Source organism: Wolbachia endosymbiont (group A) of Lasioglossum fulvicorne (assembly GCF_964028605.1).
Lineage (GTDB): Bacteria > Pseudomonadota > Alphaproteobacteria > Rickettsiales > Anaplasmataceae > Wolbachia.
In genome coordinates this window covers 1,384,118-1,441,788 of the sequence record NZ_OZ034798.1, presented here as the reverse complement: position 1 = coordinate 1,441,788, position 57,671 = coordinate 1,384,118, and the positions used below count along the sequence as shown (strand labels likewise).

General features: G+C 36.5%; 40 protein-coding genes, 2 tRNA genes and 11 pseudogenes (2 of these 53 running past the window's edge). 24 read left to right on the top strand and 29 right to left on the bottom strand.

The window, feature by feature from the left end; all coding sequences use genetic code 11:
* From lipB to ABWU71_RS07940, 3 genes are all read left to right on the top strand, one after another.
* Positions 1 to 532, top strand: the 3' portion of a protein-coding gene (lipB, locus tag ABWU71_RS07950; protein WP_353284464.1) for a lipoyl(octanoyl) transferase LipB. 86 nt of this gene lie to the left of the window's left edge; the window shows 532 of its 618 coding nt (coding positions 87-618); the start codon falls outside the window, past its left edge; the stop codon is at positions 530 to 532.
* Positions 533 to 765: 233 nt separating this feature from the next.
* The gene (locus ABWU71_RS07945; protein WP_353284943.1) at positions 766 to 1,761 is read left to right on the top strand and encodes an LD-carboxypeptidase; all 996 of its coding nucleotides are present in this window, start codon (positions 766 to 768) and stop codon (positions 1,759 to 1,761) included.
* A 110-nt stretch (positions 1,762 to 1,871) separates the two neighbouring features.
* A protein-coding gene (locus tag ABWU71_RS07940) for an IS5 family transposase (RefSeq protein WP_353284463.1) occupies positions 1,872 to 2,664 on the top strand; the annotation gives its coding sequence in 2 pieces (ribosomal slippage) (positions 1,872 to 2,135 and positions 2,137 to 2,664; 792 coding nt in all).
* Between the two features lie 288 nt (positions 2,665 to 2,952).
* Here ABWU71_RS07940 and ABWU71_RS07935 read toward each other — a convergent pair.
* A protein-coding gene (locus ABWU71_RS07935; protein ID WP_353284447.1) for an IS5 family transposase occupies positions 2,953 to 3,745 on the bottom strand; the annotation gives its coding sequence in 2 pieces (ribosomal slippage) (positions 2,953 to 3,480 and positions 3,482 to 3,745; 792 coding nt in all).
* Between the two features lie 165 nt (positions 3,746 to 3,910).
* Between ABWU71_RS07935 and ABWU71_RS07930 the strand changes: the two genes are divergently transcribed.
* Positions 3,911 to 4,770 (top strand): IS630 family transposase gene (locus ABWU71_RS07930; RefSeq protein ID WP_353284076.1). Its coding sequence is split into 2 segments (ribosomal slippage): positions 3,911 to 4,235 and positions 4,235 to 4,770, totalling 861 coding nucleotides; the frame shifts between segments, so codons are not numbered across the junction.
* Between the two features lie 357 nt (positions 4,771 to 5,127).
* On the opposite strand, the gene ABWU71_RS07925 is transcribed toward ABWU71_RS07930, so the two are convergent.
* Together ABWU71_RS07925 and murJ are read right to left on the bottom strand one after the other, a co-directional pair.
* Complete coding sequence (locus ABWU71_RS07925; RefSeq protein WP_353284462.1) at positions 5,128 to 7,671, bottom strand: AsmA-like C-terminal region-containing protein; 2,544 nt, start codon at positions 7,669 to 7,671, stop codon at positions 5,128 to 5,130.
* Between the two features lie 665 nt (positions 7,672 to 8,336).
* Positions 8,337 to 9,833 carry a murein biosynthesis integral membrane protein MurJ gene (gene murJ, locus ABWU71_RS07915; protein WP_353284461.1) on the bottom strand — a complete coding sequence of 499 codons (1,497 nt, stop codon included), beginning with the start codon at positions 9,831 to 9,833 and terminating at the stop codon, positions 8,337 to 8,339.
* A 150-nt stretch (positions 9,834 to 9,983) separates the two neighbouring features.
* Between murJ and ABWU71_RS07910 the strand changes: the two genes are divergently transcribed.
* Positions 9,984 to 10,059 (top strand) — tRNA-His (locus ABWU71_RS07910).
* A 92-nt stretch (positions 10,060 to 10,151) separates the two neighbouring features.
* Entirely contained in the window at positions 10,152 to 10,580 is a 429-nt protein-coding gene (locus ABWU71_RS07905; protein ID WP_353284460.1) for a hypothetical protein, read from the top strand.
* Positions 10,581 to 10,899: 319 nt separating this feature from the next.
* On the opposite strand, the gene ABWU71_RS07900 is transcribed toward ABWU71_RS07905, so the two are convergent.
* Positions 10,900 to 11,759 (bottom strand): IS630 family transposase gene (locus ABWU71_RS07900; RefSeq protein WP_353284459.1). Its coding sequence is split into 2 segments (ribosomal slippage): positions 10,900 to 11,435 and positions 11,435 to 11,759, totalling 861 coding nucleotides; the frame shifts between segments, so codons are not numbered across the junction.
* A 192-nt stretch (positions 11,760 to 11,951) separates the two neighbouring features.
* Here ABWU71_RS07900 and mnmG point away from each other — a divergent pair.
* The 5 genes from mnmG (at position 11,952) to ABWU71_RS07875 (ending at position 18,038) form a co-directional block, all read left to right on the top strand.
* On the top strand, positions 11,952 to 13,874 hold the full coding sequence (gene mnmG, locus ABWU71_RS07895) for a tRNA uridine-5-carboxymethylaminomethyl(34) synthesis enzyme MnmG (protein ID WP_353284458.1): 1,923 nt from the start codon (positions 11,952 to 11,954) through the stop codon (positions 13,872 to 13,874).
* Positions 13,875 to 13,882: 8 nt separating this feature from the next.
* Complete coding sequence (locus ABWU71_RS07890) at positions 13,883 to 15,691, top strand: aminopeptidase P family protein (protein ID WP_353284941.1); 1,809 nt, start codon at positions 13,883 to 13,885, stop codon at positions 15,689 to 15,691.
* 121 nt (positions 15,692 to 15,812) lie between these two features.
* Positions 15,813 to 16,178 (top strand): hypothetical protein, encoded by a 366-nt coding sequence (locus tag ABWU71_RS07885; RefSeq protein ID WP_353284457.1) that lies wholly within the window; start codon positions 15,813 to 15,815, stop codon positions 16,176 to 16,178.
* A 394-nt stretch (positions 16,179 to 16,572) separates the two neighbouring features.
* Positions 16,573 to 17,217, top strand: a complete 645-nt coding sequence (locus tag ABWU71_RS07880; protein ID WP_353284940.1) for an alpha/beta hydrolase — start codon at positions 16,573 to 16,575, stop codon at positions 17,215 to 17,217.
* Positions 17,218 to 17,222: 5 nt separating this feature from the next.
* A complete protein-coding gene (locus tag ABWU71_RS07875) occupies positions 17,223 to 18,038 on the top strand; it encodes an SDR family oxidoreductase (RefSeq protein WP_353284456.1) in 816 nt (271 codons plus the stop codon).
* A 175-nt stretch (positions 18,039 to 18,213) separates the two neighbouring features.
* Here the strand turns inward: ABWU71_RS07875 and ABWU71_RS07870 are convergent.
* From ABWU71_RS07870 to ABWU71_RS07855, 4 genes and pseudogenes are all read right to left on the bottom strand, one after another.
* Positions 18,214 to 18,663, bottom strand: a pseudogene (locus tag ABWU71_RS07870) (IS630 family transposase); the annotation flags it as partial.
* A gap of 22 nt (positions 18,664 to 18,685) precedes the next feature.
* Positions 18,686 to 19,545, bottom strand: a protein-coding gene (locus ABWU71_RS07865) for an IS630 family transposase (RefSeq protein ID WP_353284455.1) whose coding sequence is annotated in 2 segments (ribosomal slippage) — positions 18,686 to 19,221 and positions 19,221 to 19,545 — 861 coding nt in all. Because the reading frame shifts where the segments join, the coding sequence is not laid out codon by codon here.
* Positions 19,546 to 19,644: 99 nt separating this feature from the next.
* Positions 19,645 to 20,025 carry an IS630 transposase-related protein gene (locus ABWU71_RS07860; RefSeq protein WP_410530466.1) on the bottom strand — a complete coding sequence of 127 codons (381 nt, stop codon included), beginning with the start codon at positions 20,023 to 20,025 and terminating at the stop codon, positions 19,645 to 19,647.
* Positions 20,026 to 20,050: 25 nt separating this feature from the next.
* The gene (locus ABWU71_RS07855; RefSeq protein WP_353284454.1) at positions 20,051 to 26,986 is read right to left on the bottom strand and encodes a DNA polymerase; all 6,936 of its coding nucleotides are present in this window, start codon (positions 26,984 to 26,986) and stop codon (positions 20,051 to 20,053) included.
* A 345-nt stretch (positions 26,987 to 27,331) separates the two neighbouring features.
* Here ABWU71_RS07855 and ABWU71_RS07850 point away from each other — a divergent pair.
* From ABWU71_RS07850 to ABWU71_RS07840, 3 genes are all read left to right on the top strand, one after another.
* A protein-coding gene (locus ABWU71_RS07850; RefSeq protein ID WP_353284353.1) for an IS5 family transposase occupies positions 27,332 to 28,124 on the top strand; the annotation gives its coding sequence in 2 pieces (ribosomal slippage) (positions 27,332 to 27,595 and positions 27,597 to 28,124; 792 coding nt in all).
* 124 nt (positions 28,125 to 28,248) lie between these two features.
* Positions 28,249 to 29,097, top strand: coding sequence for a transposase family protein (locus ABWU71_RS07845; RefSeq protein WP_410530498.1), 849 nt, complete (start codon positions 28,249 to 28,251; stop codon positions 29,095 to 29,097).
* Positions 29,098 to 29,122: 25 nt separating this feature from the next.
* Positions 29,123 to 29,982 (top strand): IS630 family transposase gene (locus ABWU71_RS07840; protein WP_353284452.1). Its coding sequence is split into 2 segments (ribosomal slippage): positions 29,123 to 29,447 and positions 29,447 to 29,982, totalling 861 coding nucleotides; the frame shifts between segments, so codons are not numbered across the junction.
* 28 nt (positions 29,983 to 30,010) lie between these two features.
* Here ABWU71_RS07840 and ABWU71_RS07835 read toward each other — a convergent pair.
* Positions 30,011 to 30,644, bottom strand: a pseudogene (locus ABWU71_RS07835) (IS5 family transposase); the annotation flags it as partial.
* Between the two features lie 146 nt (positions 30,645 to 30,790).
* On the opposite strand from ABWU71_RS07835, the gene polA reads away from it, so the two are divergent.
* Positions 30,791 to 33,358 carry a DNA polymerase I gene (polA, locus tag ABWU71_RS07830; RefSeq protein ID WP_353284451.1) on the top strand — a complete coding sequence of 856 codons (2,568 nt, stop codon included), beginning with the start codon at positions 30,791 to 30,793 and terminating at the stop codon, positions 33,356 to 33,358.
* 49 nt (positions 33,359 to 33,407) lie between these two features.
* A complete protein-coding gene (locus tag ABWU71_RS07825) occupies positions 33,408 to 34,529 on the top strand; it encodes a hypothetical protein (protein WP_353284450.1) in 1,122 nt (373 codons plus the stop codon).
* A 35-nt stretch (positions 34,530 to 34,564) separates the two neighbouring features.
* On the opposite strand, the gene ABWU71_RS07820 is transcribed toward ABWU71_RS07825, so the two are convergent.
* The 5 genes and pseudogenes from ABWU71_RS07820 to ABWU71_RS07800 all read right to left on the bottom strand — a co-directional run bounded on the left by ABWU71_RS07820 (position 34,565) and on the right by ABWU71_RS07800 (position 38,447).
* Entirely contained in the window at positions 34,565 to 35,344 is a 780-nt protein-coding gene (locus ABWU71_RS07820) for an exodeoxyribonuclease III (protein ID WP_353284449.1), read from the bottom strand.
* A complete protein-coding gene (locus ABWU71_RS07815) occupies positions 35,344 to 36,051 on the bottom strand; it encodes a uroporphyrinogen-III synthase (RefSeq protein WP_353284939.1) in 708 nt (235 codons plus the stop codon). Before ABWU71_RS07815 ends, ABWU71_RS07820 begins: the two co-directional genes overlap by 1 nt.
* Before the next feature lie 123 nt (positions 36,052 to 36,174).
* A protein-coding gene (locus ABWU71_RS07810; protein WP_353284448.1) for an IS630 family transposase occupies positions 36,175 to 37,034 on the bottom strand; the annotation gives its coding sequence in 2 pieces (ribosomal slippage) (positions 36,175 to 36,710 and positions 36,710 to 37,034; 861 coding nt in all).
* A gap of 129 nt (positions 37,035 to 37,163) precedes the next feature.
* Positions 37,164 to 37,649, bottom strand: a pseudogene (locus ABWU71_RS07805) (IS630 family transposase); the annotation flags it as partial.
* Positions 37,650 to 37,654: 5 nt separating this feature from the next.
* Positions 37,655 to 38,447 (bottom strand): IS5 family transposase gene (locus ABWU71_RS07800; RefSeq protein ID WP_353284447.1). Its coding sequence is split into 2 segments (ribosomal slippage): positions 37,655 to 38,182 and positions 38,184 to 38,447, totalling 792 coding nucleotides; the frame shifts between segments, so codons are not numbered across the junction.
* 228 nt (positions 38,448 to 38,675) lie between these two features.
* Here ABWU71_RS07800 and ABWU71_RS07795 point away from each other — a divergent pair.
* Positions 38,676 to 39,470, top strand: coding sequence for an Rpn family recombination-promoting nuclease/putative transposase (locus ABWU71_RS07795; RefSeq protein ID WP_353284446.1), 795 nt, complete (start codon positions 38,676 to 38,678; stop codon positions 39,468 to 39,470).
* Positions 39,471 to 39,519: 49 nt separating this feature from the next.
* Here the strand turns inward: ABWU71_RS07795 and ABWU71_RS07790 are convergent, their stop codons facing one another.
* Both ABWU71_RS07790 and tldD read right to left on the bottom strand, forming a co-directional pair.
* On the bottom strand, positions 39,520 to 40,767 hold the full coding sequence (locus tag ABWU71_RS07790) for an IscS subfamily cysteine desulfurase (protein WP_353284938.1): 1,248 nt from the start codon (positions 40,765 to 40,767) through the stop codon (positions 39,520 to 39,522).
* A 286-nt stretch (positions 40,768 to 41,053) separates the two neighbouring features.
* Positions 41,054 to 42,472: a metalloprotease TldD gene (tldD, locus tag ABWU71_RS07785; protein ID WP_353284445.1), complete on the bottom strand. Its 1,419-nt coding sequence runs from the start codon at positions 42,470 to 42,472 to the stop codon at positions 41,054 to 41,056.
* A 62-nt stretch (positions 42,473 to 42,534) separates the two neighbouring features.
* Here tldD and ABWU71_RS07780 point away from each other — a divergent pair.
* A tRNA-Leu gene (locus ABWU71_RS07780) sits at positions 42,535 to 42,619 on the top strand.
* Positions 42,620 to 42,784: 165 nt separating this feature from the next.
* On the opposite strand, the pseudogene ABWU71_RS07775 reads toward ABWU71_RS07780, so the two are convergent.
* From ABWU71_RS07775 to ABWU71_RS07765, 3 pseudogenes are all read right to left on the bottom strand, one after another.
* Positions 42,785 to 43,270, bottom strand: a pseudogene (locus ABWU71_RS07775) (IS630 family transposase); the annotation flags it as partial.
* Between the two features lie 5 nt (positions 43,271 to 43,275).
* A pseudogene (locus ABWU71_RS07770) lies at positions 43,276 to 44,068 on the bottom strand (IS5 family transposase).
* Between the two features lie 73 nt (positions 44,069 to 44,141).
* A pseudogene (locus tag ABWU71_RS07765) lies at positions 44,142 to 44,465 on the bottom strand (transposase); the annotation flags it as partial.
* A gap of 61 nt (positions 44,466 to 44,526) precedes the next feature.
* Between ABWU71_RS07765 and ABWU71_RS07760 the strand changes: the two are divergent.
* Positions 44,527 to 45,386, top strand: a protein-coding gene (locus tag ABWU71_RS07760) for an IS630 family transposase (RefSeq protein WP_353284076.1) whose coding sequence is annotated in 2 segments (ribosomal slippage) — positions 44,527 to 44,851 and positions 44,851 to 45,386 — 861 coding nt in all. Because the reading frame shifts where the segments join, the coding sequence is not laid out codon by codon here.
* 28 nt (positions 45,387 to 45,414) lie between these two features.
* On the opposite strand, the pseudogene ABWU71_RS07755 reads toward ABWU71_RS07760, so the two are convergent.
* The 7 genes and pseudogenes from ABWU71_RS07755 to ABWU71_RS07725 form a co-directional block, all read right to left on the bottom strand.
* Positions 45,415 to 45,886, bottom strand: a pseudogene (locus tag ABWU71_RS07755) (IS5 family transposase); the annotation flags it as partial.
* A 60-nt stretch (positions 45,887 to 45,946) separates the two neighbouring features.
* Positions 45,947 to 46,417, bottom strand: a pseudogene (locus ABWU71_RS07750) (reverse transcriptase N-terminal domain-containing protein); the annotation flags it as partial.
* A 635-nt stretch (positions 46,418 to 47,052) separates the two neighbouring features.
* Positions 47,053 to 47,298: pseudogene (locus tag ABWU71_RS07745) on the bottom strand (PD-(D/E)XK nuclease family transposase); the annotation flags it as partial.
* Between the two features lie 217 nt (positions 47,299 to 47,515).
* On the bottom strand, positions 47,516 to 48,679 hold the full coding sequence (gene dxr, locus ABWU71_RS07740) for a 1-deoxy-D-xylulose-5-phosphate reductoisomerase (RefSeq protein WP_353284937.1): 1,164 nt from the start codon (positions 48,677 to 48,679) through the stop codon (positions 47,516 to 47,518).
* 65 nt (positions 48,680 to 48,744) lie between these two features.
* Positions 48,745 to 49,236 carry a hypothetical protein gene (locus ABWU71_RS07735; protein WP_353284444.1) on the bottom strand — a complete coding sequence of 164 codons (492 nt, stop codon included), beginning with the start codon at positions 49,234 to 49,236 and terminating at the stop codon, positions 48,745 to 48,747.
* A 75-nt stretch (positions 49,237 to 49,311) separates the two neighbouring features.
* The gene (locus ABWU71_RS07730; RefSeq protein ID WP_353284443.1) at positions 49,312 to 50,013 is read right to left on the bottom strand and encodes an ABC transporter ATP-binding protein; all 702 of its coding nucleotides are present in this window, start codon (positions 50,011 to 50,013) and stop codon (positions 49,312 to 49,314) included.
* Positions 50,006 to 50,788: an MlaE family ABC transporter permease gene (locus ABWU71_RS07725; RefSeq protein ID WP_353284442.1), complete on the bottom strand. Its 783-nt coding sequence runs from the start codon at positions 50,786 to 50,788 to the stop codon at positions 50,006 to 50,008. The genes ABWU71_RS07730 and ABWU71_RS07725 overlap by 8 nt, the downstream gene beginning before the upstream one ends.
* A 347-nt stretch (positions 50,789 to 51,135) precedes the next feature.
* On the opposite strand from ABWU71_RS07725, the gene rpmF reads away from it, so the two are divergent.
* From rpmF to ABWU71_RS07710, 3 genes are read left to right on the top strand one after another with little or no spacing between them, the layout of a single operon-like run.
* Positions 51,136 to 51,318 (top strand): 50S ribosomal protein L32, encoded by a 183-nt coding sequence (gene rpmF, locus ABWU71_RS07720; RefSeq protein WP_082860917.1) that lies wholly within the window; start codon positions 51,136 to 51,138, stop codon positions 51,316 to 51,318.
* A gap of 10 nt (positions 51,319 to 51,328) precedes the next feature.
* Positions 51,329 to 52,366 carry a phosphate acyltransferase PlsX gene (gene plsX, locus ABWU71_RS07715; protein WP_353284441.1) on the top strand — a complete coding sequence of 346 codons (1,038 nt, stop codon included), beginning with the start codon at positions 51,329 to 51,331 and terminating at the stop codon, positions 52,364 to 52,366.
* On the top strand, positions 52,359 to 53,315 hold the full coding sequence (locus tag ABWU71_RS07710; protein WP_353284440.1) for a beta-ketoacyl-ACP synthase III: 957 nt from the start codon (positions 52,359 to 52,361) through the stop codon (positions 53,313 to 53,315). The genes plsX and ABWU71_RS07710 overlap by 8 nt, the downstream gene beginning before the upstream one ends.
* Positions 53,316 to 54,261: 946 nt before the next feature.
* Here ABWU71_RS07710 and ABWU71_RS07705 read toward each other — a convergent pair.
* Positions 54,262 to 55,054, bottom strand: a protein-coding gene (locus ABWU71_RS07705; RefSeq protein ID WP_353284439.1) for an IS5 family transposase whose coding sequence is annotated in 2 segments (ribosomal slippage) — positions 54,262 to 54,789 and positions 54,791 to 55,054 — 792 coding nt in all. Because the reading frame shifts where the segments join, the coding sequence is not laid out codon by codon here.
* An 84-nt stretch (positions 55,055 to 55,138) separates the two neighbouring features.
* Here ABWU71_RS07705 and ABWU71_RS07700 point away from each other — a divergent pair.
* A pseudogene (locus tag ABWU71_RS07700) lies at positions 55,139 to 55,444 on the top strand (IS630 transposase-related protein); the annotation flags it as partial.
* A 60-nt stretch (positions 55,445 to 55,504) separates the two neighbouring features.
* Positions 55,505 to 55,958: pseudogene (locus tag ABWU71_RS07695) on the top strand (IS5 family transposase); the annotation flags it as partial.
* 27 nt (positions 55,959 to 55,985) lie between these two features.
* On the opposite strand, the gene ABWU71_RS07690 reads toward ABWU71_RS07695, so the two are convergent.
* Positions 55,986 to 56,845 (bottom strand): IS630 family transposase gene (locus ABWU71_RS07690; protein ID WP_353284076.1). Its coding sequence is split into 2 segments (ribosomal slippage): positions 55,986 to 56,521 and positions 56,521 to 56,845, totalling 861 coding nucleotides; the frame shifts between segments, so codons are not numbered across the junction.
* A 445-nt stretch (positions 56,846 to 57,290) separates the two neighbouring features.
* Positions 57,291 to 57,671, bottom strand: the 3' end of a protein-coding gene (locus ABWU71_RS07685) for an NAD(P)/FAD-dependent oxidoreductase (protein WP_353284438.1). Its footprint extends 636 nt past the window's final position; only the last 381 of its 1,017 coding nucleotides appear in the window; its start codon lies beyond the right edge, outside the window; its stop codon occupies positions 57,291 to 57,293.

Genomic DNA, 57,671 nt, shown 5'->3' with positions numbered 1-57,671 from the left:
TAATTCAGCAGACGAATTGGTATGGCTACTCCAGCACCCTTCACTTTACACTGCAGGAATCAGTGCAACAGCTGATGATATTGTTGAAAAACTATTTCCCATATATAAAACAGGAAGGGGTGGTAAACACACATATCATGGTCCAGGACAGCGCATTATATATTTAATGTTAAACCTTAAAAAAAGAAACAAATGCGATATAAAGCTATATATTAGAGATCTAAGTAAGTGGATCATAAATGTTTTAAAGCAATTTAATATACTTGGAGAATTTAGAGAAGATAGAATAGGCATTTGGGTGAACCATAACGGAGTAGAAAAAAAAATTGCAGCTTTTGGTATTCGCTTAAGAAAATGGGTAACTTATCATGGCATAGCGCTTAACGTCTTTCCAGATCTCTCTCACTATAAGGGTATTATTCCTTGTGGGTTGCAAGGTTATGGTGTCACGTCAATGGAAGAACTAGGAGTGAAAGTTCCACTCTCTGAATTGGATGATATACTAAAAAAAGAGTTTTATAAGATATTTTAATGATTGTTTATCTTTTATATTTCATTCTCACTTTATGTGCTAACACACAACTGTACCAACGTTGTAGTTTGGGAGCAATTCCCACCAGTGGGGTGTCATCCCAGTGCCCAGATACTGGGATCCAGCTTCTATGCAACTTAATTAAAAACGTTTGTTTTAGCGTAAGACAACTACCTTTAGCTCATCAGCTCAGTTATAAGCAAAATTTCTGGATTCCAGTGTCAAGCACTGGAATGACACCATTTGCTGTGCAATTTACCTTCAAAAATGAATGTTCGTACAGTTATGGTGCTAACACAGGTATTCATGCAATCGACCAAGTTGATATTATTGCTCCTTCTTCGAAGGGAAAAGAATCAGATCTGACTACTATAAAAGAATATGTAGAAGCTTTGGATTTTAATCCCCATATTTCGGAGAAAATATATAGTAATGATAATCCATTTTATTCCAACTCTGATGAATTCAGAGCAAATGATTTGGTTAGTGCACTAACTAATGATAGTAAAATAATCTGGTGTATCAGAGGAGGAGAAGGGGCTTCTCGGTTAATTCCCTATCTAGAAAAGTTACCCAATGATAAAAAAGAAAGGATTGCTCAAAACAAAAAAATCCTCATAGGCTATAGCGATATAACTGCCTTGCACATCTATCTAAAAGCTAAATATGATTGGCAAACTCTTCACGGCACCATGTTGGAAATGATAGTAAATAACTCCGTTTCTGAAAGCTCTGTTGAAAAATTGGAAGAGTTAATTCTTAACAAGCGGAATTCTATCAGATTTGACAACCTAAAGACGATAAATAATGGCATTAGACTAAAAGATGGCAGATTAGAGTCTAAAATCATCGGTGGTAATATGACTTTAGTTGAAAACAGTATAGGAACCGCTTGGCAAATAAATGCGAAAGGTAAAATTCTATTTTTAGAGGACATAAGAGTCTACCCATACGCAATAGAGCGCAGTTTAGATCACCTAAAACAAGCTCACATCTTTGATGGAGTACATGCAGTAATCTTTGGGGATTTCGTTAACTGCTATAACGATAACCTTGTTGAAGTTGTAAAAGAAAGGTTTGCAAAAAGTGTTAACTTTCCTGTATTTACAATGAAAGGGGTAGGCCATGGACATACAAATGACCCTTTACCTCTTAACACTCACGCTATTATTAGCGTTCAAGACGAAAAAGAAGGTTTGTTTTTTATGGACGTGCAAAATGTTAGCTAATCTTATAGCTAACGCAAGCTCTACGTCATGCTGCCGCAGTATCTCTTAGAACCTGTACATGATCTCAAGAAAGGAATAAACTAAGAGATAATATATATAAGTTAGGATATATGAGGAGTTTATACCCAAGTGATATAAGTCGGGAAAGATTTGAGATTATGTTACCAGATCTAGAGTCCTGTAGAAAAAAAACAAAACCAAGGAAACTTGATTTGTATGATGTATTTTGTGGAGTGTTATACGTTCTGAAAAGCGGTTGTCAGTGGAGAATGCTACCAAAAGAGTTTCCAAAATGGTGCAATTGTTACGACTATTTTAAGAAGTGGAGTGAAAAACCAGATGCAGATAAAGAAAGTGTTCTGGAGCTGGTGTTAAAAAAAAATAGTTGGCGTGGTCCGACAAAACAATGGTCGGAAAGAAAAAACCAGCTTCTGCATAATTGATGCACAGAGTGTAAAAAATGCAGATACTGCTGAAGAAAAAGGCTATGATGCAGGCAAAAAGATTTCAGGAATAAAACGCCATATTGCAGTAGATACGCAAGGTTTGCCCCATGCAATTTATATAACAACAGCAGAGATAACTGACCGTAGCAGTGCTGTGAGAATGGTCGAAAATGCAAAAGAAAACCTCTCGGGAGTTAAAAATGTACTGGTTGATGCAGGCTATACTGGAGAGAATTTTGCAACTCAAATAAAAACGATTATTGGTGCAACCGTTGAAGTGATAAAAAGAAATGAATTACATTCCTTTGTTGTATTGCCCAAAAGATGGGTTGTGGAGCGATCTTTTGCTTGGTTAGAAAAATGTAGAAGATTGTGGAAAAATTGTGAGCGAAAACTCAATACTAGCCTACAAATGGTCGTTCTGGCTTTCACTGCCTTACTTCTGAAAAGATTATGAACAGGCTCTTAGCCGCTAACAAGTAGCGGGATGACGGTTGTCAGGCTAGTACCTTCTCCTGTCATCCCAGTGCTTGACACTGGGATCTCATTTTACTTTATGATGATGTCATGAAAGTAGCTGACACTGGTTCCTTTATGACGGCAGTGCCCCTATGGTGTCATTCCAGTGCTTGACACTGGAATCCAGAAGAAAGAATGGTGTCATCCCAGTGTCCCTATGATGTCATCCCAGTGCTTGACACTGGGATCTAGCAAGCTTTGCTTGCAAACAAGTCTAAGAGCCTGTTCATAATCTTTTCAGAAGTAAGGCAGTGAAAGCCAGAACGACCATTTGTAGGCTAGTATTGAGTTTTCGCTCACAATTTTTCCACAATCTTCTACATTTTTCTAACCAAGCAAAAGATCGCTCCACAACCCATCTTTTGGGCAATACAACAAAGGAATGTAATTCATTTCTTTTTATCACTTCAACGGTTGCACCAATAATCGTTTTTATTTGAGTTGCAAAATTCTCTCCAGTATAGCCTGCATCAACCAGTACATTTTTAACTCCCGAGAGGTTTTCTTTTGCATTTTCGACCATTCTCACAGCACTGCTACGGTCAGTTATCTCTGCTGTTGTTATATAAATTGCATGGGGCAAACCTTGCGTATCTACTGCAATATGGCGTTTTATTCCTGAAATCTTTTTGCCTGCATCATAGCCTTTTTCTTCAGCAGTATCTGCATTTTTTACACTCTGTGCATCAATTATGCAGAAGCTGGTTTTTTCTTTCCGACCATTGTTTTGTCGGACCACGCCAACTATTTTTTTTTAACACCAGCTCCAGAACACTTTCTTTATCTGCATCTGGTTTTTCACTCCACTTCTTAAAATATTCGTAACAATTGCGCCATTTTGGAAACTCTTTTGGTAGCATTCTCCACTGACAACCGCTTTTCAGAACGTATAACACTCCACAAAATACATCATACAAATCAAGTTTTCTTGGTTTTGTTTTTTTCCTACAGGACTCTAGATCTGGTAACATAATCTCAAATCTTTCCCGACTTATATCACTTGGGTATAAACTCCTCATATATCCTAACTTATATATATTATCTCTTAGTTTATTCCTTTCTTGAGATCATGTACAGGTTCTAATACGCGTCGCGTTTTATGCCAAAACACAATTGGAGTTATAGCTCTTTTCATAGAAGTCCGGATGTGATAAGATAAGGATAGACGATGATAAGGAGGTTGAGTGCCAGCAGCATATAGTTATGACTTAAGGAAAAAAGCAATGGAAGCGCTAGAGGAGGGAGGAAGCAGAGAAACAGTGGCAGCAAGATTTAAAATTGGACGAACTACTTTATGGGAGTGGCAGCAAAGAAGAAAAGAAACAGGAGACTTTCAATCAAAAAAACTTGGAAATGGAGGTTACAATCACAAAATTACCGACTGGGATGCCTTTGCTAAATTTGCCAGAGAAAACGGAGGAAAGACTCTGTCGGAAATGGCTAAACTTTGGGGCAACGTTAGTATCCAAACGATCCACCGAGCTCTCAGAAAAATTGGATTTACGCGCAAAAAAAGACATATGGATACAAGGAAAGAAACGAAGAAAAACGTGCTGAATTCTTAAAAATTATAGCAACAAAAGAACCAGAAAACTTAGTTTATATAGATGAGTCTGGCATTGATAACACAGAGGACTATCCATATGGGTATTGCCAGAAAGGACAGCGGTTTTATGGCCTAAAATCTGGAAAGAAAACTCAACGAATCAGTATGGTTGCAGCCTTAAGTAGAAGAAAGATAGTTGCTCCATTAACCTTTGAAGGCCACTGTAATATGGATGTTTTTAATGGATGGTTTGAGCAATTTTTGACACCGATCTTGGAACCTGGACAGACTGTCATTCTTGACAATGCTACTTTTCATAAGTCTGGTAAGATTATCGAGCTTGCTAGAGGAGTTGGTGCAGAAATTTTGTATCTGCCGCCGTATTCTCCAGATTTCAACAAAATTGAGCATCATTGGTTTGCTATAAAAAACAGAGCTAGGAAAAACATTCCTCTATTCGAATCCTTTCGTCGTGCTGTTGATTCTGCCTTCCTATGACCTGTTCGGACTATTATGAGAAATGCTATAGTATAACTATAGAGTAAAAGTGAGTTTACAACAAATGGTGTCATCCCAGTGCTTGACACTGGGATCCAGCCTTGCCGTAATCTCATCAAGGACGTTGTATAACACTTTTATGCTTACCAACTTAATAAAATTCCTGGATCCCAGTGTCAAGCACTGGGATAACAAGAAAGAGGCACTGGCTCTTGGATGGAAACCAGTGTCAGCTACTTTCATGACATCGTTTACTATGTCCATATTGCAATGTTCATACAGTTGTATGTCACGCTACTTGGATGACGGAGGTAATGCAAAAAGCCTATTGTCTCCTAAACCGTACACCTAAGTGAATTAACTGTTTTTCTTGCCAACCAGAGCGGTGAAGATTTGGTCTACATCAAAACTCATCTTAGGACGCCAAATAGGGCCATCCAAATGCATATCGATATAGATTGGATTGCTATAATTTGGTGGTATGAAAAAGAACCTGAATATAGAATTTAAAGTGAAGTTAGATAAGGTTAAATTAGAAGAGATTGATCCTGATGCTTGATCAATCCCGAATTGTAAACTAGTTGAACATATACCACTCTTAATACTTGCTTTTCCGCTAATATTTTCAAAAAATGTTTTACCGTTATATATATCAATATAAGCAAGTGTGGAGATTTCAGACTTATTATTACTGCTTAACAAATTAGTGATAAATGAATTGAAATCTACATTAGTCACTTCTATTTCCTGCGCTTGTAAGTTTACATCTCCTGATAAGTTACTAGCCCAATCATGAAAACTTTTTCCTTGAGTTTTGATTTCACCATTTAAGCTTACCTGACCATTTACATTGTCAATTCCTATAACCTTACCAATCTTTTTAGTGTCCAAATTTACAATAGAAAACCTTGTATTCATTGAGTCTGATCTTAAATAACCCTGAAAAAACACTTGCCCGTGTTCTAATACGTAACTTGCCTGCCTGATAGTGATAGTGTTGTTTCTCATTACCGCATCCAAATTAAAATCTTTCAAAATATTCTGCTCGGTTTTAAATTCTGCAGTATTGATTTGCACATTTGCATCAAAGCCTTCTTTATCACCCAAAAAATCAAGCTGCTTTGTTGACCATTGAATTTGATCTATCTCATTTCTTGAATTTCTTTTCGTCTCTACTAAATTTGGTAATGTAATAATTTTTCCATTAAATTTACTGCCCGTAAGGTTAACATCTAATAAAGGTTTGGCGTATTTTTGATCTGCTAATATTTTTGCATTACCGGTAATATCGAAATCTTCTCCAGATAGTTTTATTTTATCTGCAACTAGCTTACCTTTTTCCATTTTTAGCAAAAAATCCAAATTTTTAATTTTCGTATCATTCAATGTAAGGTTATTAACACTGGCCTTTATGTTTGCATCATACTGAAAAATTTTCAGCCATTGCATTTTAGGTAAACTGCTAAATAATGAATGATCATATTTATCTGCATCAAGATTATGCATGCTAAATTCACCATTGATCGCATTGTGTTTTTTTGTGTGGCTTACTCTAATTGACCCTTGCAAGGATTCCTTATTATTTAGCAGTCTAATGTCTGAGATAGATAATATTCTTGGTGCAAGGTACAATTTAGAACTTAGTGTAAATTGATTTTTCTGGTTTTCTTTCATCTTTATAGAAGGGAAAAAACATGAAATGAATGACTCAAAATCATTTCCTTCGACTAATAAATCACCGTTGAATTCAGATAGGACATTATTATTTGAGATCTCTCCTGATAAGTAAGATATATTATTGATTCCAGGAAATTTAAGAAGCGTATTAACTTTTACTTTGCCATCAGTGGATTTTAGTACAGCACGGAAATTATCCAATATTTTGTTTTGATATTGAATGTTAGAAGCTTCCATATTAAAATTTAAGCTCAAGTTCTTTGGCACAACTTCTCTAAAACATTCCAGAAAGTCTTTCATATTCGTTGTTCTTTGTGAATCATTTTGTATGGAATCTAAATCAACTTTACTGAAGCTAATATTGAGATTAGTGTGATCGCTTTTTCTATCGTTTTGTATTGTACCACTGGCTTGCATGCTTTTGGAATCAATTTTTAAGTCAGTTGCCGTAAACTCACTTTCATTAAGACTTATATTGGATGATACCTTGATATTTTCGCTAGGAATAACACAAGAGAGAAAGCTAAGATTAATGATTTTTGCTAAATCACTCACAGAACCGGAACTATTATTAATCGTTAGTGTTAAATTACCCTGGAGTTCTTCTTGATTTCTATTACCTGTAAATAGCAAATTTACAAAATTTGATTCAACACTAATGTGTACATTCCTTTTTGTGATATTAACCTTTCCTGAAAAATCGTAATTATTATCACCTACCTTTACTTTACCAGAGAATTGCCTATTTTTTTTTACAGCAACCTCCTTTATGTTAACAATATCAGCGAAATCACTCTTAAAACTTACTTGGCTGTCTTTTATTACTATATCAACTGTGTTACCACTGGCTTTTGTATTTATAATATTAATTAAATTTTCTTTATTGCTTTTCATGCCAAACAATGTGATTGACTTTGGTTGCAACGAGAATAAAAGCAACGATAGGAGCGATGGCCTTATTTCAATTTTTCTTACACTAATTAAATCTGACAACTTTTGCTCTTTATTTTCGTTGTATTGTACGTATACATTATAAATAGTGAGCTTTGGGGTAATCAATGAAACTTTAATTTTTCCTCCAATATGCACTTTAGCATCATACGTCTTCTCCAACTCTTTTATAATATATCCCTTGTAGCCACTCCAATCCTTAAAAGTTGCAGCAACGTGCATAAGAATTAATAGCAGCGAGATTGATAATATGGCGTACATTGAGAGCTTCATAATATGCCTCTTAATTGCAATGGAGTTACTCTATTTCCTACCTTTGTCATCTCAGTGTCTATCTTTGTCATCCCAGCACCCACTCATAGCTGTACAAACATTCATTTTTGAAGGTAAATTGCACAGCAAATGGTGTCATTCCAGTGCTTGACACTGGAATCCAGAAATTTTGCTTATAACTGAGCTGATGAGCTAAAGGTAGTTGTCTTACGCTAAAACAAACGTTTTTAATTAAGTTGCATAGAAGCTGGATCCCAGTGTCTGGGCACTGGGATGACACCCCACTGGTGGGAATTGCTCCCAAACTACAACGTTCGTACAGTTGTGCACCCACTCCTGTCATCCCAGTGCTTGACACTGGGATCCAGAAAATTTGATTAGACATTAAGTTGGTTAGCAAAAAAGTAGCTAGTCTTATGTTAAAACACAACATTTTTGATGAGGTTGCATGAGAAGCTGGATCCCAGTGTCTTAGCACTGGGATGACACCCTTCCCGGTGGAAATTGCTTTCAAATCACAACACTCATACAGTTGTATGTGTGACACTGAAATCCAGTGTGACTTAAACAAGGTTTTCCAGATCATACAATCAACAAAATTTCTGGATCCCAGTGTCAAGCACTGGGATGACACCATTTGCTGTTCCTTTAGCAAAAGATCTAGTTTATACATATTTCAAATTATTCAAATTTCCTCTAAAAGTTAGGTAAAGAGTACCAAAATAAACAATAACACTCAAAGCTATTAAAGTCGCTAAATAAACAATACGAGCCAACATTTTATCAAAAAATAATCCTGCCAACAAAGAATTAAAAATATAAAGGGCTATTGACATGACTGCCGTTGCTACAAAAATTTTCATGATATTTAACAATAACGCTTGGCTAACCTTATACATTTTATTTATTGTTAAATAACTAATTAATAGAATGGAGTTTATCCAAGTGGAAACGGAAGTAGCAATAGCAATCCCTGTATGCTGATATTTGTTCATTAACATGAGGTTTAGCACTACATTAATTCCAAGACACATTAGTGAAAACATAGTTGGTATTTTCAGATTGCCTTTAGCAAAAAATGTGGGTAGCAATACTTTATTTATAATAAATGCAGGTAAAGAAAGAGAAAATGCTATTAACGTGGGAGCAGTTTGCTGCACTGCATAATGATCAAACCGGCCGTAAGAAAAAAGCGTAAGTAAAATTATGTCGGGAATAATGATAAAGGCAGCAGTTGTTGGCATAATTAACATTAATCCTATGTTGAGAGCCTTGCTTTGTATTTTGACTATATTTTCAGTATTATTCACCTGTTTTGAAATTAAAGGAAGAAGCACTGTACCAATTGCAGTACCGATTATTCCCTGCGGTAGTTGATTTAGCCTATCGGCATAATATATATAGGACACCGCATTTGGTATAAAACTCGCCATGATTGTATCAATCCATAAGCTTATTTGAGTTACACAATTGTTGATAATTGCAGGTATCACACGCTTAAAAAATAACCTTACTTCATTGCTTAATTCAAGGCTAAAAGAAAAAGCTGCCTTTAACTTGTATGCACTAAATAGTATCAAAAGTAGCTGGAAAATTCCTCCTATAAGGACAGCTATAGAAAGGTTGTGCACTGGAGTTTTTACGTAAGGCACAAACAAACTGATGATTAAACAGAGATTCAAAACGATTGGTGCAATAGCTGTTGAAGCAAAATGCTGCTTTACTTGCAGCATTCCACCAATAAGTGATGCAATTGAAACAAAGATTATGTAGGGCATCATAATTCTTGATAAAGTAACAGTAAGGGTAAACTTACTTTGGTCAAATCCAGGAGCAAAAATTTGAATCATATAAGGGAAGAAAGTTTGCATGATAAGGCAAAAAATTACTAAGATGATAAACGTAATGGATATTACACTACTTGCAAAATTAAATGCCTTTTTATTATCATATGATTCTGTTGAGTATAACGGTATAAAGGACGTGGTAAATGCTCCCTCTGCAAAAAATGCGCGAAATAGATTGGCAAAGCGAAACGAAGAAAAAAATATGTCTGCAAGAGAGTTTGCACCAATAACTGTAGCAATCAATACATCTCTTATTAACCCTGAGATCCTTGAAATAGCCGTAAAAAAACTAAATGTGAAAATACTTTTAAACATACCACTACTTCATTAGTGTCAATACGATTAACTATAATAGTAAAAGTATCAATGAAAATATTTATTGGCTAAACTTAAAATCCTCTACAAAAAGAGAGTTAAATAATCAATTGACTATTTGCGCTCATATGTTAGAAATTTTATATCTTGGCGGGCGTAGCTCAGTTGGTAGAGCGTCAGTTTGTGGTACTGAATGTCGCCAGTTCGATCCTGGTCGCTCGCCCCACTAAAATTTTCTGCTTTACAGGAATATGAACAAATGGTAATATATCAATTAATTAGGGAGGGTATATGTATGACGACAGTGAAAATTATTTAATGCTTTATAGCGTAATAGGTGCACTTGCAGGTCTGGGATTGAGTTTTACAGCTTTGTCACCTTTGGCAGTAGGTGGAATTGTTGGTTCTATAGTTCCAGCATGCTGGGCAGTCTTTTACATAGTAGACTCATTATATAAATTTTTCAAAAAAGATCCTATTGAAAAAGCTATGCTTATCGGTTGGAGTATTGCAACACCCGTAAGCGCTGCTATCGGGGTTGGTCTTGCTGCAGCCGCAACTGCTATTTTTCCTGGTGCAATGCTTGATGCAGCTTTAGCAGGTGCAGTGATAGGAGTAATGGCGCCAATTGCAGGGTTATTTGCGACTGTGGCTATATTACTTGCAGCTGAAAAAGTAAATGAATATATTATATCACCTATAGTTGAGTGTTTTTCTTCAAAAGAGAAGGGGTATGAGCCAGTTTAAACTAACCAAGTAAGCTTTTCTGTTATTCCAGTGTGCAGCACATAGCTGCACGAACATTTGTTTACAAAGTCAGTATATTAAGTGTTATAGCCGGTTTTGCCTCAAACACAAAGGGGTGTCATCCCAGTGCCCAGACACTGGGATCCAGTTTTCTATGCAATCTCACCAAAAACGTCTATTTAGTATAAGATCAGCTACTTTTATGCTCACCAGCTCAGTGTGCTTACTTACAATCAAATTCCTGGATGCCAGTGTCAAGCACTGGCATGACATCATTTGTCGTGCGAATTATAGCATTTCTCATAATAGTCCGAACAGGTCATAGGAAGGCAGAATCAACAGCACGACGAAAGGATTCGAATAGAGGAATGTTTTTCCTAGCTCTGTTTTTTATAGCAAACCAATGATGCTCAATTTTGTTGAAATCTGGAGAATACGGCGGCAGATACAAAATTTCTGCACCAACTCCTCTAGCAAGCTCGATAATCTTACCAGACTTATGAAAAGTAGCATTGTCAAGAATGACAGTCTGTCCAGGTTCCAAGATCGGTGTCAAAAATTGCTCAAACCATCCATTAAAAACATCCATATTACAGTGGCCTTCAAAGGTTAATGGAGCAACTATCTTTCTTCTACTTAAGGCTGCAACCATACTGATTCGTTGAGTTTTCTTTCCAGATTTTAGGCCATAAAACCGCTGTCCTTTCTGGCAATACCCATATGGATAGTCCTCTGTGTTATCAATGCCAGACTCATCTATATAAACTAAGTTTTCTGGTTCTTTTGTTGCTATAATTTTTAAGAATTCAGCACGTTTTTCTTCGTTTCTTTCCTTGTATCCATATGTCTTTTTTTGCGCGTAAATCCAATTTTTCTGAGAGCTCGGTGGATCGTTTGGATACTAACGTTGCCCCAAAGTTTAGCCATTTCCGACAGAGTCTTTCCTCCGTTTTCTCTGGCAAATTTAGCAAAGGCATCCCAGTCGGTAATTTTGTGATTGTAACCTCCATTTCCAAGTTTTTTTGATTGAAATTCTCCTGTTTCTTTTCTTCTTTGCTGCCACTCCCATAAAGTAGTTCGTCCAATTTTAAATCTTGCTGCCACTGTTTCTCTGCTTCCTCCCTCCTCTAGCGCTTCCATTGCTTTTTTCCTTAAGTCATAACTATATGCTGCTGGCACTCAACCTCCTTATCATCGTCTATCCTTACCTTATCACATCCGGACTTCTATGAAAAGAGCTATACCTTAGCAAAAACGAATGTGCGTATAGTTGTATGTGCAGTACGGAGTAACAGGAGAGGTATCACTATAAAATTTGACATTAACCGCTAATAGTTAGAATATTAGAGAGTAAGAATTACTCAAGAAGGCATGCATAAATATGATGTAGTAGTAGTAGGTGGTGGTCATGCAGGGTGCGAAGCGGCTGCTGCGGCAGCTCGCCTTGGTGCAAACACGCTGCTTATAACTCATAAAATTTCAACTATAGGGGAAATGTCCTGCAATCCAGCAATCGGAGGAGTTGCAAAGGGTGTTGTAGTTAGGGAAGTTGACGCTCTTGATGGAATAATGGGAAGAGCAATCGATCAAGCAAGTATACACTCAGTCATTTTAAATAGTAGCAGAGGTGCGGCAGTGTGGGGACCACGTGCACAGGCAGACCGAAAATTATACAAGCAAGCAATACAGGAAATTATTTTAAATTATAACAACTTGACGGTAAAAGAAGAGTCGGTTGACGATTTCCTTATAGAGAGTAATAACAATGGAGAATTGTGCATTAAAGCTGTAATAACAAGCTCAGGGGAACATATACTAACAGGTAAAGTTGTTTTAACTACGGGAACTTTCCTGCAAGGTGTGATTCATATAGGAGAACAAACAACCCCTTCAGGAAGAATGGGAGATAAGCCTGCCGTAGAACTTGCAAATACGTTGAAAAAATATAATTTTAAATTAGGTAGATTGCGTACCGGAACTCCGCCAAGGCTTGATCGTGGCACTATAAACTGGTCAATATTGCAAGAGCAAGTGGGTGATAATCCACCTGTGCCGTTTTCTTACTTAACAGAAAAAATTAACCAACCTCAGGTATCATGCTTTATTACCCATACTAATGAAAACACGCATAAAATAATTAGAGAGAATCTTCACAGGTCAGCTTCCTCATATTTAGATGACATTGTTGCACCAAGATACTGCCCATCAATTGAAGTTAAAGTTAATAAATTTGCAGAAAAAAGTAGTCACCAAATATTTTTAGAACCAGAAGGGCTGGATGATGATACTGTATACCCAAACGGAATTTCAAATTCATTGCCTGTTGAAGTGCAGCGTGAAATGATAAAGAGTATCAAGGGACTTGAAAATGCAGAAATACTAAGGCCTGGATATGCAGTTGAGTATGACTATATTGACCCACGAGAGCTATTTCATACTCTCGAAACTAAAAAAATTAAAGGACTATATTTTGCTGGCCAAATTAATGGCACCACTGGATATGAAGAAGCAGCAGGGCAAGGAATTATCGCCGGAATTAATGCAGCACTTTCTGCATCTGAAAAAAAAGAAAGCTTTGTTCTCCATCGTACAGATTCGTATATCGGTGTAATGATAGACGATTTGGTCACCAAAGGGGTGATCGAGCCTTATAGATTATTTACCTCACGTGCAGAATATAGGCTAGCTATCAGGTCAGACAATGCAGATAGAAGATTAACACAAAAAGGTTATGATATTTCCCTTGTTTCGCATGAGAGATACTCTGTTTTACAGAATAAACTTGAATCCATTAAGCAGCTTGAAGAGAAGTTAGGGAGTCTGACGATTACTCCTGAGCAGCTTAGGTCTTATGGTATTAAAATATCTTATGATGGGATAAGAAAAACGGCATTAGATCTACTTAGCTACCCCAATATCGATTGGAACAAATTACAAGAAATATGGTCGGAATTAAACAGCATCACGCGCTGGAATGACGCCGCAATGGGTAGCATAACTAAGAATGAAATATGCGAAGCGGTTGAAATTGAAGCAAAATACAAACCTTATCTAATAAGACAAGAAGCGGATATGAAGTTTTTACGAGAGGAAATTAACACTCAAATTCCAATTGATTTCAACTATTCACAAGTTAAAGGCCTGTCAAGTGAAGTAATAGAAAAATTGCAGACGATAAAACCAGCGACGGTTGGCATTGCAAAGCAAATACAAGGCATCACTCCTGCAGCGATAGTGAGCATATTAGTGTATTTGAGAAACAGGAAAACGAAAGTAGCTGCTAATTTTGTGTGAGGTGTTCTATGTCAAAAATCGAAGAATTTCGTTCTTTTATGCACGAAATAAACGTTGATGCATTTATGTTGCATACTAAAGATGAATATTTAAATGAGTATTCAGAGGAGCTAACAAAGCTGTGTGGCTTCACAGGAACAAATGGGCTGCTTATTGTCACAAAAAACAACAAGTGTCCATTTTTTACAGATGGACGCTATATCACACAAGCTCACAATCAGCTCGATCGGGGCAATTTTCAAGTATATAATATACAAGAAGAGGATCCACGCGAATGGATAAAAGCAAACTTAACATCGACTGCCTCACTAGGTTATTATTTGCAATATTTTACCATAGAAGATATAAGAAAGTATGAGAATATCTGTAAATTAATACCCTGTTTAGCTGGAAAAAAAAGTGACTATCGAAAACAAGCAGTGGTTTTACATTCTATTAAATATGCTGGTGAAAGCAGTAAGGACAAATGTGAAAAAATAGCTAGAGGCATAGACAAAGAAGCCGAAGCAGTGCTCCTGACTGATCCAAATTCAATTTCATGGTTATTAAATTTAAGAAATGAAAATGCCAAATATACTCCATGTATATTGGGTCGTGCTATATTGTATAAAAGCGGTAATGTTGATTTGTTTATTCAAGATAAAGAACATTCAACTATAGAAGCAAATTTAGGCAATCATATAAATATTTTTGATACTAGTGAGCTAGAAAATTCGCTGCACAAGCTAAATTCAATAGTTATAGATCCAAACACAACTCCAATGAGTATTATGAATGCAATAGATCCCTTGCATAACCATTATTTGAGAGAAAAATCAGCTTCGGTGTCATTCCAGCGCATGACGCTGGAATCCAGAAATAAAAAAGTATGGATCCCAGTGTCAAGCACTGGGATGACAAGAAGTAATGAAAAAGGTCTAGTAGAAAACAAGCAGGTAGCTGAAAGAGAGGATCCTTGTTTAATTCATAAAGCAGTAAAAAACCAAACTGAAATAGCTGGGGCTATAAATGCACACATTAAAGATGGAGCAGCAGTTACAAATTTTCTATATTGGCTTGAAAGTAATGTTGGTACAGAGCTTGAAGCTGAAGAAAAGATTTTAGAATACAGAAAAGAGCAGAATTTGTTTAAACAATTGAGCTTTCCAACAATTTCCGCATTTAATGAAAATGGTGCAATAATTCACTATCGTGCAAGCAGTAAGACGAATAAGGTAATTCAGAAAAATGGACTATATTTGATTGACTCTGGTGGCCAATACCTTAGTGGCACAACTGATGTGACAAGAACTGTAGTAGTTGGTAATCCGACCAATGAGCAAATAACCCACTATACAATAGTGTTGAAAGCTCACATTGCTATAGCAAGTGTCATCTTTCCTCCTGGCACTACTGGTGGAGAATTGGATATATTGGCACGTACGCATTTATGGAAATTTGGAATGGACTATATGCATGGTACAGGGCATGGAGTAGGAAGTTACCTATCAGTACACGAAGGACCACAAGCAATATCAAAGGGAAATAAAGTGAAACTCACGCCAGGCATGATACTTTCCAACGAACCTGGTTATTACATTCCGGGAGAGTATGGAATAAGAATTGAAAATCTGATATATGTCGACAGACAAGAAGACGGCTTCTTAAACTTTAAACAACTGACCTCTATTCCATATGATAGAAGGCTAATAGATGTGCAAATGCTTACTAAAGATGAAATTGAATGGATAAATGGCTACCATCAATTTGTCTATAAAAACTTAGAAAATAGCGTAAAAGATAAGGAATGGTTAAAGAAGGTATGTGACCCTTTATAAGCAAAGGAGCATTTTTTATTATTTAAAAAGTATTAATGCAATTGTGACAGGTATTTTGTATTGTTTTTAATTTTAAAATAATATATAATAGAAAACACGTATTTTTAGGTAGGTTATAATTATGATAGACAAAGGGCAAGAAGATGAATTTATGAAGCAGTATATGGATACTTGCAAAGAGCAAATAGAAAAATTAGCCAAGGATCCTGAATTGCTTAATCAGACTTTAAAACCGTTTATGCAAATGTCTCAGCAGCTTATGGCTGGCGGTGTGTTAGAAGGGGCTGTGCCTGGCATGATACCTGATTTGGGCAGTATGGATATCAACAAGATGATTGCTCAGATGAAGGAAATGATTGACTACATAAGAGGTAACTATAAGGAACTAATGAAAGAGCACAGCTCGCAGATTCAAGAGCTTGATGAATCCAGTAAAAAGCTAAGAGGCTTAGTTAAAAAATTGATAGAAAAGATCGAAAGTAAATAAATAACATCTGGATTTCTGTCATTCTATATACAACTTTCTAGTTGGACGGTAAGTCGAACTGATGTCATGCAAGTAGCTGACACTGGTTCCTTTATGACGGCAGTGCCCAGAGGTGTCATCCCAGTGCTTGACACTGGGATCCAGTTCTTATTACCTGGTGTAAAGTTAAGTTTCCTGGATTCCAGACTGGAATGACAGCAATCCTACGTCATACCGCGATTCATTCGCGGTATCTTAGTATAGATTCCGCTAACAAGTAGCGGAATGACGGTTTTTCAAATCGTCGGTGAACCTAAGTCACTTTAGCTATAGTATCGGGAACGTAATTGCACATGGGTTTTTACAAATTTGAAAATTAGTGTTAAATAAAAATGTAAATGCAAAAGGAAAAGAAATGATTGAACTTAAAGGCCCAGAAATTTGTGCAGGCGGAAATAAGAAAAATTTGATTATTTTTTTACATGGTTGGGGCTCAAGTGGCGATAATTTTATTCACCTTGCCAAAGTTATGAGCAAGTTTTTACAGGGTTCATATTTTGCAGTACCCAATGCTCCGTTTGAAAGAGAAATAGGTGATGGTTATCAGTGGTTCAGTTTGGAAGATCGTAGTGAGGAAGCGCTATATAATGGAGTAAAAAATGCTACATCAATTGTAAATCATTTCATTGATACAAAATTAAAGGAGCTTAATTTAAAAGATACGCAACTTTCTTTAGTTGGATTTTCTCAAGGAGCAATGCTTGCAATACATACAGCTCTCACCCGCTCTCAATCCTGTGCATCAGTTGTTGCATACTCTGGTAGGTTTCTTTCACCTTCAAAAACTGCACCAGAGATCAAGTCAAAACCTAACATATGTGTTATCCATGGTGATGCTGACGACGTGGTACCTTTTTCGTCCCTCGACTTAGCGGTCAAAGCTCTGAAAGAAAATGGAGTAAATGTTGAAGGGCACCCAATTCATGCATTAGGGCATATTATTAATGAAGAGGGAATAAAATTAGGTATAGAGTTTATCAAGAAAAATTTCAGCAACTAACTTCTATGCACTTGTTTTGCTTTGGTTATGGATATGTAGCTAAATTTTTATCGAAAAAATTACTGAACTTAGGTTGGAAAGTCAGTGGCACATCAAGAAGTAAAAATATACAAAATGTAATCCTCTTTAATTATGAGAAAGTTAGTCAAGATCTGCTTAAAAGCGCAACGCACGTTTTAATTTCTATTCCTCCAGATGGTGATAATGTTGTGGAGAGATACGGTGATTGCCTGCAAAATGTTAAATGGTTTGGTTATTTGTCTGCAACTAGTGTCTATGGTGATCATTCTGGTAATTGGGTGAATGAGGAATCTGAAACAAAACCTATAGAAATCAAAGGAGAAAAGCGCCTTAGATCTGAAAAGAAGTGGCTAAATAGCAAACTGCCTGTACATATTTTTCGTTTAGCTGGAATATACGGTCCTGGTAGGAATGTGTTAATTGACTTGCAGCTTGGCAAAGCAAGAAATGTGAAAAAAGAAGGGCATTTTTTTTCTCGTATTCACGTTGAAGATATATCGAATATTTTATTTTCTTCCATGCAAAACATAAAACCTGGTGAAATATACAATTGTGCAGATGATTTACCCGCCACACAATCTGAAGTGGTAATGTATGCAGCCAAACTTCTCAATGTTAGCCCTCCAGAGCCAATTGAGGTTTCTTCCTTACTAGATTATGCACAGAGTTTTTATTTAGGATCAAGAAAAGTAAGTAATGTTAAAATTAAAAAAGATCTTAATGTCTCTCTAATTTACCCTAACTACAAGGTGGGATTAGAAAGTTTGCATGTAAAAAAAACTGAAATCACATCAGAATGATAGATAGGCTTATTGTCACTGCCATTAAGTTAAGGAAAGAATGGTTAAAAACTGAACTAAAAAGTCAGAAATAATTAAGGATTTATGACAAATGCTGAAACAGAATAGAGTAAACTTTAAAGCAGATAAACTCTGAAGTGTAAATTATAGCATTTCTCATAATAGTCCGAACAGGTCATAGGAAGGCAGAATCAACAGCACGACGAAAGGATTCGAATAGAGGAATGTTTTTCCTAGCTCTGTTTTTTATAGCAAACCAATGATGCTCAATTTTGTTGAAATCTGGAGAATACGGCGGCAGATACAAAATTTCTGCACCAACTCCTCTAGCAAGCTCGATAATCTTACCAGACTTATGAAAAGTAGCATTGTCAAGAATGACAGTCTGTCCAGGTTCCAAGATCGGTGTCAAAAATTGCTCAAACCATCCATTAAAAACATCCATATTACAGTGGCCTTCAAAGGTTAATGGAGCAACTATCTTTCTTCTACTTAAGGCTGCAACCATACTGATTCGTTGAGTTTTCTTTCCAGATTTTAGGCCATAAAACCGCTGTCCTTTATGGCAATACCCATATGGATAGTCCTCTGTGTTATCAATGCCAGACTCATCTATATATAGCATTTCTCATAATAGTCCGAACAGGTCATAGGAAGGCAGAATCAACAGCACGACGAAAGGATTCGAATAGAGGAATGTTTTTCCTAGCTCTGTTTTTTATAGCAAACCAATGATGCTCAATTTTGTTGAAATCTGGAGAATACGGCGGCAGATACAAAATTTCTGCACCAACTCCTCTAGCAAGCTCGATAATCTTACCAGACTTATGAAAAGTAGCATTGTCAAGAATGACAGTCTGTCCAGGTTCCAAGATCGGTGTCAAAAATTGCTCAAACCATCCATTAAAAACATCCATATTACAGTGGCCTTCAAAGGTTAATGGAGCAACTATCTTTCTTCTACTTAAGGCTGCAACCATACTGATTCGTTGAGTTTTCTTTCCAGATTTTAGGCCATAAAACCGCTGTCCTTTCTGGCAATACCCATATGGATAGTCCTCTGTGTTATCAATGCCAGACTCATCTATATAAACTAAGTTTTCTGGTTCTTTTGTTGCTATAATTTTTAAGAATTCAGCACGTTTTTCTTCGTTTCTTTCCTTGTATCCATATGTCTTTTTTTGCGCGTAAATCCAATTTTTCTGAGAGCTCGGTGGATCGTTTGGATACTAACGTTGCCCCAAAGTTTAGCCATTTCCGACAGAGTCTTTCCTCCGTTTTCTCTGGCAAATTTAGCAAAGGCATCCCAGTCGGTGATTTTGTGATTGTAACCTCCATTTCCAAGTTTTTTTGATTGAAAGTCTCCTGTTTCTTTTCTTCTTTGCTGCCACTCCCATAAAGTAGTTCGTCCAATTTTAAATCTTGCTGCCACTGTTTCTCTGCTTCCTACCTCCTCTAGCGCTTCCATTGCTTTTTTCCTTAAGTCATAACTATATGCTGCTGGCACTCAACCTCCTTATCATCGTCTATCCTTATCTTATCACATCCGGACTTCTATGAAAAGAGCTATAAACTAAGTTTTCTGGTTCTTTTGTTGCTATAATTTTTAAGAATTCAGCACGTTTTTCTTCGTTTCTTTCCTTGTATCCATATGTCTTTTTTTGCGCGTAAATCCAATTTTTCTGAGAGCTCGGTGGATCGTTTGGATACTAACGTTGCCCCAAAGTTTAGCCATTTCCGACAGAGTCTTTCCTCCGTTTTCTCTGGCAAATTTAGCAAAGGCATCCCAGTCGGTAATTTTGTGATTGTAACCTCCATTTCCAAGTTTTTTTGATTGAAAGTCTCCTGTTTCTTTTCTTCTTTGCTGCCACTCCCATAAAGTAGTTCGTCCAATTTTAAATCTTGCTGCCACTGTTTCTCTGCTTCCTCCCTCCTCTAGCGCTTCCATTGCTTTTTTCCTTAAGTCATAACTATATGCTGCTGGCACTCAACCTACTTATCATCGTCTATCCTTATCTTGTCACATCCGGACTTCTATGAAAAGAGCTATATCTTTGTAGTTGGCTGTCCACTGCTGGATCATTTAAACAAGTTCTAGGTTGACTATCTGTTTTTCCTGGTAACTCGCTTTCTGACGATCTGACATTGGAATTGTTTCCTTTCTTCTGTATTCTTTCAGATTTTCTTAAACCTTCTGATCCTTTGTTAAGGAAAGCAGATTTACTATCTTCCGCTATTTTCTTCCACGTTTCACTATCTACTAGACCTTTTGACGCAGTAGAAAAGAAATCCTTTACAACTCCCTCCAATCTTTTCTTTAATCCTTCTTTTGATTCGAGATCCATACGTTGCTTTAAACCTTGGAAAACCAATAAGTTTTCAACTATTACATCACTTAACACTTCATGATCTGCAAAAAACTCTGAATAAGTTTTTTGTCCATTTTCAACTTTAGCATTCAGTTGATCGAGTAATATATCTAAAAAATCAGCAGATTTTAAATACTTTCCTCTTAATTCAGAAAATACCTTATATTGTACGCCATATCTTCTTAAAGATTCTAAATAAGTTATTTCTTCCTCGCGAATCGTTACTGGTTTAACGAGTGTATTGACCAGCCTCTCTAAAGCCTTAGGAGCTTTTTCTCCTACTTTGTGTAAAACAGAAGATATATTAATCATTATCCCCTTGTCTTTTAAAAACTTTAAGTAAGTTGTATTTTCTCCGTTAATCTTTATTATTTTAGTGAGTGTAGTGATCATATCTTCTAAAGCCCCAGGAGCTTTCTTTCCTGATCCGCTTAACATGGAAGATACATTTCCCATTATCCCTGCGTCTTTTAAAAACTCTAAATAAGTTATGTGTTCTCCATTATGTAGAATCTGTCCATCAATTAGCTTTTTACATAATACCTCTAAAGCCTCAGGAGCTTCTGCTCCGCTCAACATGGAAAATACATTACTCATTATCCCCTTGTCTTTTAAAAACTTTAAGTAAGTTGTATCTTCTTCGTTAATCTTTATTATTTTAGTGAGTGTAGTGATCACATCTTCTAAAGCCTTAGGAGCTTCTGCTCCTGCTGCATGTAACATACTGGATACATTACTCACTATCCCTTCGTTTTTTAAAAACTGCAAACAGGATACTCCTTTAATTTTCTCCTTACACAATTGACGAAATAGATCATTTATACCTTGGAGTGGCATAGGCTGTTTTTTCCCTTCGCAGTAATTCCGATCATCCAGCATACTAGTCACGTTTGTGACTATATTGTTTTGCACAAAAAACAACCAAATATGTTTATTATGTGATATAAGTGACTTACATAAGCTCTGAACAATACTAGAATACCTCCCTTTCCATAAAGAACATTTTTTATTTTTAATTTCATCATTAATTTTCTTTGATCTGAAGAAGTTTTCAAAATCTTCTTGACCTTCATAACCATTTAATATATTACCATGCAGTATTCCCCTTCTATAAAAGGCTTCTACATAGGTCTCTCTTTTACCGGGAACTTTTTTGCCAAATTCACAGCAAAGCGTTGCTAAAGCTCCAAAACCCCTTGATTTTACTTTACCTAACATCGAAAATGCAACTTTTAATATGCCTTTGTCCTTTAAAAATTTTAAACAAGTTGTTTTTTTTCCATTAATCTGTACTGGGCTAGCAAGTGCAATGATCAGCTCCTCTAAAGCCTCAGGAGCGTTTGCTTCCGCTGCATGTAACATATTTGGCACATTACTGATTATGCCATTGTCTTTCAAAAACTTTAAATAAGTTATGTGTTCTTCATTATGTAGAATCTGTCCATTAATTAGCTTTTTACATAATACCTCTAAAGCCTCAGGAGCGTTTGCTTCCGCTGCATGTAACATATCTGACACATTACTGACTATGCCATTTTCTTTCAAAAACTTTAAATAAGTTATATTTTTTTTGCGATGTAGAATCTCTTTCCCAATTAGCTTTTTACATAATACCTCTAAAGCCTCAGGAGCTTTCTTTCCTGATCTGCTTAACATGGAAGATACATTACTCATTATCCCTGCGTCTTTTAAAAACTTTAAGTAAGTTGTGTATTTTCCGTTAATCTTTACTTTTTCCCCTTCAATCTTTATTATTTTAGTGAGTGTAGTGATCATATCTTCTAAAGCCTCAGGAGCTTCCTTTCCTGATCCGCTTAACATGGAAGATACACTTCCCATTATCCCTGCGTCTTTTAAAAACTCTAAACGAGTTATGCATTTTCCATTATGTATAATCTGTCCACCAATTAGCTTGTTATATAATCCCTCTAAAGCCTCAGGAGCTTCTGCTCCTGCTGTATGTAACATACCGGATATATCACCTAGTGAAATACCCACCTTTTTGAGCTTTTTTAGAAACTCCCCCTCTTGTCCATCCTCAGAAAACAATTTACCATATAATGTGTTAAAGATCTTAATAGGATCTGTCCCTATCTTACGCAAAATACTCGATACTTCTCTGTAAATATCACTACTAGATAAAATTTTAAACTTATCAATTCCTTCGCTACACAAAAAACCTTTAAAAATTTTAAAAACTCTTACTCCTTGTTGATCAACTACCAATTTAGCAAAAGAACTGATTTGCTTGATATCTTCTCCAGCTGTTTTATAAGTAGATTGAGTGTTTTCTTTGTTTTTGATACGTTCTAAATAACTTTCCGCTTTTTTTATATCAAGACTTGTTCCTTCAAAGCTTTCTAACCAACGTAACATTACTTCCTCACATTCGCAGTAATCTCCTCCTTCATTTTTAATAATGCTTTCTAGATCTTTATTATGTGACTTGAATACCAGTTTTTTTTTAAACTCTCTCACCAATTCTTTCTTACCATATTTTGCGATCAGAGAGTCCTCTTGACCTAAAAGTTTCTCTTCTTCTTCCGTAAATTGATAATACCTATCATTAGGTCCCTGGGAAAGAAAATCTTTTAAAATTTTAAGATCCATACCACGACCTTTAAGTCGCTTACATTCTACAATATCATCACTAGCACTAATGACAAAATATTCCACTTCTTTTTTTTCTCTTTCAACCAATTTTAAAAAAAACTCAAATTGACCTTCAAGAAAACCCAATATTTTTTGATCATCATCAAACTCTATTCCATGTTGAAAACTTATGCAGATACACTTTTCGCCTTTACGTTTGTCTCCATAACTTAAAAGAACATGATTATCCTCCCCCGACCAGTGTCGCCCAAAGTTTATAGATAACACACCATAATCGCTTGCTCGACCTACTTTAAATAACCTATGAATCAAGAAAATCAATAATTTTAATCTCGACTCAATCGCAGGAACCTTATCCGCTATCCAATGAGACTTCCTATAGTATTCTTTAGCCTGTTCAGACGCATTAGTTTCTGACCAATTGAGATAAATTTGTTTTGTAAGATAATACCCTTTGCAACCTTCATAGTATTTCAACCAGCACAAAAATTTTTTTCGAAATTTGCTATAATTATCTTGATCGATTTTTATCAATTCCCGTAATTCTTCTATATTAGGCTGACCAACTGCAAGCACAAACGTGTCCAGGAAGCGTTCTTGTAATTTTTTAAATTCTCCTTCAGAATATTGTTCTTCAAAAAAAAATATAGGTTCTAATAGCTCTAGCAATCGTTTCTCAACTGATTTCTTAAGACCAAATAATAGTGATTTGACTTTTTCTTTTTTGCATTTTGAAAAATGTTTTAATAGCTTCTTAAGCTCGTCCCTTATTTGAGGAAAATGTTCTAATTCTTGAAGAATTTTCATCCTTGTTTTTGCTGAAATAGGATCCAGCAGCGACAAAAGTTTTTCTCTCGAATTTTTTGAAAATACATAAAACTTTGATTTTTTATCACTCGCGTAGAAGAGGTCGAATAAAACTTGAGTCTCTTCTCCAATAGATAATTCATCAAATAAATTCTCACCAATGTCATCCGACAAAACTTCATTAGTATAAAGAATATTGTACTTTATTCTATCTCTCAACTCATTACCCACCTCACAAAAAGAACTGAAGTACTTAAAAATAGAAAATGGTGCGTTCTTTCTTCTTTTTCCCTCAGGAAATAACTTTGCAGAACCAATAGCACTGTAGACAGGTTCTTTAATTGTAGATTTAATCTGTACGTTAATAGTTTTATCTTGATGATCAATAATTAAATCATCACATTTACCATGTAACTCTTGACTTCCTTCAGTCGACATTTTTAGATCTTTATATTTTTCTTTATGAATATCAAATGCACGATAAGCACATAAGATTAAAACTCCTATTTGGTATAATATCCCTGTAATATCAAAAGGGGTATTATTGAGTTCACTTTCTTTAAATTGAACTTTCTCTAAATTGTCTGTCATCAAATCATCTAGCTCTATATTTTGATGATTTTTATCGAAACTTTTTCCAAAATTAAAGTCGTTACCAGTTTTTGTATTTACTGGTATGGGAGTTTTTAATACCTCTTCTGCTGCATCCATCATTACTCTTTTCATAAGTTTTTCTACTTCACCTACTTTTCCATCTTTAGCTTCTACAATCAATTCGTCGTGAACTGGGAGGATCATTTTACCGTCTTCTTTTTTTAACTTTGTGTGAAGCCCTATCATTGCAAGCTTCATTATATCAGCACGAGTTCCTTGAATTGGCAAATTCACTGCCCTCCTCCTCTCGTGTTCTTTTATATCAGGAATTTTGCTTGCTATATACGGCAGATCGTATCTTCTGCCAAACGCAGTTTTTACGTATCCTAGTGCCCTTGCATCAGTTAATACTTCCCGCCTATAGTCTTTTATTTCTTCATAAGATGAAAAAAAACTCTCAATAAGTTCTTTAACTTCTGGAATAGACCTTCCCAGTCTTTCTGCAAGACCAAATGGAGTCATACCATATATAATCCCTAAAACAAGAGTCTTCGCATTGTGCCTTGACTGCTCATCTACTTTTGCCCCATCTGGCAATCCGAAAAACTTCCTTGAATTAATTTCATAAATATCTTTCTCGCTTTTAAAAGCATCTTCAAACCCCTTAATACCTGCAATTTTTGCAATAATTCTTAATTCCATTTGCACGTAATCACATGAGATAAACTGATGTCCTTCCCTCGCAGTAAATGCCTCTCTGATATGGTACGCCTCTTCGCCTCTGCAAGGGATATTCTGTATATTAGGATCTTTGGTAACAACTGCTCCAAGTTTAGTGATGTCATATGTTGGCTTTATTACCCCTTGATTTGACTCGGCACTATCTATATACGCTTTAATTTTCCCCTTCAGTTTATCATCAACTTTTTCTAACAGAAGTTTTAGCATTTCTGTATTTAACTTTATCCCATTCTTTCCTATATCAAGCAATACTCCCTGAAAAACCTCATCGTGATCATTCTGGGTATGTGATCGAACATCATAAATGCCTTTCCCCCTCCCAACGTGAAAATTTTGATTAGCAGCAGGCTTTTCACCCTTTTGAGACGAGCATTTCTTTCGTTCTCTTAGATCATATCTATGCAACCCATTCCCTTCATCAGAAGATGGTTTTTTGCGCTTTCGTTGATGCCTAGACGCCTCTGATTTTTTAGCACTACCTGCAAAAACATTAGCAAAATGTAAAGATTTACCAGGACGATCTTCAATCTTTTTTTTAAGATTACCAAGAGACTCATCTTCTTTTTCGGTATCTTTAGCTCCCTCAGACTGATCTGGCAACTGCTCATTAGAAGGATCAAATAAATTTTTTTTCTTAGCAAGATATTCTAAATTATCATATTGAGACGAGCATTTCTTTCGTTCTCTTAGATCATATCTATGCAACCCATTCCCTTCATCAGAAGATGGTTTTTTGCGCTTTCGTTGATGCCTAGACGCCTCTGATTTTTTAGCACTACCTGCAAAAACATTAGCAAAATGTAAAGATTTACCAGGACGATCTTCAATCTTTTTTTTAAGATTACCAAGAGACTCATCTTCTTTTTCGGTATCTTTAGCTCCCTCAGACTGATCTGGCAACTGCTCATTAGAAGGATCAAATAAATTTTTTTTCTTAGCAAGATATTCTAAATTATCATAGGCATTATCCTTCCATTTTAACTCTTGTGAATCATCACTATAGACTTTATTATCACGCTGAATCTCTGTAAATCGAGCATTATTTGCTTCTTCTACATGTTGTTTTCTCAATTCATAAGCTCCACTTCCGTACGTTTTCTCCAACCTATCTAACTTGCCTTCAATAATGTCTTTACCATTTTCTGCCGTAATAGCACCACATGAGGTTCGATCATTTTGTTGCTTTTTAGACTCACCTGTAAACATTAATTCTATATGTCCACCGTTATCATTTAATACCTTCTCTAACTCACTTTTTACACTCTCACAAATAGAGGCGGCGCCCATAGGGTCGTATATTTCTAACTGACCATCTTTCAATATACCTTGCTCATATTCAAGAGTGATAACTCCAAGAACCCAATGATTAGGGCCACTGTGATAAGGAAATAATATTTTATGTTTTGTAATTTGATTCTGGCGTCGTTGATTCCACAGATTAATCTGATTTAATGAATCCTTGACTGAGCTGCTTATAGAATTTTCTCCTGTAGCTTCAGAATTATCAACATAATCAACTGCTTGACACATTGAAACAGAATACCCACCAAGATTACGATAAATTTCTCTACCATTGTTAACAAGTAAACCTGCCTTGATAGCTAGTCCCATTTCATCATTACCCTGAAATAAAGATGCTTCATATCTTTCACCACTATCATCACGATCTTTGCCAATATAGAACTCAAGTCTCTTTTCACTAATGAAGTTATCCCAAACCTTTAAGATCATGTGGTCATGATACTGATATTCAGTGTTAATATTGCCGCCTGTATCACGTGTACTTAAAGAATCCTCTGCTTGTTTATTAATAAGTCGATCCATAAACTTTCTCCTTAGAAAACTTTTTCATTTTTGTAATATCCTCTGTAAGATACCCAAGAAGTGGTACAAAATGCTGCTTGTACTTTACTATTCTCACGACCTTTCCACTACTATCTTTATGTAACTGATCAAAATTCTCTCCTTCTATAAAAACTTCCTGGTCATCACTTCCTGGTGTAATTTTAGTTGCTGTAATTTTTGACCATTTTCTTCATTAGTCAAATAAAAATAAAGCACCACATCATAAGAACCTGTACATGATCTCAAGAAAGGAATAAACTAAGAACCTGTACATGATCTCAAGAAAGGAATAAACTAAGAGATAATATATATAAGTTAGGATATATGAGGAGTTTATACCCAAGTGATATAAGTCGGGAAAGATTTGAGATTATGTTACCAGATCTAGAGTACTGTAGAAAAAAAACAAAACCAAGGAAACTTGATTTGTATGATGTATTTTGTGGAGTGTTATACGTTCTGAAAAGCGGTTGTCAGTGGAGAATGCTACCAAAAGAGTTTCCAAAATGGCGCAATTGTTACGACTATTTTAAGAAGTGGAGTGAAAAACCAGATGCAGATAAAGAAAGTGTTCTGGAGCTGGTGTTAAAAAAAAATAGTTGGCGTGGTCCGACAAAACAATGGTCGGAAAGAAAAAACCAGCTTCTGCATAATTGATGCACAGAGTGTAAAAAATGCAGATACTGCTGAAGAAAAAGGCTATGATGCAGGCAAAAAGATTTCAGGAATAAAACGCCATATTGCAGTAGATACGCAAGGTTTGCCCCATGCAATTTATATAACAACAGCAGAGATAACTGACCGTAGCAGTGCTGTGAGAATGGTCGAAAATGCAAAAGAAAACCTCTCGGGAGTTAAAAATGTGCTGGTTGATGCAGGCTATACTGGAGAGAATTTTGCAACTCAAATAAAAACGATTATTGGTGCAACCGTTGAAGTGATAAAAAGAAATGAATTACATTCCTTTGTTGTATTGCCCAAAAGATGGTTTGTGGAGCGATCTTTTGCTTGGTTAGAAAAATGTAGAAGATTGTGGAAAAATTGTGAGCGAAAACTCAATACTAGCCTACAAATGGTCGTTCTGGCTTTCACTGCCTTACTTCTGAAAAGATTATGAACAGGCTCTAAGACCTGCTGTGTGTGTGTGTGTGCGAAAAGTGATTGAAAAAATGATGCGAGAGAGGTAGAAGAAGAATAAGCAGATTGAGTAAGGTAAAAAAATGAGCTTTAGTTACTATAAGATGAAGAAACACCCAAGAAACTTTCGTAATATAGCAGGTTTAACTATAGAGGAGTTCGAAAAGGTGGTGGAAAAAGTGAGGTCTGAGTGGGAAAGACTTGAAAAGCAGAAAAAGTGTCATGGTAGAAGATCACAACTACCAACCCTGGAAGATAAGTTATTTTGCGTAATTTTGTACTATCGCACTTACATAACACACAGATTTTTAGGGTGCCTATTCAATATGCACAACGCAAATGTATGCAGGTTACTGAAGAAAATAGAGCCATTACTTGCCAAAAAAGTTACTATAAGAAAGGATAGAAGTATGATACCAGAAAAAATACTAAAGATTCTGGTTGATGTTACAGAACAGGAAATACAGAGGCCAGAAGATAGTAAAAAACGGAAGAAATCATATTCAGGAAAAAAAAGAACCAACACTATGAAAACTGAAATTGTGATCGAGGAGAGAGGAAAAATTTTGTCAGTTTCGAGGTCGCATAGAGGTCGAATGCATGATTTTAAGATAAGAAAACAAGAGAAATTTCTTCCAAAAGATAGCATAAAATATACTGATTCTGGCTATCAGGGCTGGCAAAAGTTGCAAAGTAATGTTGTGATACTGTATAAAAAGTATCGTAAAAAGCCTTTAACACCAGAGCAAAAGGAGCACAATAGAAAACTGGCATCGTTCAGGATGCGGGTAGAAAACAAGATCAGGGAGATAAAAATATTTAAGATTATGTCAAACATTTATCGCAATTTTCAGAAAAAATATAACCTGAGATTCAATATTATTGCAAGTATTGTGAATCTTAGGCATGGTTTTTATAGCTCTTTTCATAGAAGTCCGGATGTGATAAGATAAGGATAGACGATGATAAGGAGGTTGAGTGCCAGCAGCATATAGTTATGACTTAAGGAAAAAAGCAATGGAAGCGCTAGAGGAGGGAGGAAGCAGAGAAACAGTGGCAGCAAGATTTAAAATTGGACGAACTACTTTATGGGAGTGGCAGCAGAGAAGAAAAGAAACAGGAGACTTTCAATCAAAAAAACTTGGAAATGGAGGTTACAATCACAAAATTACCGACTGGGATGCCTTTGCTAAATTTGCCAGAGAAAACGGAGGAAAGACTCTGTCGGAAATGGCTAAACTTTGGGGCAACATTAGTATCCAAACGATCCACCGAGCTCTCAGAAAAATTGGATTTACGCGCAAAAAAAGACATATGGATACAAGGAAAGAAACGAAGAAAAACGTGCTGAATTCTTAAAAATTATAGCAACAAAAGAACCAGAAAACTTAGTTTATATAGATGAGTCTGGCATTGATAACACAGAGGACTATCCATATGGGTATTGCCAGAAAGGACAGCGGTTTTATGGCCTAAAATCTGGAAAGAAAACTCAACGAATCAGTATGGTTGCAGCCTTAAGTAGAAGAAAGATAGTTGCTCCATTAACCTTTGAAGGCCACTGTAATATGGATGTTTTTAATGGATGGTTTGAGCAATTTTTGACACCGATCTTGGAACCTGGACAGACTGTCATTCTTGACAATGCTACTTTTCATAAGTCTGGTAAGATTATCGAGCTTGCTAGAGGAGTTGGTGCAGAAATTTTGTATCTGCCGCCGTATTCTCCAGATTTCAACAAAATTGAGCATCATTGGTTTGCTATAAAAAACAGAGCTAGGAAAAACATTCCTCTATTCGAATCCTTTCGTCGTGCTGTTGATTCTGCCTTCCTATGACCTGTTCGGACTATTATGAGAAATGCTATAATTCATTTCTTTTTATCACTTCAACGGTTGCACCAATAATCGTTTTTATTTGAGTTGCAAAATTCTCTCCAGTATAGCCTGCATCAACCAGTACATTTTTAACTCCCGAGAGGTTTTCTTTTGCATTTTCGACCATTCTCACAGCACTGCTAAGGTCAGTTATCTCTGCTGTTGTTATATAAATTGCATGGGGCAAACCTTGCGTATCTACTGCAATATGGCGTTTTATTCCTGAAATCTTTTTGCCTGCATCATAGCCTTTTTCTTCAGCAGTATCTGCATTTTTTACACTCTGTGCATCAATTATGCAGAAGCTGGTTTTTTCTTTCCGACCATTGTTTTGTCGGACCACGCCAACTATTTTTTTTTAACACCAGCTCCAGAACACTTTCTTTATCTGCATCTGGTTTTTCACTCCACTTCTTAAAATAGTCGTAACAATTGCGCCATTTTGGAAACTCTTTTGGTAGCATTCTCCACTGACAACCGCTTTTCAGAACGTATAACACTCCACAAAATACATCATACAAATCAAGTTTCCTTGGTTTTGTTTTTTTTCTACAGGACTCTAGATCTGGTAACATAATCTCAAATCTTTCCCGACTTATATCACTTGGGTATAAACTCCTCATATATCCTAACTTATATATATTATCTCTTAGTTTATTCCTTTCTTGAGATCATGTACAGGTTCTTACAACGCTCAAAAGCAGAAAAACAAAAACTTGATTTTCTCAGCTAAATAGTGGACCATCAAAAGCACGCATAAATATCTACAATGAAAGAAAAAACTTTCACAATCATCGATGGCTATGGTTTTCTTTTCAGAGCTTACTATGTACTACCTCACTTAATTACCACAACAGGAATGCCAATAGGTGGTGTATATGGCTTTCTGAATATGGTTCTTAAGTACATTGCCCATTCGGACTACTTAACTATAGCACTTGATGTAGGGAAAAAGAATTTTAGGCACAATTTATATCCTGAGTACAAAGCGAATAGAGTAACGCCTCCTGAGGATCTAACTCCACAGTTCACCATACTGAGGGAAGCGGTAGAAGCTTTTAACCTCAGCTATGAAGAAATTGAAGGTTATGAAGCAGATGACATAATCGCAACACTAGCTGCAAAATACGCCAACCACCAAGACTTTAAAGTGGTAGTCGTTTCATCAGATAAAGATTTGTTTCAACTCTTGAACCACAATATTTTAATATTCGACCCCATTAAAAATATATATATAGATGAAAAACAAATAGTAGAAAAATTTGGTGTAAACTCACACAAGCTTCTTGATTTATTTTCTCTAACTGGTGATGCATCCGATAACATTCCAGGCGTTCCAGGAATAGGCCCAAAAACTGCCACTAAATTATTAGATGAATTTGATTCATTGAATAATATTATAGAGAACATTGATAACATCGAGCAAACGAGGATTCGTAATATTCTTACCGAACATAAGGAAAAAGCACTAATTTCAAGAGAACTTTTATCACTATGCGAAAAAGTAGACCTTCAACATGATATTGCAAAATATGAAGTCCATTCTCCAAATATGGAGAAACTATTATCCTTTTTAAAGAAGTATGAATTCAATTCCTTAATAGGTAAAATGGAAAAGCTTTTTTCCTATAATGGGTCTAGCATAAAAGAGAAAACAGAATATAGTAGTGAAGAGTTAGAGAAATTTTTGGAGCATTGTAGATATGAAGGCAAAATTGCAATTCATTACCACCTTGAAAACAATGTATTAAGTCTATCTTATAGCGAAAGTAATATTTTTTATATAGAGCAAGACAGCATACAAGATGCACTTATTACAATTAACTCAACTTTGCTCTCAAATGGGGTGCTTAAAATAATACATAACATTAGAGAGATCAGGAAAATCTTCCCTGCAGTAGAGAAGATGCTAGATTCAGTTGATGATTTGATGATAATGTCGTATAGCTTGGATACAGGAAAGCATGATCACAGTATTCCAAACATAGTTGCGCATAATTTGAGTAAAAATGCAGAAATTTTCTCGGCAAAAACTTTAATAGCAATTCATGAAAAGCTAAAGCAAAGGTTATTTCAGGAAAAATTGTTTACAATTTACGAGCGCTTCGATAAGCCACTTATGAAAGTAATATTTGATATGGAGAAAAATGGGATATTACTGAACATACAAAAATTACAGGAGCTGTCCGATAAATTTCAGCAGGTAATTGCCGTGCTTGAAGATGAGATATATAATTTGGCAGGAGAAAGATTTAATATTGCTTCGCCAAAACAATTAAGTGATGTTTTGTTCGACAAAATGGGGCTTAATAAAAAGAAAAAGTCAAAAAAATCTGGATCGTATAGCACCAATTATGAAGTTCTAGAGGCACTCGAAGAAGAAGGGGTAGAAATCGCAAGTAAAATCTTAAATTGGCGACATTTAAGTAAATTAAAAGGCACCTACACTGATGCATTAATAAAGCAAGTTGATCCACTTGATGGTAGAATACACACAAGCTTTTCAACGACTGCAACTGCAACTGGAAGGCTGAGCTCCAGCAATCCTAATTTACAGAACATTCCTGTCAGAAGCGAAGAGGGAAATCTTATCAGACAAGCATTTATTGCACCAAAAGGGCATAAGATAATTTCTGCTGACTATTCGCAAATAGAATTAAGACTCCTGGCACACGTTGCAAACGTTGCAGCATTTAAAGAAGCTTTTGCAAACGGACAAGATATTCATGAGATCACCGCAAGGCAAGTTTTTGGAGTGCAAGAAATAGATGAGCAATTAAGACGCAAAGCAAAGTCCATCAATTTTGGAATTATATATGGCATTAGCCCATTTGGTCTTGCAAAGCGGCTTGGAATTACCATTGCGGAAGCTGCTGAATACATTAATTACTATTTTTCCTGTTACCCAGAAATAAAGGCCTATATGGAAAAAGCAGTGTCTATCGCAAGATTGCAAGGTTATGTAGAAACTTTGTTTGGCAGGAGATGCTTTGTAAGAGACATAAACAATACAATTCCTTATATAAGACAATTTGCAGAAAGGGCAGCAATAAACGCACCACTGCAAGGAACCGCTGCTGATATAATAAAACGTGCGACGATTCAGCTTTTTGACCAATTGAAATTAGGTAAAATAATCCTCCAGGTTCACGATGAGCTACTGGTCGAAGTGGAGGACGAAAAGGTACAAGAAACAGCAAAACTTATGAAAGATATAATGGAAAATGCAATAGAAATTTCTGTACCACTTGAAGTAGAAATAAAAGTTGGCGACAACTGGGCTATTAATTATGACTTAAACATGGTGGATTCTAAGAGTATAAATCATTTGAACTAATACGAAAAATATGTTAGAATAGAACATAGCAAATGCAAATAGGTCAGCCATGACAGGCCCACAAGTAAAAAGTTCAAAACCTCCAAAGTTACCTATTCAGGTAACTAACAAAGATGAGAAAGTTTTTGAAAAAGAGGAACATCAGTTAATCTCTCGTGCTTTCCTAGATACTTTAGAAAATCCAGAAAATCTAGAAAAGCAAACGAAACAAGAAATAGAAAAGAAGGAACAGGAAATAAAAAAGAAGGAACAGAAATTGAAAGAAAAACAAAAATTACAGAGTGATCTGAAGTCATTAAAGGAACGGTTACCTCGATTACAGGATGAGAATGAAAAGAAAATTTTTACTTTTATATCAAAAAATCATGAAGGTATATTCAATAATATTAATCAAGAAGATATAAAGTTACTAAGTGAAGAAAATTTTCTTCAGCTTTTACTTCCTGTGTTTAAAGAAATTAGAGAGCAAGGCTTAGCTAGAGAAGAGAAATTCAATAATGATAAAATACAACAAATAATAACCAAGTGTGTAACTGATATACGGGGTACAGAAGCTAAAGATTCACTAATAAAGCTTCTCGGGTGGCCGTTTGGAATAAAAGTAGATCCTAAAAACTTTTTTGTCTCTTTTAAAGACGGGTTATTAGAGAAGGTGCCATTTTTCGGTAAAGACAAGAAAGAAGAGGATGAACCACCACTTAGTGATGAAGAGATGGTAACAACGTTCTTACGTAAGATCTTTCTTCCTATTCTTTTTTCCATTGCTTCAATATCGATTTTTGGTCCTACTACACTCGCGATAGTTGCTGCTGTTATTGGTACAATATTTGCCATAAAAGGAGGAGTGGAGGTTCTTTTTTCAAATAACAAAAAAGGTACTTTGTATGACCCTAGCTCACAAGATGATACAGAAAAGAGAGCAAAACTGAATGGAAAAATTCTCGAGGGCATTGATGATATTTTAAAAACCCCAGTTACAGGAGTTGAGAAAGGCACCTCTGTTTCTGAACAAATTTCCCAAGGAAAAGGAAAGAGTGAACAACAGCCTGTTCCTGAGCAAATTTCCCAGGGAAACAATAGGGAAAACGAAGAAAGTAAGCAGTCTACTGTACTTGAACAAGTTACTTTAGATCAGCAAAAAACCACAGTGCAGCAACCAAATAATACCTAGGTTTGCCAAAAGTGAGTTGTGTAAGAGGCCTACTATTATTCTATAACGCATACAACAGGAGTATGATCAGACGGATTTTCTAGCTTACGCAATCTATCATCTGTGTAACATGTTTCCAATTTATCTACAGCTTGTGGCGATAATAGCATATAATCTATTCGCATTCCTTGATTATTTCTGAGTGAATTGCCTTGATAATGCCACCAAGTGAATTGTTGCAAATCTGGGTGAGATACTCTAAACGCGTCTTTAAACCCAAGATTCAAGATTGCTCTTAACTTCTCACGTTCTTTTATATGAAAGCACACTTGGCCATTCAATAAATTTGAATCAAAAACATCAATTTCATCCAGTGCAACATTATAATCGCCAGCTATAATAGTTAACTCTTCATTCTTCAACAAAGTGCTCATCCTTTCATATAGGTTATCAAAAAACTTGAGTTTATATTCAAATGCGTGAGAGTCCGGGCTTTGACCATTTGGCACGTATACACTTCCTACCCTTACCTTCTGATTATTGTGCTTTATTATGCACTCTATATAACGCGCTTCTTGATAATCTTCTACGATATCAATCTTAAACTTTTCCAGTATTGGATATTTAGATAAAACACAAACGCCATTTCTTGCAACTTGTCCATAGACAGCACATTCATATCCCAGCTTCTCTATCTCTGCATAAGGAAATTGCTCTTCCGTACATTTTATCTCTTGCAGCAAAATTATATCTATCTGACTATCAACTATAAAACTACAAAGTTGGTTAACTCTTTTACGTATGGAGTTTACATTCCAAGTTGCAATCTTTAGCATCAACAATCCTTATTAATTATATCAATTAAACTCTCCCCAGTAGGCAACCTCGATGTTATAATTTTTTTCCATTTGATTAACTTTAAACTATCAGCAATGTTTTTACTCATGGTATATGCAACTGCATTATTCATCACATGAGATAGCCCACTTTTTAGAACTAATGAACAAAACACCCTTGCTGTCTGTGAGGAAAAAAAAGCAACACTATCAATTTTACCATCCAACAGCAAATTTTTACACCTATTAGTTAGACTCCTTTTAATAATTGTTTTATAGAGTACAACTTCTCTTACGTTAAAATCTTCTTCAGATAATCTCTTTTTTAGGTCACATGATACTTCTTGTCCCCTTATATACAAAAACTTTATTGTGTTTGAATAATGAGCTTTTATGAATGATATCAGACCATCAACGTTGCTGTCTGCTGAGATTATATCAGCAAATCCCAAATTTTTTGCAGCCTGCATGGTTGAATTACCAACTGTAATAATCGGAAAGTCATCCTCTTTGCATATTTGACTAAAAGCCTTTACACTGTTTTTACTTGTAGATATCACAACATCAAATTCGTACGCAGATATATCAGGATTTAAGTACTTTATTGTGAATACTGGTTCTATAAAAACTTTGTATCCATACTTTCTCAATATATTCCTTGTATTGAACGAGTCCAATAAAGGCCTCGTTAATAAAATAGACTTCATTCTGATTTGCTCTACTATCGGTAAGATAATATCCTTTATACACAAATTACTGAATAAAAATTTTTATTTTGATAGCTTGAGCAACTATTCAAGTATAGCATTTCTCATAATAGTCCGAACAGGTCATAGGAAGGCAGAATCAACAGCATGACGAAAGGATTCGAATAGAGGAATGTTTTTCCTAGCTCTGTTTTTTATAGCAAACCAATGATGCTCAATTTTGTTGAAATCTGGAGAATACGGCGGCAGATACAAAATTTCTGCACCAACTCCTCTAGCAAGCTCGATAATCTTACCAGACTTATGAAAAGTAGCATTGTCAAGAATGACAGTCTGTCCAGGTTCCAAGATCGGTGTCAAAAATTGCTCAAACCATCCATTAAAAACATCCATATTACAGTGGCCTTCAAAGGTTAATGGAGCAACTATCTTTCTTCTACTTAAGGCTGCAACCATACTGATTCGTTGAGTTTTCTTTCCAGATTTTAGGCCATAAAACCGCTGTCCTTTCTGGCAATACCCATATGGATAGTCCTCTGTGTTATCAATGCCAGACTCATCTATATAAACTAAGTTTTCTGGTTCTTTTGTTGCTATAATTTTTAAGAATTCAGCACGTTTTTCTTCGTTTCTTTCCTTGTATCCATATGTCTTTTTTTGCGCGTAAATCCAATTTTTCTGAGAGCTCGGTGGATCGTTTGGATACTAACGTTGCCCCAAAGTTTAGCCATTTCCGACAGAGTCTTTCCTCCGTTTTCTCTGGCAAATTTAGCAAAGGCATCCCAGTCGGTGATTTTGTGATTGTAACCTCCATTTCCAAGTTTTTTTGATTGAAAGTCTCCTGTTTCTTTTCTTCTTTGCTGCCACTCCCATAAAGTAGTTCGTCCAATTTTAAATCTTGCTGCCACTGTTTCTCTGCTTCCTCCCTCCTCTAGCGCTTCCATTGCTTTTTTCCTTAAGTCATAACTATATGCTGCTGGCACTCAACCTCCTTATCATCGTCTATCCTTATCTTATCACATCCGGACTTCTATGAAAAGAGCTATAATTGATGTTGAAATGAGGATACTCAGTCCCCTATTTATAGCATTTCTCATAATAGTCCGAACAGGTCATAGGAAGGCAGAATCAACAGCACGAAGAAAGGATTCGAATAGAGGAATGTTTTTCCTAGCTCTGTTTTTTATAGCAAACCAATGATGCTCAATTTTGTTGAAATCTGGAGAATACGGCGGCAGATACAAAATTTCTGCACCAACTCCTCTAGCAAGCTCGATAATCTTACCAGACTTATGAAAAGTAGCATTGTCAAGAATGACAGTCTGTCCAGGTTCCAAGATCGGTGTCAAAAATTGCTCAAACCATCCATTAAAAACATCCATATTACAGTGGCCTTCAAAGGTTAATGGAGCAACTATCTTTCTTCTACTTAAGGCTGCAACCATACTAATTCGTTGAGTTTTCTTTCCAGATTTTAGGCCATAAAACCGCTGTCCTTTCTGGCAATACCCATATGGATAGTCCTCTGTGTTATCAATGCCAGACTCATCTATATAAACTAAGTTTTCTGGTTCTTTTGTTGCTATAATTTTTAAGAGCCTGTTCATAATCTTTTCAGAAGTAAGGCAGTGAAAGCCAGAACGACCATTTGTAGGCTAGTATTGAGTTTTCGCTCACAATTTTTCCACAATCTTCTACATTTTTCTAACCAAGCAAAAGATCGCTCCACAACCCATCTTTTGGGCAATACAACAAAGGAATGTAATTCATTTCTTTTTATCACTTCAACGGTTGCACCAATAATCGTTTTTATTTGAGTTGCAAAATTCTCTCCAGTATAGCCTGCATCAACCAGTACATTTTTAACTCCCGAGAGGTTTTCTTTTGCATTTTCGACCATTCTCACAGCACTGCTACGGTCAGTTATCTCTGCTGTTGTTATATAAATTGCATGGGGCAAACCTTGCGTATCTACTGCAATATGGCGTTTTATTCCTGAAATCTTTTTGCCTGCATCATAGCCTTTTTCTTCAGCAGTATCTGCATTTTTTACACTCTGTGCATCAATTATGCAGAAGCTGGTTTTTTCTTTCCGACCATTGTTTTGTCGGACCACGCCAACTATTTTTTTTTAACACCAGCTCCAGAACACTTTCTTTATCTGCATCTGGTTTTTCACTCCACTTCTTAAAATATTCGTAACAATTGCGCCATTTTGGAAACTCTTTTGGTAGCATTCTCCACTGACAACCGCTTTTCAGAACGTATAACACTCCACAAAATACATCATACAAATCAAGTTTTCTTGGTTTTGTTTTTTTCCTACAGGACTCTAGATCTGGTAACATAATCTCAAATCTTTCCCGACTTATATCACTTGGGTATAAACTCCTCATATATCCTAACTTATATATATTATCTCTTAGTTTATTCCTTTCTTGAGATCATGTACAGGTTCTTAGACGTCATGTTAAAATCAGGGCGGACGCAAATCCACTTGACTTAAAATGGAAAAAGTATTTTGATGAGAGAGTGGCAAAAACAAAAATGTTAACAAGCTCTTTCTCAAGAGAAGGTTCTCTACTGTTGGTGTCACCACTAAAAGTGTTGTTTTCCGAGGAATCATGAAAGACAAGCCGGTTCGAGAAAAGAAGAACTTAGATAAGGGGCTCAAGCGTAGTGTGGGGAAACCCGCATGCTGCGTTTCTAAGGGAGGGAGTAGTAGTAATACCACTTCCTTACCTAACCAACTCACTCGCGATAAAGGCTTCGAAAAACGAGCTCAACTATATGCTGCTAAGGCTTACTCAAGGCAAGCTGATAAATCTGGTAAGTACATTGATTTAAAGAAGGTTTTCTTTATTGCTATCTCTAATTGTAATTTATTTCCTGATAAGCTTGATTATATATCCAGCCACACTATAAGAGATGAGAAAACCAATGAGCATGACTTAAAAGATTTTCAATTTGTATTTATTGAACTACCTAAATTTCCTAAGAATAAGGAAGAACAGCTAGAAAGCATAGTGGATCGTTGGTTATTTTTCTTCAAATATGCAGATGAAACTACGGAAGAAGACTTAAGGAAAATAGCAGAAAAAGCACCAATAATAAAGTTAGCCTACGATGAATTAGACAGGTTTAGCTGGAATGAAAAAGATCTAATAGCATATGAAGAAAGAATAATGGATCTACGGAAAGAAGAAGCCATTCTTGAATACAGACTTGACCTTGCTACTGAAAAAGGCATCCAAATTGGCGAAGAAAGAGGCATCAAAATCGGTAAAGAGGAAGGAAAAATCGAAGGAAAAATCGAAGTCGCAAAAGCAATGCTGGCTAACAATGTTGATGTCAACACTATTGTCAAGTTTACTGGCCTTTCTATTAGTGAGATCGAAGAATTAAGTGGAAATCTGTGAACGGTTACAGAGTAATTTCAAAGTGCATTTGCAGTTGGAACGGATACATTTAATGAGAGTCCCATTTCACGGTGTTCAAATCTACTCCTTCTTGTACCATCTCCAAAAGTGGGCTCATTTCTCTCAGTCGGCCAACATTTTTAGTAATAAGATCTGCTGCGTACAAAACTTCTTCTTTAGTTGTAAATCGGCCTAGGCCAAATCTAATTGATGAATGCTCAAGGTCATGGCCATTATTTAGCGACCGTATGACATAGGAAGGCTCAAGAGACGCAGACGTGCACGCAGAACCAGAACTTACTGCTAAATCCTTGATTGCCATGATGAGAGACTCACCCTCAACATAGGGAAAGCTCAAGTTTAGGTTGCCAGGAATCCTATTTTCATAGTCACCATTTAAAACAACATCAGGAAATGCTTCTTTTATCTTATTGTACAAAATATCTCTCAGTCCTTCCAATTTGCTTGCCTCTGTTTCCATTTCTTCTTTAGCAATACGTGCCGCTTCACCAAAACCAACTGCAAGAGGTGTTGGAACTGTTCCAGAACGCATGCCTCTTTCCTGTCCACCACCACTAATTAGTGGTATCAGCCTAACACGAGGATTCTTTCTACGGACATATAATGCACCTATTCCCATAGGTCCATAAATTTTGTGGCTAGAGAGACTCATAAGATCAATGCACATCTCATTAACATCAATTGGAACTTTTCCAAAGCTTTGAGCTGCATCTGTGTGGAAAAATATATTATACTTTCTACATATTGCACCAATTTCTTTGACAGGCTGAATTATTCCGATTTCATTATTTACCATCATCACTGAAACCAGGATTGTTTTATCAGTAATTGCTTCCTCAAGCTTTGTTAAATCTATAATTCCGTTTTGCTTAACAGGCAAATATGTAACTTTAAAGCCTTCATTTTCCAGATGCCGACAAGAATCCAGAACACACTTATGCTCCGTGCAGACAGTTATTATATGATTTCCTTTATTTTTATAAAAGTGAGCAACGCCCTTGATTGCTGTATTATTTGACTCAGTTGCACCTGAGGTAAAGATAATTTCTTTGCTATCTACGTTCACCAGATCAGCGATGTGTTTCCTTGCTTTTTCCACTGCTTCTTCAGCAGTCCAACCAAATGAATGGCTGCGAGAGTGTGCATTGCTGAACTCACCAAAGTAAGGTATCATCACCTCTAAAACACGGGGATCCACTTTAGTAGTAGATTGATAATCAAGAAATATTGGTAATTTTATTTTAGCATCATGTATTTTTTTACTTTCAACATTCATAAAGCTACCACAAAGACAAAATTTACAACCATTTAATAGCACTAAAACTTAATTTTTTCAAGGTATAATCTTGCATTAAGTACAAAAGTGTCATCCAAGTAGCTGACACATAACTGTACGAACATTTATTTGCGAAAGCAGTGTGTTAAATGTTATAGCCAGTTTTGCCTCAAACACAAAGGCAGTGCCCAGACACTGGGATGACACCCTACTGGTGGCAATTGCTTCCAAATCACAATGTTTGTACAATTGTGCGCCGTGCGCTGGAATCCGTTTTAGCTCTTATCTATATCTCAGTTCCACCAACAGTTATTGCGTCGACTTTGAGTGTCGGCTGACCAACTCCGACGGGCACATTTTGTCCATCTTTCGAGCATGTGCCAACACCAGGATCTAACTTTAAGTCGTTGCCAACCATAGATACTTTTTTCAACACTGTTGGACCGTCACCAATTAGCGTTGCTCCTTTTACTGGCTGTGTAATTTTGCCATTTTCTATTAGGTAAGCTTCCGAAGATGAAAAAACAAATTTTCCTGATGTTATATCAACTTGCCCACCACCGAAATTTACTGCATATAGACCTTTCTTTACGCTAGATATCATTTCCTCCGGTGTATGTTTTCCATGCAGCATATAGGTGTTTGTCATGCGCGGCATAATAACTTCTTTATAACTTTCTCTTCTACCATTACCAGTTGGGCTTACACCCATGAGTTTAGCGTTCATATGATCCTGCATGTATCCTTTGAGGATCCCATTCTCTATCAATATATTATAACTGGGTGGAGTGCCTTCATCGTCTACGCTGATAGAGCCACGCAAATTAGGCAGAGTTCCGTCATCAACTACTGTGATGTCACTAGCTGCTACTTGTTTACCCACAGAATTTGAAAATGCTGAGACTTTTTTGCGATTAAAATCGCCCTCAAGTCCATGACCCACAGCTTCGTGTAACAATATTCCTGGCCAGCCTGAACCTAAAACGACTGTCATTTCTCCGGCTGGAGTTGGAATTGCTTCAAGATTTACCAGTGCTTGTTCTAACGCTTGGTTTGCAACTTCTTTCCACTTTTTCTCAGAAATAAACTTACTATAAGAGTCCCTTCCACCATGCCCTGCAGAACCTCTTTCGGTACGGCCATCTTTTTCTACAATGACTAGCACATTAAAACGTACCAGAGGCCTGATATCGCTTAATCTGTGATCACCCTTTATTATTTGTACAACTTGCCATTCTCCACTTAGAGTTATTTTTACTTGCTTCACGCAGTTATTTTTGGACCTTACATACTCATTAACCTCATTGAGTAGCTTAATCTTTGAATTCAGATCCATTTCATTTGTAGGGTTAATCCTCGAATATAGGCTTTTTGTCTCTTCGTTTAAATTTATTGAATTTGTCTTGTTTAAAGACACTGAGCTTTTTACCATAGAAGCAGCATTACTAATTTCTTTTTCGCTGATCTCAGAAGAACAAACGAAAGATGTACTATCCTCACAAAAAGACCTTAAACCAAATCCCCTTCTAGTATTCAAGTCCATGTGTTTTAATATGTTATCCTCAAAAAGCAGGGACTCCGACTGGCAAAATTCTAGAAACAGCTCACCACCATCGCTATTGCTCAAAGCGTTATTGACTATTTTATATACGTTATTAATATTAACATTGTTTTGAGCGAAAAATACTTGATCTAGATTTGGCATTACCTTTGAACTAAAAATTGTTTAAGTATATTATTTAACTTTAACATAGTAAACTATAAAAAGCCCGGGTGGCGGAATTGGTAGACGCGCTAGCTTCAGGTGCTAGTAACTTTTTAAGTTGTGGAAGTTCAAGTCTTCTCTCGGGCACTCTTAGCTTCCATATTGCTTGTTGAATTAATTAATGCTATAATATAACGTATTAGGTAATATTTATGCTATGTATGGTGAAAAAGATAAGTTAGCCTACAGAAAGAAGGTACGAACTTACTCGAAACGCTTAGTTATAGCATTTCTCATAATAGTCCGAACAGGTCATAGGAAGGCAGAATCAACAGCACGACGAAAGGATTCGAATAGAGGAATGTTTTTCCTAGCTCTGTTTTTTATAGCAAACCAATGATGCTCAATTTTGTTGAAATCTGGAGAATACGGCGGCAGATACAAAATTTCTGCACCAACTCCTCTAGCAAGCTCGATAATCTTACCAGACTTATGAAAAGTAGCATTGTCAAGAATGACAGTCTGTCCAGGTTCCAAGATCGGTGTCAAAAATTGCTCAAACCATCCATTAAAAACATCCATATTACAGTGGCCTTCAAAGGTTAATGGAGCAACTATCTTTCTTCTACTTAAGGCTGCAACCATACTGATTCGTTGAGTTTTCTTTCCAGATTTTAGGCCATAAAACCGCTGTCCTTTCTGGCAATACCCATATGGATAGTCCTCTGTGTTATCAATGCCAGACTCATCTATATAAACTAAGTTTTCTGGTTCTTTTGTTGCTATAATTTTTAAGAGCCTGTTCATAATCTTTTCAGAAGTAAGGCAGTGAAAGCCAGAACGACCATTTGTAGGCTAGTATTGAGTTTTCGCTCACAATTTTTCCACAATCTTCTACATTTTTCTAACCAAGCAAAAGATCGCTCCACAACCCATCTTTTGGGCAATACAACAAAGGAATGTAATTCATTTCTTTTTATCACTTCAACGGTTGCACCAATAATCGTTTTTATTTGAGTTGCAAAATTCTCTCCAGTATAGCCTGCATCAACCAGTACATTTTTAACTCCCGAGAGGTTTTCTTTTGCATTTTCGACCATTCTCACAGCACTGCTACGGTCAGTTATCTCTGCTGTTGTTATATAAATTGCATGGGGCAAACCTTACGTATCTACTGCAATATGGCGTTTTATTCCTGAAATCTTTTTGCCTGCATCATAGCCTTTTTCTTCAGCAGTATCTGCATTTTTTACACTCTGTGCATCAATTATGCAGAAGCTGGTTTTTTCTTTCCGACCATTGTTTTGTCGGACCACGCCAACTATTTTTTTTTAACACCAGCTCCAGAACACTTTCTTTATCTGCATCTGGTTTTTCACTCCACTTCTTAAAATAGTCGTAACAATTGCGCCATTTTGGAAACTCTTTTGGTAGCATTCTCCACTGACAACCGCTTTTCAGAACGTATAACACTCCACAAAATACATCATACAAATCAAGTTTCCTTGGTTTTGTTTTTTTTCTACAGGACTCTAGATCTGGTAACATAATCTCAAATCTTTCCCTACTTATATCACTTGGGTATAAACTCCTCATATATCCTAACTTATATATATTATCTCTTAGTTTATTCCTTTCTTGAGATCATGTACAGGTTCTAAGAGCCTGTTCATAATCTTTTCAGAAGTAAGGCAGTGAAAGCCAGAACGACCATTTGTAGGCTAGTATTGAGTTTTCGCTCACAATTTTTCCACAATCTTCTACACTTTTCTAACCAAGCAAAAGATCGCTCCACAACCCATCTTTTGGGCAATACAACAAAGGAATGTAATTCATTTCTTTTTATCACTTCAACGGTTGCACCAATAATCGTTTTTATTTGAGTTGCAAAATTCTCTCCAGTATAGCCTGCATCAACCAGTACATTTTTAACTCCCGAGAGGTTTTCTTTTGCATTTTCGACCATTCTCACAGCACTGCTACGGTCAGTTATAGCTCTTTTCATAGAAGTCCGGATGTGATAAGATAAGGATAGACGATGATAAGGAGGTTGAGTGCCAGCAGCATATAGTTATGACTTAAGGAAAAAAGCAATGGAAGCGCTAGAGGAGGGAGGAAGCAGAGAAACAGTGGCAGCAAGATTTAAAATTGGACGAACTACTTTATGGGAGTGGCAGCAAAGAAGAAAAGAAACAGGAGACTTTCAATCAAAAAAACTTGGAAATGGAGGTTACAATCACAAAATTACCGACTGGGATGCCTTTGCTAAATTTGCCAGAGAAAACGGAGGAAAGACTCTGTCGGAAATGGCTAAACTTTGGGGCAACGTTAGTATCCAAACGATCCACCGAGCTCTCAGAAAAATTGGATTTACGCGCAAAAAAAGACATATGGATACAAGGAAAGAAACGAAGAAAAACGTGCTGAATTCTTAAAAATTATAGCAACAAAAGAACCAGAAAACTTAGTTTATATAGATGAGTCTGGCATTGATAACACAGAGGACTATCCATATGGGTATTGCCAGAAAGGACAGCGGTTTTATGGCCTAAAATCTGGAAAGAAAACTCAACGAATCAGTATGGTTGCAGCCTTAAGTAGAAGAAAGATAGTTGCTCCATTAACCTTTGAAGGCCACTGTAATATGGATGTTTTTAATGGATGGTTTGAGCAATTTTTGACACCGATCTTGGAACCTGGACAGACTGTCATTCTTGACAATGCTACTTTTCATAAGTCTGGTAAGATTATCGAGCTTGCTAGAGGAGTTGGTGCAGAAATTTTGTATCTGCCGCCGTATTCTCCAGATTTCAACAAAATTGAGCATCATTGGTTTGCTATAAAAAACAGAGCTAGGAAAAACATTCCTCTATTCGAATCCTTTCGTCGTGCTGTTGATTCTGCCTTCCTATGACCTGTTCGGACTATTATGAGAAATGCTATATCTCTGCTGTTGTTATATAAATTGCATGGGGCAAACCTTGCGTATCTACTGCAATATGGCGTTTTATTCCTGAAATCTTTTTGCCTGCATCATAGCCTTTTTCTTCAGCAGTATCTGCATTTTTTACACTCTGTGCATCAATTATGCAGAAGCTGGTTTTTTCTTTCCGACCATTGTTTTGTCGGACCACGCCAACTATTTTTTTTTAACACCAGCTCCAGAACACTTTCTTTATCTGCATCTGGTTTTTCACTCCACTTCTTAAAATAGTCGTAACAATTGCGCCATTTTGGAAACTCTTTTGGTAGCATTCTCCACTGACAACCGCTTTTCAGAACGTATAACACTCCACAAAATACATCATACAAATCAAGTTTTCTTGGTTTTGTTTTTTTCCTACAGGACTCTAGATCTGGTAACATAATCTCAAATCTTTCCCGACTTATATCACTTGGGTATAAACTCCTCATATATCCTAACTTATATATATTATCTCTTAGTTTATTCCTTTCTTGAGATCATGTACAGGTTCTAAAGCCATAGGAGTGACGGTCGCTGATTGTTTCAGATACTGGCTCCAGGGCAAACAAATATAATGCTTGCATGGCTCTATCTTTTATCGTGGGTATTCCAAGAGGCCTTCTTTTGCCATTAGATTTACTGATGTAAATTCGTTTTAGCGGAGAAGGTTTATATCCTCTTTGTTTTAACTGCTTTATTCCTTGAAATTTAGCATTGCAAGTTGACCATAGTTGACGATCTACACCTGCTGTGTTTTTTCCTTGGTTTTCAGTTACTCTTTTAACAGCTAAAGTTTTGCCGCTAAAGGAGCGTGTGAGAAGATGTTGTAGAGCTTTCACCTTACCCCATCTTCCTTGTTGGACAGCCTTAACAATACGTCTTTGTAGCCTCACAATAACTTTCTGGCATTTCTTCCATGGCAACTGCTTCCATGCTTCAAAGCTTTCGGTAGATGCACTTACAGGTTTACTTGTAATCATCTGCTTTCCTACCTTAAGTGGTTAACAAAGTTTCTTGTCACGAGGGACCAAATGGAAGTCTGCTCGTTTTCACGCGAATTAATGTTACAAATTCTATCCATTTCGTTACAAAATGGCATTCGCTTTCTCCATTATCCTTTACCTGCACTTCCATCAGCATTCCTTGCGGTTTGCTTGCCATGTAGGCGAAAATACAGGCTTACCCTGTTCCTTTTGTCATACAATAGTGGGTTAGGTGGCTTCTCTATACCGGTGGAATTATTATTTGCGTACATCCAGAAATGAAAAATGTAACTCATCCACATTACCTTTTGGTCGGAGCTTATCAGCATCTTTAGCTCTTTCATCATTACGATACTTATGAAGCTTCACTTACGTTCACCATACCACTAAGCCTAGCCCTCCAACCACATGATGCTTGTAGTTTATGCTTTCTCTCACGATTGAGCATCTTCTTTATCAAGAGGAGGTTCATTGTCCGCATCGCTTGGCACCAACTAGTTGCCCGATTCGCACTGATGCGTAGACTCAGATGGCAAAACATCTGGTTCAATAAGTTTTAGAATCCTTTCAGTTTCTTTCTGAATGAATTCCTCTCCTTTTAAACAATATGACCGAAGACTTTCAGGTCGCACCATTTCGACTATTACTTGCACCCCATTTTCATCCCTGCAGAGTACATCAACGATACTTTGTTTTTTAGAGGCAACTTCGGGATCCATTATAGTACTGAGGAATTCCACTTCTTGTATAGTATTTATCTCGGTAAATCCTAAAATATCATTCAAAAAATGTATGAGAATATTCTTATTTTTTTCAGTGCCAAATATTTTTTTGAAGGTCAAATCCAGCTTAGGGTCGAGAAACTTAGATAAAGCCATAGCCAAAGTGCTTAAAAATATTAATAATTATACACTATTATTAACAATTATTCAACCATATTTTTGAAAATAGCTATAGCTATGCCGCCGCGAACCGTCATACCGCGATTCATTCGCGGTATCTCGGCATAGATTCCGCTAATTAGTAGCGGAATGACGATTGTGTATCGTGCTTTGCTAAAAAAAAAATCACAGAATGCAGTCTGGTCACATTACTCTAGCTATACACAACAACTTCACTTTCAACAATTTTATTAGCAATAATACGACTTTCACAATCAATATTTATTATATCAGATAGTGAATTAATATCAGTATAACTACCAAAACTTTCCATTGTTGATTCCACTACCTCTACTATTTTTAAAAAGCCGATTCGTGACTTCAAAAATTCATTAACAGCTATTTCATTTGCAGCATTGAGCACAATACTATTTGCTTGTGGAGCAGAAGAGTTTAACACTGCCATGCTAAGCTTTAGCGCAGGAAAACGCTTATGGTCTGGTTCTTGAAAGGTCAATTTTCCTTGCTTTGTTAAATCTAATTTACGATTTAAAGCTGATCTTTCCGGCCAAGACAAAGCATATGAAATGGGAATTGCCATGTCAGTTTCTGCAAGCACAGCAAAGTTGAACCCATCTTTATAAGTTACAATTCCATGTACTATTGACTCAGGATGCACTATTGCTTCAATTTTATCCGGGCTGATGTTAAACAAGTTATGTGCTTCTATTATTTCTAGTGCCTTATTCATCATTGTTGCGCTATCAACCGAGATTTTCTTTCCCATATTCCAAGTGGGGTGACTAAGCGCCTTATCTACCATAACATTTCTTAATTGCTCAAGGCTATAATTTAAGAATGGTCCACCAGAAGCAGTAAGTATGATCTTTTCTACGCATTTGTCGTCATTTTGCAAAATTTGAAAAATTGCGTTGTGCTCAGAGTCAATAGGGATTATTTGTACGTTTTTTTCTTTAGCTTTTTTGAGTAATAACTTTCCACCGCAAACAATGCTTTCTTTGTTTGCCAATGCAATGACTTTGGTACCGCTTTCTATAACCTCCATAACTGGCTCAAGGCCTGCAATGCCAACTATTGCAACAACTGAGAGATCAACAGGTATGGTAGCAATATTTGTAGCACCAATTGCTATTTTTACATCTGTACCAAGTAGACTTTCTTTTAAATCTTTGTAAAACCTTTCATCGGAGATAGCAACATATTTTGCACTCAGCAGCTTTGCTTGGTGTGCCAGTAGAGCAAAGTCTGAATGGGCACTTAGTGCTTCCACTTGGTATTCTTCTTTTCTCTTTGAGAGCAAATCTACAGTCTTTTTTCCAACACTTCCTGTTGACCCTAAAACTGAAACCTTTTTCACTAAGACAAACTCATAACAATAGCAACTTTTCTTGCGAACCCAACTATTCAATAGTTTTTAAGCGTTTAACCAAGCTCATGCCCGTGGTCATCGCCAACAGATGGTGAAGGACCAGGTGAAAAAGATTGACCATGGTGATCACCTACATCATGCATGTCTTGCAAACCATCAGCATTATGAGCTATTTCGTTATTGGCATGAGGGTAATCATCTGAGTGATGTCCATCATCACCATGAGCCATATCCATTCCTTCTGATGGCATATCTTCTCCGCCTCCACCTGAAAAATGTTCTGCAAGGCTTTCAAGAAATTTTATGCCAAACATATTACCTGATTTTCCAAACAGCGTTACTAAACTACTACCACTCACTAAACCTTCAAACACATTATTATAAGCAGCAATTGCTCCTTCATGAAAGTTGAACAACCATTTCATTCCATCGACAACTGTTGAAACAGAGTCACTATGACCAAGACCAAAACCACTTTTCTCACCAGCAGCCTCTTGGTGTTGTTGCTGCGCTTGCCATTCTGCAATATTTGGACCTTCGCTCATAAATTTTTACTCTCAACCTTAAGCTATTATTTTATCACAAATATTGATTGTTAGCAATAGTGTATATATCTTTAGCTATATATAACGAATGAATTTTTTTATATATTCGTTATTAGTATTTTGTATTTCCTGAACAGTTCCATGGGAAATGATCTCCCCTTCATATAATACTGCTATTTTATCAGCTATTTTAAATGCGCTATGAATATCATGTGTAATCGTGATAATTGTAGGGTTAAAGTCTTTAGATAATTTTATTATTATCTCGTTTACTATATCTGACATAATTGGGTCCAATCCTGAAGTTGGTTCATCCAAAATAATGATTTCTGGATTGTGTGCAATTGCCCTTGCAAGTGCTACTCTTTTTTTCATTCCGCCTGATAGCTCTATTGGAAACATATCTGCTATGTTTTCCTCCAGTCCAACATCATTTAATTTCTCGATTGCTAGCTGTTTTGCCTCCTTTTTGCTGATATTAAAGCGCTTTTTATAATTAAAAGATATATTTTCCCACACTGTAACGTAGTCAAATAAAGCGGAATTTTGAAATAAAACCCCAAATTTATTTTTGCTTTTACTATTTATTTTAACAGACCCTGAGTCTGGAGCAAGCAAGCCGATAATTGTTTTTATTAGTACAGATTTGCCGCTCCCTGAGCCGCCAAGTATGACTAATGATTCCCCTTTCGATATATCAAAATTTAGATCTTTTAGTACTGTCCTATCATCAAAAGATAAGCTTAAGTTCAATATTGATATTATGGGGTTACGCATGTATCAAAGTAATCATGTAGTTTGCTAAAATGATCAGCATGGACGATAAAACAACAGTTGATGTTGTAGCAACACCTACTCCTCGTGCACCTTCTTTGCAATGGTAACCGTAATAGCAGCTTGAGACAGAAATTATGGCGCCAAATGCAGTTGCTTTTATTAGCCCAGTTATAAAATCATACGTATTAAAGAACTGAGCTGTGTGTTTAATGTATATATTTAAATTGTGGTTAAATTCGAAGACTGCAGTGATACATCCTCCAAATATTCCTATTAAATCTGCACATACTGTAAGTATGGGAAATACTATGATTGACGCTAAAATCCTTGGTGCAATTAAATATTTGAAAGGGTTGATGTTCAAAGTTGTAAGTGCATCTATTTGCTCGGTGATGCGCATTGTACCAATTTCTGCTGCAACTGATGATCCAACCTTTCCTACCATTATTAAGCTGATCAAAACTGGTCCTAACTCTTTAATGATAGTGATCGTAACAAGTTTGGGTATTATCTGCTCTTGGTTAATTAATGAGTCACTCAAGCTGCTTTGTAAAACTATCGCCGCTCCTATGAAAACTCCAGCAAGCCCAACAATTGGCAGAGAGAAAAAGCCTATCTCTATAATTTGTCTTGCTACGTTGCTAAAATAATATGGCGGCACAAGGCAGTGGTATAGAGATTGAATAAAAAATATGAATGCACTACCAAGCCTTAACAAAAAATTGATAAAGTACCTACCAATTATTCTAACACTATTTATATCAAAAAAGCTCACTTTGTATTCATTTTAGCTAGAGGTTAGTCTTACTGATTTTATTAAAATTTTTATTAACTTTATCGCAAAGTATAGCTGAGATATGTTTTAAGTTCAATATACTTGATGTTTTAATTTATAGCTAACCCAAGAAAGGTTTCCCTACGTCATACCGCAATTCATTCGCGGTATAGATTCCGCTAACAAGTAGCGGAATGACGGTTTTTCAAATTGTAGGTAAACCTAAGCCACTTTAGCTATAGAACTCAATTACGTAAGCAAACCTTACTTATTTTACTATCCCTGTTTACTTCCTGTAAAAAACATGTTACTAATGTATTGTATTTTGCAGTAGAATGGAGGAAGTTTTGGCAGTTCCAAAAAGAAAAAAGTCAAAGTCAAGGCGTAATATGCATCGTTCTCATCATGCTATCCAGCCTAAGAATGTTGTGGTATGTTCAACAACTGGGGAATTCATGTTGCCTCACAATGTAGCAGTCGATGGCAGTTACAAAGGAAAACGAGTTTTCATTAAGCAACAGGCAGAATGACTATTATGATATGTTATCTACGGTCAATAATAATATAGTTATTGCACTTGACGCTATGGGGGGCGATTTTGCGCCTCTTTCCGTAATTCAGGGTGCTGGTTTTTTTTTGGATAATCTTGTTGACCCAGGCATTAAAGTTTTTTTTCATATTTATGGAGATAAGGAAGAAGTATCTCCTTTGCTTTCAAAATACAAAAAAGTAAGTAACAATTCTGAGTTTACTCATTGTTCTGACAATGTTCTTGCAAATGATAAGCCATCTTTTGCGCTGAGATATCGTAAAGACTCAAGTATGAAAGCTGCAATTGTTGCAGTGAAAGAAGGTAAAGCTTTCGGAGTGGTATCTTCAGGCAACACCGGAGCGTTGATGGCAATTTCCAGATTTATTTTAGGAACATTACCAAATATTTATCGTCCTGCTATTGCCTCTATCTGTCCAACTAAGACAAAAAGCTTCGCTTTGCTTGACCTTGGTGCAAATGTTGATTGTAATGCCGACTCATTATTTCAATTTGCGTTAATGGGTAGTATATTTGCAAAAATAGCATTAAAAATTGACAATCCTGAAGTTGCTTTGCTAAATATCGGTACAGAAGAAGTTAAAGGTAATGACTCAGTGCGCGGCGCTTTTGAGTTGCTTAAAAACGCTTCTGGCATTAATTTCAAAGGATATATAGAGGCAAGTGAATTTTTAGAGGGTAATATAGATGTGATTGTTGCTGATGGTTTTGTTGGCAATGTAATGCTCAAAACGGCTGAGGCAACCGCTAGTACCTTTATCAATCTAATAAAGCAGGAAGTATTCAACTCGTGGATAGCGAAAATGCTTGTTGGTATATTGTTAAAATCCAAACTAAATAAAGCATTAACGCGTTTTAATCCCCAAATTAGAAGTGGAGCTATGTTTTTAGGGATAAATGGTATCATCATTAAAAGTCATGGAAATTCTGATGCTATTTCTTTTGCCCATGCCATAAAATTTGCAGTAAATGCAATTAGTGAAAATTTAAATCAAAAGATAATTAACGGGGTAAGTCATATTGAATAAGAGTTTCATATTAAGCACTGGATCTTACCTACCAAGAAAAATGTTGAGTAACAACGAAATTGCATCAATAGTTGAGACAAGCGATGAATGGATAAGGCAGAGAACAGGAATAGTTCAAAGGCATATAGCAGATGAAGGAGAATTAACGTCAGATCTAGCTGTAAATGCAGCAAAAAGTGCTATAGAAAAAGCGAGAATCTCAGTAGATGAAATTGATTTAATTGTAGTTGCAACAACAACACCTGATAAAACTTTGCCTAGCTGTGCAACGATTGTACAAAGTAAGTTAAAATGTAAAAATGCATCTTCTTTTGATGTACAAGCAGCATGCTCTGGTTTTATATATGCAGTTACAGTTGCTGATTCGCTCATAAAATCTAACAATAGAATAAAATATGCGCTCGTTATTGGTGCTGAAATAATGTCTAGGATTGTTGACTGGGAAGATAGGTCAACTTGTGTACTCTTTGGTGATGGTGCTGGTGCAGTGATAATAAAATCAGAAATGGGTAGCAGCGGCATCATATCAACAAACTTACACTCTGATGGCAATGTGGACATACTATGTACGAACGGAGGGATATCCTCAACTGGTGATTCTGGAAAAATATGCATGAATGGAAGAGAAGTGTTTAAACATGCAGTGGATAAGTTAACAGCTTCAGTAGAGGAAACTCTGAAATGCAATAATTTGAAAATCACTGATATTGACTGGTTAATTCCCCATCAAGCAAACATTCGTATTATTGAAGCAGTAGTAAAGAAATTAGATTTTCCTATAGAGAAAGTGATTAACACCGTTGATAAGCATGCAAACACCTCAGCGGCATCAATTCCACTGGCCTTAGACTATGCAATACAAGAATCAAAAATAAAATCAGGAAATCTGGTACTGCTGATTTCAATAGGTGCAGGCCTGACCTGGGGTTCAGTGTTGCTGCACTATTAGACTTCCTGCATTACCTCCTGTCACCCAAGTACTCTCTCTTGTCATCCCAGCACCTTCTTCCTGTTATCTGAGTAGCTGACACTGTACGAACATTGTCTATCAGGAGGATGTCATCCCAGTAGCCCCTTCGGTGTCATTCCAGTGCTTGACACTGGAATCTAGACTTTAATTGTTATACTTGTAAATAATCTAGTGAAAATAAACGTTCATCTCAATGCAGTATTTTTGTTGAAATAGCTCAACTGGATCCCAGTGTCTGGGCACTGGGATGACAAAAGAGAGCAGTGTCAAGCACTGGGATGACACCCTTTTTGGGTCCTATAGTAGCCTATATGGTGTCATCCAAGTAGCCTCCCTCCCCTGTCATCCCAGTGTCCCTATGATGTCATCCAAGTAGCTGACACTGGAATGACAGCAGTCCTATGTCATACCGCGATTCATTCGCGGTATCTCTTGGCCGCTAACAAGCAGCGGGATGACGAGCTTATTGTCATGCCGCCGCGAACCGTCATACCGCGATTCATTCGCGGTATCTCATCCGCTAACAAGTAGCGGGATGACGATTGTCAGGGCAGCGCCCCTATGATGTCATTCCAGTGTCCCTATGATGTCATCCCAGTGCTTGACACTGGGATCCAGGAATTTTATTGAGTTGGCAGGCATAAAAGTAGTCGTTTTATGTTAAAATACAACGTTTTGATGATTATGAAAAGGCTGGATCCCAGTGTCGGAGCACTGGGATGACAAGGTATAAACCTTATCGTCATGCCGCCGCGAACCGTCATACCACGATTCATTCGCGGTATCTCATCCGCTAACAAGCAGCGGGATGACGGTTGTCGTTTAGCCATAAATATTAAGAAATTTACCAAACGAAAAAAAAGGCAAAAGAAGCCCTAGTCATTGTCTATTTTCAGTATTGGCGTTTTTAAGTCTTAGAGCCTGTTCATAATCTTTTCAGAAGTAAGGCAGTGAAAGCCAGAACGACCATTTGTAGGCTAGTATTGAGTTTTCGCTCACAATTTTTCCACAATCTTCTACATTTTTCTAACCAAGCAAAAGATCGCTCCACAACCCATCTTTTGGGCAATACAACAAAGGAATGTAATTCATTTCTTTTTATCACTTCAACGGTTGCACCAATAATCGTTTTTATTTGAGTTGCAAAATTCTCTCCAGTATAGCCTGCATCAACCAGTACATTTTTAACTCCCGAGAGGTTTTCTTTTGCATTTTCGACCATTCTCACAGCACTGCTACAGTCAGTTATCTCTGCTGTTGTTATATAAATTGCATGGGGCAAACCTTGCGTATCTACTGCAATATGGCGTTTTATTCCTGAAATCTTTTTGCCTGCATCATAGCCTTTTTCTTCAGCAGTATCTGCATTTTTTACACTCTGTGCATCAATTATGCAGAAGCTGGTTTTTTCTTTCCGACCATTGTTTTGTCGGACCACGCCAACTATTTTTTTTTAACACCAGCTCCAGAACACTTTCTTTATCTGCATCTGGTTTTTCACTCCACTTCTTAAAATAGTCGTAACAATTGCGCCATTTTGGAAACTCTTTTGGTAGCATTCTCCACTGACAACCGCTTTTCAGAACGTATAACACTCCACAAAATACATCATACAAATCAAGTTTCCTTGGTTTTGTTTTTTTTCTACAGGACTCTAGATCTGGTAACATAATCTCAAATCTTTCCCGACTTATATCACTTGGGTATAAACTCCTCATATATCCTAACTTATATATATTATAGCTCTTTTCATAGAAGTCCGGATGTGATAAGATAAGGATAGACGATGATAAGGAGTTTGAGTGCCAGCAGCATATAGTTATGACTTAAGGAAAAAAGCAATGGAAGCGCTAGAGGAGGGAGGAAGCAGAGAAACAGTGGCAGCAAGATTTAAAATTGGACGAACTACTTTATGGGAGTGGCAGCAAAGAAGAAAAGAAACAGGAGACTTTCAATCAAAAAAACTTGGAAATGGAGGTTACAATCACAAAATTACCGACTGGGATGCCTTTGCTAAATTTGCCAGAGAAAACGGAGGAAAGACTCTGTCGGAAATGGCTAAACTTTGGGGCAACGTTAGTATCCAAACGATCCACCGAGCTCTCAGAACCTGTACATGATCTCAAGAAAAGAATAAACTAAGAGATAATATATATAAGTTAGGATATATGAGGAGTTTATACCCAAGTGATATAAGTCGGGAAAGATTTGAGATTATGTTACCAGATCTAGAGTCCTGTAGAAAAAAAACAAAACCAAGGAAACTTGATTTGTATGATGTATTTTGTGGAGTGTTATACGTTCTGAAAAGCGGTTGTCAGTGGAGAATGCTACCAAAAGAGTTTCCAAAATGGCGCAATTGTTACGACTATTTTAAGAAGTGGAGTGAAAAACCAGATGCAGATAAAGAAAGTGTTCTGGAGCTGGTGTTAAAAAAAAATAGTTGGCGTGGTCCGACAAAACAATGGTCGGAAAGAAAAAACCAGCTTCTGCATAATTGATGCACAGAGTGTAAAAAATGCAGATACTGCTGAAGAAAAAGGCTATGATGCAGGCAAAAAGATTTCAGGAATAAAACGCCATATTGCAGTAGATACGCAAGGTTTGCCCCATGCAATTTATAGCATTTCTTATAATAGTCCGAACAGGTCATAGGAAGGCAGAATCAACAGCACGACGAAAGGATTCGAATAGAGGAATGTTTTTCCTAGCTCTGTTTTTTATAGCAAACCAATGATGCTCAATTTTGTTGAAATCTGGAGAATACGGCGGCAGATATAAAATTTCTGCACCAACTCCTCTAGCAAGCTCGATAATCTTACCAGACTTATGAAAAGTAGCATTGTCAAGAATGACAGTCTGTCCAGGTTCCAAGATCGGTGTCAAAAATTGCTCAAACCATCCATTAAAAACATCCATATTACAGTGGCCTTCAAAGGTTAATGGAGCAACTATCTTTCTTCTACTTAAGGCTGCAACCATACTGATTCGTTGAGTTTTCTTTCCAGATTTTAGGCCATAAAACCGCTGTCCTTTCTGGCAATACCCATATGGATAGTCCTCTGTGTTATCAATGCCAGACTCATCTATATAAACTAAGTTTTCTGGTTCTTTTGTTGCTATAATTTTTAAGAATTCAGCACGTTTTTCTTCGTTTCTTTCCTTGTATCCATATGTCTTTTTTTGCGCGTAAATCCAATTTTTCTGAGAGCTCGGTGGATCGTTTGGATACTAACGTTGCCCCAAAGTTTAGCCATTTCCGACAGAGTCTTTCCTCCGTTTTCTCTGGCAAATTTAGCAAAGGCATCCCAGTCGGTAATTTTGTGATTGTAACCTCCATTTCCAAGTTTTTTTGATTGAAAGTCTCCTGTTTCTTTTCTTCTTTGCTGCCACTCCCATAAAGTAGTTCGTCCAATTTTAAATCTTGCTGCCACTGTTTCTCTGCTTCCTCCCTCCTCTAGCGCTTCCATTGCTTTTTTCCTTAAGTCATAACTATATGCTGCTGGCACTCAACCTCCTTATCATCGTCTATCCTTATCTTATCACATCCGGACTTCTATGAAAAGAGCTATATCTCTTAGTTTATTCCTTTCTTGAGATCATGTACAGGTTCTTAAACGCTGCAATTTAGCTGCTTTTAAATGCAACTAACCTTAGCTTTAATATTTAAGAAATTTACCAGGCAGAAAAAAAAGGCATAGAAAACCCGCAGTAGCTAGTTATTCACTCTCTATTTTAAAATTTGACGTTGGGTGATGTCTTGAACGCTTTATAAGCGCGTTTCAGCTTATATAGGTAAAAACCTAGAAATTTGATAAAGACATAAGGTACACATAGTGCAAAAAATTAAGCATAGTACGCCAAATACAAGTTTTCTTGTCGTTTTAATCTGCACAGATTGGGAAGTTAAACAGTATAGCTTCAGTTTCATGATAAAGGGGCTAGCGAAGGGTGTCAAGCAAGTTTTTCTTTTCCGTGAATTCCCTTTGAAGTCGAGTATTGAAAATTAACTGGAGAGTTGTGGATTACTTTGTATATGTCATAACAAGCCATGGCACTCTCGGCAAAACCACTTAATATTAACTTTAGTTTGCCTGAATAAGTAGCTATATCTCCGATTGCATATATTCTATCTCTACTGGTTTTCAAGGTAGTCGGATCAACAATTATGCGGCTATGTTCTAACTGTATACCCCAATTGTTTATTGGACCAAGATTCATTGACAGTCCAAAAAATGGCAGCAAAAAATCAGCGGATATTTCTTTTTCTTCCTTAGAGGCAATGTTTTTTACTATCACTGCGCTCAACTGCCCGTTACCTCCTGCTAGTTCGTG

Excerpts from the sequence above, each read along its gene's own strand:
- ABWU71_RS07730 (WP_353284443.1), bottom strand. The coding sequence starts at position 50,013 with ATGCGTAACCCCATAATATCAATATTGAACTTAAGCTTATCTTTTGAT.
- mnmG (WP_353284458.1), top strand. The coding sequence starts at position 11,952 with ATGCATAAATATGATGTAGTAGTAGTAGGTGGTGGTCATGCAGGGTGC.
- ABWU71_RS07735 (WP_353284444.1), bottom strand. The coding sequence starts at position 49,236 with ATGAGCGAAGGTCCAAATATTGCAGAATGGCAAGCGCAGCAACAACAC.
- plsX (WP_353284441.1), top strand. The coding sequence starts at position 51,329 with ATGTTATCTACGGTCAATAATAATATAGTTATTGCACTTGACGCTATG.
- ABWU71_RS07790 (WP_353284938.1), bottom strand. The coding sequence starts at position 40,767 with ATGAATGTTGAAAGTAAAAAAATACATGATGCTAAAATAAAATTACCA.
- murJ (WP_353284461.1), bottom strand. The coding sequence starts at position 9,833 with ATGTTTAAAAGTATTTTCACATTTAGTTTTTTTACGGCTATTTCAAGG.
- ABWU71_RS07905 (WP_353284460.1), top strand. The coding sequence starts at position 10,152 with ATGCTTTATAGCGTAATAGGTGCACTTGCAGGTCTGGGATTGAGTTTT.
- tldD (WP_353284445.1), bottom strand. The coding sequence starts at position 42,472 with ATGCCAAATCTAGATCAAGTATTTTTCGCTCAAAACAATGTTAATATT.
- ABWU71_RS07875 (WP_353284456.1), top strand. The coding sequence starts at position 17,223 with ATGCACTTGTTTTGCTTTGGTTATGGATATGTAGCTAAATTTTTATCG.
- ABWU71_RS07925 (WP_353284462.1), bottom strand. The coding sequence starts at position 7,671 with ATGAAGCTCTCAATGTACGCCATATTATCAATCTCGCTGCTATTAATT.
- ABWU71_RS07815 (WP_353284939.1), bottom strand. The coding sequence starts at position 36,051 with ATGAAGTCTATTTTATTAACGAGGCCTTTATTGGACTCGTTCAATACA.
- ABWU71_RS07855 (WP_353284454.1), bottom strand. The coding sequence starts at position 26,986 with ATGGATCGACTTATTAATAAACAAGCAGAGGATTCTTTAAGTACACGT.
- ABWU71_RS07880 (WP_353284940.1), top strand. The coding sequence starts at position 16,573 with ATGATTGAACTTAAAGGCCCAGAAATTTGTGCAGGCGGAAATAAGAAA.
- ABWU71_RS07885 (WP_353284457.1), top strand. The coding sequence starts at position 15,813 with ATGATAGACAAAGGGCAAGAAGATGAATTTATGAAGCAGTATATGGAT.
- ABWU71_RS07825 (WP_353284450.1), top strand. The coding sequence starts at position 33,408 with ATGACAGGCCCACAAGTAAAAAGTTCAAAACCTCCAAAGTTACCTATT.
- ABWU71_RS07945 (WP_353284943.1), top strand. The coding sequence starts at position 766 with ATGACACCATTTGCTGTGCAATTTACCTTCAAAAATGAATGTTCGTAC.
- ABWU71_RS07890 (WP_353284941.1), top strand. The coding sequence starts at position 13,883 with ATGTCAAAAATCGAAGAATTTCGTTCTTTTATGCACGAAATAAACGTT.
- polA (WP_353284451.1), top strand. The coding sequence starts at position 30,791 with ATGAAAGAAAAAACTTTCACAATCATCGATGGCTATGGTTTTCTTTTC.
- ABWU71_RS07820 (WP_353284449.1), bottom strand. The coding sequence starts at position 35,344 with ATGCTAAAGATTGCAACTTGGAATGTAAACTCCATACGTAAAAGAGTT.
- ABWU71_RS07795 (WP_353284446.1), top strand. The coding sequence starts at position 38,676 with ATGAAAGACAAGCCGGTTCGAGAAAAGAAGAACTTAGATAAGGGGCTC.
- ABWU71_RS07845 (WP_410530498.1), top strand. The coding sequence starts at position 28,249 with ATGAAGAAACACCCAAGAAACTTTCGTAATATAGCAGGTTTAACTATA.